This is a genomic window from Arthrobacter sp. P2b (genome assembly GCF_900168295.1).
GTDB lineage: Bacteria > Actinomycetota > Actinomycetes > Actinomycetales > Micrococcaceae > Arthrobacter.
The window spans coordinates 1-57,671 of sequence record NZ_FVZL01000010.1 but is presented as its reverse complement, the minus strand read 5'-3'; the positions used below and the strand labels follow the sequence as shown (position 1 = coordinate 57,671).

The 57,671-nt window shown below is 65.4% G+C and carries 46 protein-coding genes (1 of these 46 running past the window's edge); 32 read left to right on the top strand and 14 right to left on the bottom strand.

The window, feature by feature from the left end:
- The 4 genes from trxB to B5520_RS15250 form a co-directional block, all read right to left on the bottom strand.
- On the bottom strand, nucleotides 1-397 hold the 5' portion of the coding sequence (gene trxB, locus B5520_RS15265) for a thioredoxin-disulfide reductase (protein WP_079597933.1). 560 nt of this gene lie to the left of the window's left edge; 397 of the gene's 957 nt are visible here — the first part of the coding sequence; its start codon is at nucleotides 395-397; its stop codon lies beyond the left edge, outside the window.
- Between the two features lie 273 nt (nucleotides 398-670).
- The gene (locus B5520_RS15260) at nucleotides 671-2,296 is read right to left on the bottom strand and encodes an ABC transporter substrate-binding protein (RefSeq protein ID WP_079597932.1); all 1,626 of its coding nucleotides are present in this window, start codon (nucleotides 2,294-2,296) and stop codon (nucleotides 671-673) included.
- 165 nt (nucleotides 2,297-2,461) lie between these two features.
- Complete coding sequence (murJ, locus tag B5520_RS15255; RefSeq protein WP_079597931.1) at nucleotides 2,462-4,621, bottom strand: murein biosynthesis integral membrane protein MurJ; 2,160 nt, start codon at nucleotides 4,619-4,621, stop codon at nucleotides 2,462-2,464.
- A 61-nt stretch (nucleotides 4,622-4,682) separates the two neighbouring features.
- Nucleotides 4,683-5,183 carry an NUDIX hydrolase gene (locus B5520_RS15250; RefSeq protein ID WP_079597930.1) on the bottom strand — a complete coding sequence of 167 codons (501 nt, stop codon included), beginning with the start codon at nucleotides 5,181-5,183 and terminating at the stop codon, nucleotides 4,683-4,685.
- Between the two features lie 207 nt (nucleotides 5,184-5,390).
- On the opposite strand from B5520_RS15250, the gene B5520_RS15245 reads away from it, so the two are divergent.
- Nucleotides 5,391-6,899, top strand: coding sequence for a CCA tRNA nucleotidyltransferase (locus B5520_RS15245; RefSeq protein WP_079597929.1), 1,509 nt, complete (start codon nucleotides 5,391-5,393; stop codon nucleotides 6,897-6,899).
- Nucleotides 6,896-7,480 (top strand): histidine phosphatase family protein, encoded by a 585-nt coding sequence (locus tag B5520_RS15240; protein WP_079597928.1) that lies wholly within the window; start codon nucleotides 6,896-6,898, stop codon nucleotides 7,478-7,480. Before B5520_RS15245 ends, B5520_RS15240 begins: the two co-directional genes overlap by 4 nt.
- A gap of 804 nt (nucleotides 7,481-8,284) precedes the next feature.
- Here the strand turns inward: B5520_RS15240 and B5520_RS15235 are convergent.
- A complete protein-coding gene (locus B5520_RS15235) occupies nucleotides 8,285-9,802 on the bottom strand; it encodes a glycosyltransferase family 39 protein (protein WP_079597927.1) in 1,518 nt (505 codons plus the stop codon).
- 165 nt (nucleotides 9,803-9,967) lie between these two features.
- Here B5520_RS15235 and B5520_RS15230 point away from each other — a divergent pair, with 165 nt between their 5' ends.
- The 18 genes from B5520_RS15230 to B5520_RS15145 all read left to right on the top strand — a co-directional run bounded on the left by B5520_RS15230 (nucleotide 9,968) and on the right by B5520_RS15145 (nucleotide 34,913).
- Entirely contained in the window at nucleotides 9,968-11,428 is a 1,461-nt protein-coding gene (locus tag B5520_RS15230) for a glycosyltransferase family 87 protein (RefSeq protein WP_079597926.1), read from the top strand.
- Nucleotides 11,421-12,878, top strand: a complete 1,458-nt coding sequence (locus tag B5520_RS15225) for a phytoene desaturase family protein (protein WP_079597925.1) — start codon at nucleotides 11,421-11,423, stop codon at nucleotides 12,876-12,878. Before B5520_RS15230 ends, B5520_RS15225 begins: the two co-directional genes overlap by 8 nt.
- Before the next feature lie 62 nt (nucleotides 12,879-12,940).
- Complete coding sequence (locus B5520_RS15220; protein ID WP_079597924.1) at nucleotides 12,941-14,929, top strand: penicillin-binding transpeptidase domain-containing protein; 1,989 nt, start codon at nucleotides 12,941-12,943, stop codon at nucleotides 14,927-14,929.
- 37 nt (nucleotides 14,930-14,966) lie between these two features.
- A complete protein-coding gene (locus B5520_RS15215) occupies nucleotides 14,967-16,649 on the top strand; it encodes an ABC-F family ATP-binding cassette domain-containing protein (RefSeq protein WP_079597976.1) in 1,683 nt (560 codons plus the stop codon).
- Between the two features lie 158 nt (nucleotides 16,650-16,807).
- A complete protein-coding gene (locus B5520_RS15210) occupies nucleotides 16,808-17,581 on the top strand; it encodes a DeoR/GlpR family DNA-binding transcription regulator (protein WP_079597923.1) in 774 nt (257 codons plus the stop codon).
- On the top strand, nucleotides 17,578-18,789 hold the full coding sequence (locus B5520_RS15205) for an MFS transporter (RefSeq protein ID WP_079597922.1): 1,212 nt from the start codon (nucleotides 17,578-17,580) through the stop codon (nucleotides 18,787-18,789). Before B5520_RS15210 ends, B5520_RS15205 begins: the two co-directional genes overlap by 4 nt.
- Before the next feature lie 113 nt (nucleotides 18,790-18,902).
- Complete coding sequence (locus B5520_RS15200) at nucleotides 18,903-20,399, top strand: bifunctional phosphatase PAP2/diacylglycerol kinase family protein (protein WP_079597921.1); 1,497 nt, start codon at nucleotides 18,903-18,905, stop codon at nucleotides 20,397-20,399.
- Between the two features lie 170 nt (nucleotides 20,400-20,569).
- Complete coding sequence (locus B5520_RS15195) at nucleotides 20,570-21,517, top strand: ABC transporter ATP-binding protein (RefSeq protein WP_079597920.1); 948 nt, start codon at nucleotides 20,570-20,572, stop codon at nucleotides 21,515-21,517.
- Between the two features lie 5 nt (nucleotides 21,518-21,522).
- Nucleotides 21,523-22,419 (top strand): ABC transporter permease, encoded by an 897-nt coding sequence (locus tag B5520_RS15190; protein WP_079597919.1) that lies wholly within the window; start codon nucleotides 21,523-21,525, stop codon nucleotides 22,417-22,419.
- Between the two features lie 26 nt (nucleotides 22,420-22,445).
- Nucleotides 22,446-23,780: a sensor histidine kinase gene (locus tag B5520_RS15185; RefSeq protein ID WP_254865590.1), complete on the top strand. Its 1,335-nt coding sequence runs from the start codon at nucleotides 22,446-22,448 to the stop codon at nucleotides 23,778-23,780.
- Nucleotides 23,777-24,469, top strand: a complete 693-nt coding sequence (locus B5520_RS15180; protein WP_079597917.1) for a response regulator — start codon at nucleotides 23,777-23,779, stop codon at nucleotides 24,467-24,469. The genes B5520_RS15185 and B5520_RS15180 overlap by 4 nt, the downstream gene beginning before the upstream one ends.
- Before the next feature lie 64 nt (nucleotides 24,470-24,533).
- A complete protein-coding gene (locus B5520_RS15175) occupies nucleotides 24,534-25,451 on the top strand; it encodes an intradiol ring-cleavage dioxygenase (RefSeq protein WP_079597916.1) in 918 nt (305 codons plus the stop codon).
- Nucleotides 25,452-25,461: 10 nt separating this feature from the next.
- On the top strand, nucleotides 25,462-26,763 hold the full coding sequence (locus tag B5520_RS15170; RefSeq protein WP_079597915.1) for a M18 family aminopeptidase: 1,302 nt from the start codon (nucleotides 25,462-25,464) through the stop codon (nucleotides 26,761-26,763).
- A gap of 547 nt (nucleotides 26,764-27,310) precedes the next feature.
- Complete coding sequence (locus B5520_RS15165; protein WP_079597914.1) at nucleotides 27,311-27,850, top strand: GtrA family protein; 540 nt, start codon at nucleotides 27,311-27,313, stop codon at nucleotides 27,848-27,850.
- Complete coding sequence (locus tag B5520_RS15160) at nucleotides 27,847-30,912, top strand: galactose oxidase early set domain-containing protein (protein ID WP_079597913.1); 3,066 nt, start codon at nucleotides 27,847-27,849, stop codon at nucleotides 30,910-30,912. Before B5520_RS15165 ends, B5520_RS15160 begins: the two co-directional genes overlap by 4 nt.
- Before the next feature lie 2 nt (nucleotides 30,913-30,914).
- Nucleotides 30,915-31,628, top strand: coding sequence for a hypothetical protein (locus B5520_RS15155; protein ID WP_079597912.1), 714 nt, complete (start codon nucleotides 30,915-30,917; stop codon nucleotides 31,626-31,628).
- A 79-nt stretch (nucleotides 31,629-31,707) separates the two neighbouring features.
- Nucleotides 31,708-33,375 carry a glycosyltransferase family 2 protein gene (locus B5520_RS15150; RefSeq protein ID WP_176156887.1) on the top strand — a complete coding sequence of 556 codons (1,668 nt, stop codon included), beginning with the start codon at nucleotides 31,708-31,710 and terminating at the stop codon, nucleotides 33,373-33,375.
- Nucleotides 33,372-34,913, top strand: a complete 1,542-nt coding sequence (locus tag B5520_RS15145) for an ArnT family glycosyltransferase (protein WP_079597910.1) — start codon at nucleotides 33,372-33,374, stop codon at nucleotides 34,911-34,913. Before B5520_RS15150 ends, B5520_RS15145 begins: the two co-directional genes overlap by 4 nt.
- A 131-nt stretch (nucleotides 34,914-35,044) precedes the next feature.
- Here B5520_RS15145 and B5520_RS15140 read toward each other — a convergent pair whose 3' ends face one another.
- On the bottom strand, nucleotides 35,045-37,738 hold the full coding sequence (locus B5520_RS15140) for a LuxR family transcriptional regulator (protein WP_079597909.1): 2,694 nt from the start codon (nucleotides 37,736-37,738) through the stop codon (nucleotides 35,045-35,047).
- Nucleotides 37,739-38,203: 465 nt separating this feature from the next.
- Here B5520_RS15140 and B5520_RS15130 point away from each other — a divergent pair, with 465 nt between their 5' ends.
- From B5520_RS15130 to rplI, 5 genes are all read left to right on the top strand, one after another.
- Nucleotides 38,204-39,619: an amino acid permease gene (locus B5520_RS15130; RefSeq protein ID WP_079597907.1), complete on the top strand. Its 1,416-nt coding sequence runs from the start codon at nucleotides 38,204-38,206 to the stop codon at nucleotides 39,617-39,619.
- A gap of 289 nt (nucleotides 39,620-39,908) precedes the next feature.
- The gene (gene rpsF, locus B5520_RS15125; RefSeq protein WP_015939036.1) at nucleotides 39,909-40,214 is read left to right on the top strand and encodes a 30S ribosomal protein S6; all 306 of its coding nucleotides are present in this window, start codon (nucleotides 39,909-39,911) and stop codon (nucleotides 40,212-40,214) included.
- 74 nt (nucleotides 40,215-40,288) lie between these two features.
- A complete protein-coding gene (locus tag B5520_RS15120) occupies nucleotides 40,289-40,867 on the top strand; it encodes a single-stranded DNA-binding protein (RefSeq protein WP_079597906.1) in 579 nt (192 codons plus the stop codon).
- 128 nt (nucleotides 40,868-40,995) lie between these two features.
- Nucleotides 40,996-41,235, top strand: a complete 240-nt coding sequence (gene rpsR, locus B5520_RS15115; RefSeq protein ID WP_003800144.1) for a 30S ribosomal protein S18 — start codon at nucleotides 40,996-40,998, stop codon at nucleotides 41,233-41,235.
- Nucleotides 41,236-41,252: 17 nt separating this feature from the next.
- On the top strand, nucleotides 41,253-41,705 hold the full coding sequence (gene rplI / locus B5520_RS15110; RefSeq protein WP_079597905.1) for a 50S ribosomal protein L9: 453 nt from the start codon (nucleotides 41,253-41,255) through the stop codon (nucleotides 41,703-41,705).
- Between the two features lie 63 nt (nucleotides 41,706-41,768).
- Here rplI and B5520_RS15105 read toward each other — a convergent pair whose 3' ends face one another.
- The gene (locus tag B5520_RS15105; protein ID WP_079597975.1) at nucleotides 41,769-42,191 is read right to left on the bottom strand and encodes a DUF1801 domain-containing protein; all 423 of its coding nucleotides are present in this window, start codon (nucleotides 42,189-42,191) and stop codon (nucleotides 41,769-41,771) included.
- Nucleotides 42,192-42,320: 129 nt separating this feature from the next.
- On the opposite strand from B5520_RS15105, the gene B5520_RS15100 reads away from it, so the two are divergent.
- Together B5520_RS15100 and B5520_RS15095 are read left to right on the top strand one after the other, a co-directional pair.
- Entirely contained in the window at nucleotides 42,321-42,947 is a 627-nt protein-coding gene (locus B5520_RS15100; protein ID WP_079597904.1) for an FMN reductase, read from the top strand.
- A 60-nt stretch (nucleotides 42,948-43,007) separates the two neighbouring features.
- On the top strand, nucleotides 43,008-43,334 hold the full coding sequence (locus B5520_RS15095; protein WP_079597903.1) for a TFIIB-type zinc ribbon-containing protein: 327 nt from the start codon (nucleotides 43,008-43,010) through the stop codon (nucleotides 43,332-43,334).
- Between the two features lie 32 nt (nucleotides 43,335-43,366).
- Here B5520_RS15095 and B5520_RS15090 read toward each other — a convergent pair whose 3' ends face one another.
- Both B5520_RS15090 and B5520_RS15085 read right to left on the bottom strand, forming a co-directional pair.
- Complete coding sequence (locus tag B5520_RS15090) at nucleotides 43,367-43,939, bottom strand: hypothetical protein (RefSeq protein WP_079597902.1); 573 nt, start codon at nucleotides 43,937-43,939, stop codon at nucleotides 43,367-43,369.
- 4 nt (nucleotides 43,940-43,943) lie between these two features.
- A complete protein-coding gene (locus B5520_RS15085; protein WP_079597901.1) occupies nucleotides 43,944-44,402 on the bottom strand; it encodes a hypothetical protein in 459 nt (152 codons plus the stop codon).
- Nucleotides 44,403-45,063: 661 nt separating this feature from the next.
- Here B5520_RS15085 and dnaB point away from each other — a divergent pair.
- On the top strand, nucleotides 45,064-46,446 hold the full coding sequence (dnaB, locus tag B5520_RS15080) for a replicative DNA helicase (protein ID WP_079597900.1): 1,383 nt from the start codon (nucleotides 45,064-45,066) through the stop codon (nucleotides 46,444-46,446).
- Between the two features lie 9 nt (nucleotides 46,447-46,455).
- Here dnaB and B5520_RS15075 read toward each other — a convergent pair whose 3' ends face one another.
- The 3 genes from B5520_RS15075 to B5520_RS15065 all read right to left on the bottom strand — a co-directional run bounded on the left by B5520_RS15075 (nucleotide 46,456) and on the right by B5520_RS15065 (nucleotide 52,715).
- Nucleotides 46,456-47,427, bottom strand: coding sequence for an acyl-CoA thioesterase (locus B5520_RS15075; protein WP_079597899.1), 972 nt, complete (start codon nucleotides 47,425-47,427; stop codon nucleotides 46,456-46,458).
- Between the two features lie 112 nt (nucleotides 47,428-47,539).
- Nucleotides 47,540-51,937 carry a rhamnogalacturonan lyase family protein gene (locus tag B5520_RS23185; RefSeq protein ID WP_079597974.1) on the bottom strand — a complete coding sequence of 1,466 codons (4,398 nt, stop codon included), beginning with the start codon at nucleotides 51,935-51,937 and terminating at the stop codon, nucleotides 47,540-47,542.
- Nucleotides 51,938-52,280: 343 nt separating this feature from the next.
- Nucleotides 52,281-52,715 carry a DoxX family protein gene (locus tag B5520_RS15065; RefSeq protein WP_079597898.1) on the bottom strand — a complete coding sequence of 145 codons (435 nt, stop codon included), beginning with the start codon at nucleotides 52,713-52,715 and terminating at the stop codon, nucleotides 52,281-52,283.
- 191 nt (nucleotides 52,716-52,906) lie between these two features.
- Here B5520_RS15065 and B5520_RS15060 point away from each other — a divergent pair, with 191 nt between their 5' ends.
- The 3 genes from B5520_RS15060 (at nucleotide 52,907) to B5520_RS15050 (ending at nucleotide 55,336) form a co-directional block, all read left to right on the top strand.
- Nucleotides 52,907-54,259, top strand: a complete 1,353-nt coding sequence (locus B5520_RS15060; RefSeq protein ID WP_079597897.1) for an MATE family efflux transporter — start codon at nucleotides 52,907-52,909, stop codon at nucleotides 54,257-54,259.
- A gap of 25 nt (nucleotides 54,260-54,284) precedes the next feature.
- On the top strand, nucleotides 54,285-54,875 hold the full coding sequence (locus tag B5520_RS15055) for a DUF308 domain-containing protein (protein ID WP_176156885.1): 591 nt from the start codon (nucleotides 54,285-54,287) through the stop codon (nucleotides 54,873-54,875).
- A 104-nt stretch (nucleotides 54,876-54,979) separates the two neighbouring features.
- Nucleotides 54,980-55,336, top strand: coding sequence for a hypothetical protein (locus tag B5520_RS15050; protein ID WP_079597895.1), 357 nt, complete (start codon nucleotides 54,980-54,982; stop codon nucleotides 55,334-55,336).
- A 25-nt stretch (nucleotides 55,337-55,361) separates the two neighbouring features.
- Here B5520_RS15050 and B5520_RS15045 read toward each other — a convergent pair whose 3' ends face one another.
- Complete coding sequence (locus B5520_RS15045; RefSeq protein WP_079597894.1) at nucleotides 55,362-55,907, bottom strand: CGNR zinc finger domain-containing protein; 546 nt, start codon at nucleotides 55,905-55,907, stop codon at nucleotides 55,362-55,364.
- Between the two features lie 71 nt (nucleotides 55,908-55,978).
- Here B5520_RS15045 and B5520_RS15040 point away from each other — a divergent pair, with 71 nt between their 5' ends.
- Complete coding sequence (locus B5520_RS15040; RefSeq protein ID WP_079597893.1) at nucleotides 55,979-57,040, top strand: EamA family transporter; 1,062 nt, start codon at nucleotides 55,979-55,981, stop codon at nucleotides 57,038-57,040.
- Nucleotides 57,041-57,132: 92 nt separating this feature from the next.
- On the opposite strand, the gene B5520_RS15035 is transcribed toward B5520_RS15040, so the two are convergent.
- Nucleotides 57,133-57,399, bottom strand: coding sequence for a WXG100 family type VII secretion target (locus B5520_RS15035; RefSeq protein ID WP_079597892.1), 267 nt, complete (start codon nucleotides 57,397-57,399; stop codon nucleotides 57,133-57,135).
- Between the last annotated feature and the right edge of the window lie 272 nt (nucleotides 57,400-57,671).

Sequence of the window (57,671 nt, the reverse complement as noted above, 5' to 3'; positions counted from 1 at the left end):
TCTCGTTCGGCAGTCCCAGTTCCCGGTATGCAGAGCCGGTGGAGAGGATGACGGCCTTTGCCCGGAAGGTCTCCCCCGTGGCGATGGTCACCGTCTTGACCGCGCCATCGAGCTCAAGTGCGGTGACATCCTCAAACTGGATTTCGGTGCCAAAGCGGGCAGCCTGCTTCTCGAAGTTCTCCATGAGGTCCGGACCCATGATGCCGTCGGGGAAGCCCGGGTAGTTCTCGACATCAGTGGTGTTCATCAGTTCACCGCCGGCGGTTACGGAGCCAGCGAGCAGCAAGGGCTTGAGATTTGCACGGGCCGTGTAGACGGCAGCCGTGTAACCCGCCGGACCGGAGCCGACAATGATGACATCACGCACTTCGGACGCGGTGTTTTCTTCGATGGTCACTGAACGGTGAACCTCTTCCTTATTTGACGCACCTCCCCGTGGAGGCCGGCCATATGGCACAACTGCTACTGGATGCTGGATATTCCGGCGACTGGACATGGAAGACCGCCGGTAGACGGCATCATGCCATCTCCGCCAGACGCTCTTTCCAGATTACCGTCCCACAGCAGTTCCCCATCACCGGCTGTAAAGAGCGCAACCCGGAAGCGTATTAAATGCCAGCGGCCCTCCCCCAGTTGAAGGGAAGGGCCGCAGGTGGTGAAGAGCGGAAGACTACTGGACTTTGATCTCCGCCAAACGGATGCCGTAGCCGTACCGGGTCTTCGGTGCAGCGAGCCGGGGAAGGGAGTTGACCGAAACGATGACATACTCCGCTTCCACAGGCGCTGCCAACGGCATGTTGAGGTCCGTGGAAGTAAAACTGTTGGTCCCAACAGCCTTGGCACCGTCCAGGGATGGCTGGTCGTTGGTGTAAACGGTGATGTTTCCGCCAGAGCCACCAAGCTGAGAGAGGGTGATGGAAGAAACAGTGGCAGGGCTCTCGAGCTTCACCACCAGCGGAACACCCTGTGTTGCCAGGCCGCCCCAGTTGTCGGTGGCGAATTCCATGTCCGACCAGTAGCTTGCGGCATTGCCGTCGTACGCCTTCACCAGGTCGCCGTCGAACGTGGCGGCAAAGTCGAAGTTGCCCTGCCGGGTCACACTCTCAATGACGGGCGGCGCGGCAGGCGGAGCTGAACTGGGAGCTGCGGAGGGAGCGGCCGAACCTTCCGGTGCGCTTGTGTTGGTGGCTGGAGCCGGATTATTTGCCTGGGGCTGGGAAAAGAGGCTGCCCAGATTGGTTACGGCGAACACGAGACCGGCGATCAGGACAACAGCCAGGAGTCCGCCCACCAGCCAACGCATGGACCGCGGTTCACGTTCAGGCTCGTCCCGGTCGCCGTCGTAGTCACCCGGGTCGGCAAAAGAAACTCCCGCGGCCGCCGGGGCTGCTGCCCGGGCAAAGACGGCTGACTTCTTGTTCACCGGCTGGGGCTCATCCACCGGTTCTTCGTGGTGGTCGTAGCCCTCCTGGTCCGACTGCACGTAATCGTCGTCCGACCACAGGGATACCTTGGGCTTCCCCGCGCCTGCTGCTTCGGCTGAAGTACCGGAAGAAGCACCGGCATCGGCGCCACGGGAAGCGTCTTGAACCGGATGCGCGGCGGTGGCGTCCGGATCAGCTTCGGCGGCAGTCGCGCCACCGCGTGATGCCCCACCGGCACCTGAAGCAGCAGCCGCAGCGGCAGCGCCGCCAACAGCCGCAGCGCCGCCAACAGCGGCGGCCCCACGATCAGCCGAGGACCCACCGACTGCGGAGGCTCCAGACCGGCCAACCCCAGGCGATGCTGCGGGCCGGACGGGAGGCCTGGGCGGCACAACGGGTGCAGTCCGGTAAGGGTCCACCTCGCTGGGGTGTGTTTGGCCGTAATTGATGTAGCCGGCGTCGACGTGATCTTCATCGTCGTAGGGTTCCGGCTCGTGCGACCGGGGCTGGCCGAAGATTTCGCTGCCCAGGGTGTCGGTGAAAAAGGGCTCCACGTAGGGAGGATTCGATGCCACCACGAGGTCCAGCAGATCAGCGGCGGATGTGTGGTTAGTGATGAGGTAGGTGGCTGCCTCAGTGACGCCGAGGTCCAGCACCTGTACGGTGCCGGGCCGTTCACCGGTGGCAACCTCGCGGGCGCTCTGGGCAACCTGCTCTGTGTTTTCGGGTCCGGCGACCAGGATGCTGACGGGCCGGTTCAGGACCTGGTCCACACCATCCAGCACCAGATCGTGGTCGTGCGAGGCCAATACGGTGGCTGTGACCTTGTAGCGGCCGCCCAGTACTGATCCGACATCGATCGGGTTGGACACGTGTTCCTCCTAGATTTTCCGGGATTGCCGGCATAGATGACGCAACCGCCGTTCAGGGACTGCCGCGCGGCCTGCCCCTGGATACAACTCCCCCTGTACCTTTTCGATCCTAGCGGATTGCGTCCGGCGCGCCGTGGACAAAGACCTCCGGAAACGGCAGGGCAGTCACTTTTTACGGGGGCGCCGCCGCTTGAAATAAGGGTTTTCGCCTGCCTTGCCCTGGAACGTGCGCCGGCCGGGCAGCGGGATCTGCTCACGGAGCAAGCCCCCGCGTGCTGTCCCCGGCTGGTCCTCGCCCGGCAGGTAGCCGCCGTCGGACGTTCCCTGGCCGCCGCCGTCGTAAGAATCCGAGCGCCTGCCCACATGCTCCGGCTCGGGGCCGGCGCGGAAGGAAGCAGCATCAAACTCGCCTGAAATCCGGGGAATGAGCCCCGTGTCCACGGAGGTCGTGGCCCGCTCGGGACGGACGGGGCGTTCTGCGGCGACCGCACCTTCCACGGAGGGCGTTCCCTCTGGAGAGGACGACGGCGGGGCCCCGCCTGCCGCCGCGGGCGCAGCGGGGCCGCCGCGGCCCAGGCGGCCGAGCAGGGGGCGGAGGAGGTCGCGCAGTTCGGCCACGCGGAACAGTTTGAGCAGGAAGAAGTAGACCACCAGCATCACGGGACCTACAACGATGACCGTGATCAGCGCGGTCAGCCGGTCATGCCAGGCGAAGCCGTTGGGGTCGTAGCTGCCCATCAGCCACAGCGCACCGGCACCGGCGATGGCGGATCCGAGGGCGGCGTAGCCCATCCGGATGTAGGAGCTGGCGATCCGGGCCCCGTCAAGGTGTCCGAGGAGCCGGCGCAGGAAGTACGCGCTGATGACCACGGACAGGATGTTGCCCACCATGTAGAGGACCGCGATGGCATAGATGATCTGGTTGACCGGCAGGAACTGGATGGCAAAGGCGCCGGCAACGTAAACCACCGCGAGCAGCAGCTGAATGTAGAAGGGGGTGCGTGCGTCCTCGTTCGCGTAAAACACCCGGGACATCATGAAGTTGGCGCTCATGAACGGTGTGCTGAGCGCCAGGATGGTGAGCGTCTGGGCCAGCATCACGCCGTCCTGCCTGTCCCCGCCCGAGAAGAACATGCCCAGCGGGCCGGCGAGGGCGAACAGGGCCAGGGCACCGAAAACGGTGGCAACGGCCATGGTCCGCAGCCCGTGCGAAAGGGCATCCCGCAGCTCGTCCCGGTTGCCGTCCTGCGAGGCCCTGGTCATCCGGTTGAACAGCACCGTGGCCAGGGACAGCGCAATGATGGAGTGCGGCAGTAGGTACAGCTGGCTGGCCACTTCCAGCACGGCGTTGCCCGGCAGCATCTCCGCGGCCGGGTCGCCCGCCTCCTGCAGCCGGAGGCGTTCCGCACCGGGGATGGTGGCGATGCGCATGACATACAGGAACGCGAGCTGCCCGACGGCGGCAGTCAGCAGGGTCCAGACGCTCAGCTTGGCTGCCTGGCCCAGTCCCACGCCGCGCCAGCCAAAGCGCGGCCGGAGTCCCAGCCGGAGCCGGAATACGGGTATCAGGAGGATGGCCGTCTGGGAGATGACGCCGATGGTGGAGAAGCCGGCCACGAACAGTGTTTGCGTCTCACCCCAGTTCTCCAGGGTGTGCGGACTGAGCTCGTTGGTGCCGAAGATCCAGATGAACATTCCGAGGCCGGCGATGGCCACGAGGTTGTTGAGGATGGGCGCCCACATGGCAGGACCAAAGGCGCCGTTGGCGTTGAGGACCTGGGTCAGGAGGGCATAGAGGCCGTAAAAGAAGATCTGCGGCAGGCACCAGAAAGCGAACGTGACAGCCAGGGCCTTTTGCTGCGGGGTGTATCCCTGCGTGGTGAGTTCAATGACCGCCGGGGCTGCCAGGGTGACCAGCGCCGTCAGGCCCAGCAGGAGCAGGACAGCAAGCGTCAGCAGCCTGCTGATGTAGTCCGCTCCCCTGTCCGGAGCCTTGCTGGCCTTGATGATCTGCGGCACCAGGACCGCGTTGAACACGCCGCCGGCCACCAGCAGGAAGATCAGGTTGGGCAGGTTGTTGGCGTTGATGAACGTGTCATTGACCGTGGAGCCTAGCCCCAGCGCCGTGCCCAGCATCCAGGTCTTGCCGAACCCCAGGAACCGCGACACGAGCGTGCCGGCGGCCATGATGGCGCTGGAACGGGTTTCGCTGGCGCCGACGGCTACTGGACCGGTGTCCGGGCCTGCCGGTTCCATGGGTACACCCTCGGGAACCGCATCGCCGGGCCGGCCGGGTTTATCGGAAGGAAAATTGGAAGCTGACATCGAGTTCATCGTCTCACCCGGACGCCGCTATCGCCGCAACGCCGGCACGGGCAGTGCGGCGCTACAGGTGTCCGGGCAGGACTTCGCGGGCAAGGTCGGCGATGCGCCGCTCATTCGGAAAGGACAGTTTCCGGGCCAGCTCCTGGATGGGCACCCATGCCACGTCCACGGCTTCCTGGTCCGGATCGTTTTCGATGGTCAGCTCACCGCCGGTGGCGCGCAGGAGGTAGTGGTGGACCGTTTTGTGGACCCGGTGGCCGCTGACGGTAAACCAGTAGTCGATGCTTCCAAGCGGGGCGAGGATGCTGCCCTCGATGCCGGTTTCCTCGGCGATCTCCCGGACCGCCGCTTCCTCGTTGTTTTCCTTGCCCTCCGGATGGCCCTTGGGCAGGCACCATTCAAGGCGTCCGCCCCTGTTAAGGCGGGAGATGATCGCAACCCTCAACTCGGCGTCGGACGTGTCCACCACCACGCCGCCGGCGGAGACTTCCTCCACCGTCGGCAGCGAAGCCGGCGCCGAATGCTGCGCAGGCGCAACGTGCGCACCGATTGCCGACGGCAATGGTGCGTTCGTCCTCCTGCCTGGAGCGCTCGGTACTGGATGGGCCATGGAGTCCACTCTAACGACTGTTGCCCGCTCGTGATGACCGGAACATGACACCAACATGGACGGCATATGACGCAGTTTCCCGGCAGTGGACCGAATCCACGGGATCTTGACGCTTTTTTGGCCTGCCGGGCGGCAGGTTTCTGCCAAGCTTAAGTAACTATGGCGCACGCACATCACAAGACTGATTCCCACACCGTCGATTTCCAGGTGGACCCGGTGGTCCTGGAGCTCGGCCAGCGCTTTGTGGACGCCGGCCACGAACTGTCCCTGGTGGGCGGGCCGGTGCGGGACCTGTTCCTGGGGCGGACCTCCCCCGACCTGGACTTCACCACGGACGCCACGCCGGACCAGACCGTGGCCCTCATCAAGAAGTGGGCTGACAATTTCTGGGAGATCGGGCGCGCCTTCGGAACCATCGGCATGCGCAAGGACGGATTCCAGATTGAGATCACCACCTACCGGGCGGAGGCGTACGATCCCGAATCCCGCAAACCCGTGGTGGCATTCGGTTCATCCCTGACCGACGACCTGCTGCGGCGGGACTTCACCATCAATGCCATGGCCTTGAAACTGCCCGCCATGGAGCTCGTGGACCCCTTTGGGGGCGTCCGCGACCTGCACGCCTCCGTGCTGGCCACCCCGGGATCGCCCGAGGCGTCCTTCTCCGATGACCCGCTGAGGATGATGCGGGCCGCCAGGTTCGCGGCGCAGCTGGGCGTGTCAGTTTCCGACGACGTCCGGGAAGCCATGACCCGAATGGCCGAACGCATCACCATCATTTCCGCCGAGCGGGTGCGCGACGAACTGGTCAAGCTCATCTCCGGGGCACAGCCCCGGGTCGGCGTGGACCTGCTGGTGGACACGGGCCTCGCCGAGTTCGTGCTGCCCGAAGTTTCCGCCCTCCGCCTTGAGTCCGACGAGCACCACCGCCACAAGGATGTCTACCAGCACTCACTGCAGGTGCTGGAACAGGCAGCGGAGCTGGAAACGGACGGTGACGGCCCGGTGCCCGGGCCCGACTTTGTGCTGCGGTTCGCGGCATTGATGCACGACGTCGGCAAGCCGGCGACGCGGCGCTTCGAACCTGGCGGGGCGGTCAGCTTCCGCCACCACGACATGGTGGGGGCAAAGCTCACCACCAAACGCATGAAGGCCCTGCGTTTCGACAACGACACCACCAAAGCCGTGGCCCGGCTGGTGGAGCTGCATATGCGCTTCTACGGCTACGGCGACGCCGGCTGGAGCGATTCGGCGGTCCGCCGCTACGTCACGGACGCCGGGCCCCTGCTCGAACGCCTGCACCGGCTCACCCGCTCAGACGTCACCACCCGGAACCAGAGGAAGGCCGAGCGCCTGGCCTTTGCCTACGACGACCTTGAAGACCGCATCGCCGCATTGCGGGAGCAGGAGTCCCTGGATGCTGTGCGGCCGGACCTGGACGGCGCCCGGATCATGGCACTGCTCAGCCTCAAGCCCGGACCCGTGGTGGGCAGGGCGTACAAGTTCCTGCTCAATGAGCGGATGGAACACGGTCCCCTGCCCGTCGAGGACGCGGAGGCCCGGCTGCTCCGCTGGTGGGCCGAACAGCCCGAATCAGCTCCTGCCGCAGCGGAGGCCGGAAAGTCTCCCGCCGCCGTCGAACCTTCCCCGTCTGAGGAGACCAAGTGACCGATCCTGCCCTTGCCCCCCGCCCCCAGCTCTGGATCCTCCGGCACGGCGAGACCGAGTGGTCCAAGAGCGGCCAGTACACCGGGCTCACGGACCTCCCGCTCACGGTCGAAGGCGAACAGCAGGCTGTGGAAGCCCGTAAAGTGCTCGACGCCGTCGACTTCGACCTGGTGCTCACCTCGCCGCTGCGGCGTGCCCGGCGGACCGCGGAACTGGCGGGATTTCCGGACGCGCAGCACGAACCGCTGGCAGTGGAGTGGAACTACGGCGACTACGAAGGCATCAGCTCGGACCTGATCCGCAAGGACAACCCTGACTACCTCATCTGGACGCACGGTGTTCCCAACGGCGAGACGCTGGACGAGGTTGCGGCCAGGGCGGATAAGATCATTGGCCGGGTCCTGGAATCGGGAATGGACAATGTGCTGATCGTTGCGCACGGCCATTTCTCGCGGATCCTCACGGCACGGTGGCTGGAACTGGCGCCCACGGAGGGCAGGCACTTCATCCTGGGGACCGCAAAAGTCTGCACACTGGGGTGGGATAAGAGGACGCCCGCAATTGTCCGCTGGGGCCTTTAATTTCCTTTTTGTAAATTAGGGTTGCTGAATTCCCCAAAAGCAGTAGTCACCAGAAGAATCCTGGTGTACTTTTATTCCTGACCCCAGAGCCAACTGCCGCGGTCAGCGCCCCGGTTGCACGCTTTGTCTGCAGCGAACAGAGGAAAAGGAGGTTGGGAGAAATGATGACTTTGACTGGCGGACGGAAGACCACCATCACCGCGCACCCGGCCCCCGCGCACAATGCGCACCTGTTCGGGGGCCAACCAGGCTGCTGACGCCTGCCCTTGTCCTCCGTCCCCTGGTGGGGCGGCAAGGTATTCACGGTATATCCGGCGGAATTTCGCGTCCCTAGGCCTGCCTCCCCTTTCTGGGTGGCGTGCAGCTTGCGGCGGTTCCGGGCATTTCCTGTGAGCGCGGACTCCCGCATCCCATAATTCGGAACCAGTTTTCCGATGGGTCTCGGTCGCCTGCCGGAAATTCCGTTTTCGCCAAAATACCCTCGAATGGTTCGGCGAATTTGTAGCGCCATTATGTGGGCGCTAATTCCTTTTCAACGCGGCCTTATTTTGTTATGCCCATTTATAAGGCTGGCTGTCACCCCGTAGGGAGGTGAGAACCAATGATCCGAAAACTCCGGAAGTTCCTGTTCACTGCGCCACGGCGGACCAGGAGCAGGATGCTGTTCAACCAAGACCTCTTGGAGCGGCAGCGGAATGACGTATTTGTCCTGATGCACCAACAGATGAGCGGGCTGCGCTGACATGTACGGCCGGCACTGATATTCCTGCCGCATGTGCGGCGGGACCTTTGCGGCCGGGACTTTCAGGAGCAGGTGAAGGAGATCAGGACCAGCCGCTGGAAGGGCTGGTTGCCGGTCTCCCGGCACTGCGCAGCGGTGAAAGCGGAGAGGTCGCTGGGGGCGGCATTTCCGAGCCCGACAAACAGCACTTCGCCGCGGCCGGACAGTTCAGCGGCGGTGACGGGGGCATCCAGGCCCCACAACGTCCCGGACTCTGCCGGCGTTTCCTCAAGGGACAGGTCCTGGACGCCGTCGAAACGTTCCGGATAGGCAAGCACCATGTCACGGAGGTACGGCTCGCCGAACACCATGGCGGCGGGTTGCGGCGCCTGCTGATCCAGCAGCGCCGCAATCCGGCGTTCGGTATCGGCCGGCTCATTCACCAGGCTCTTGAGTGTGAGCTGCGGGACCAGGCTGCAGCAGATAACTCCAGCTACCACCATGGGACGGAGCCATGTGTGCTTGGCGGGAAGCCTGGAAATCCCCAGTCCTACCAGCAGGGCAAACGCAGGGGCGGTGAACGTCAGGTACCGGGCGACGTAGACGGGCTGGGCCACGACGCTGACCAGCAGGAGCCCGGCAACGGGAACTGCTACGCCTGCCAAGCACAGGACCAGAAGGGGACGCAGGGCAGTGCTGCGCCGGGCGGACCAAAGGCCCCACGCCAGCAAGCCAATCTCCACCACGCCGAGGAGCACCACAAACGCCAGAACCCATTGCGGAGGCATGTTCCCGGTGGGACGGTCGTCGCCGTAAAAGTACTGTTTGACGGCCGCGGTCATCAGGTTCTGCAGCAGGGAACGGTTCTGGATCCAGTCCACCTGTGCCTTTTGCCCCAGGGCGTAGATCAGGAACGGCAGCACACAAGCCCCGGCCGCGGAGCAGGCCACCAAAGTGGCCAGCATCCGGCGCCGGAGTATGACCGCTGCGGCTGCGTGCGCCGCGACGGCCAAGCCGAAGAACATGAACATCCATACGCCCACCACTGCGCACAGAGCGTAGAGGACCCAGTCGAGGATCCGGTTGGACTCCCATGCCCGGAGCAGCAAGAGGGTGAGGGCCACGGCCAGCAGGGCGGTGAAAGCAGACTGCCGGGCCTCGGTTCCGGCCCACACCATGCGGGGAAGGACGGCCAGCACCAGGCCGGCGGCAAAACCCAGGGATTCGGACCCCAGTTTCCGCCCGATGAGGGCCGTCCCGGCGCAGGCAAGCCCCACCGCAAACGCCGACGGCATCCTCATGGAAATTTCCGAGAAACCAAAGACGGACGTCCAGAAATGCATGATCAGGTAGTAGAGGCCGTGAACCGCGTCCACCGACTGCAGCAGCAGAAGCAGCTCTCCCGGAGACCGGCCGGCCGCGGAAATGGTGGCGATCTCGTCATCCCAGAACGAGGGAATCCACGATCCTATGAACGCCGCGCAGAAGCCCAGCAGGCCCAGGGACGCCGGCATCCACCACTGCGCAGCAGCCGGGCCCGGCACTGCGGCCAGCCGGGAGCGTCGTCCGGCAGCATGGCCGCTGACCCTTTGGCTCTCCACCTATAACCCCCTGAAGACTGCTGGTTCCCTGCGGCAAGCAGCCGTACATTCGTTCACGATTGGAAGGACAATTGCCGGGAAAATACTGCCCGGCACACCTTGCGACGATACAGGCCCTTCCGACGTTAAACCTCATCCTGCAGCCACACGGGTAAGCTCAACTCCATGGAGGAGACCCAGCCCCCGGGGCGCCGAGGACGGTCCCGACTGGTGGTTCCCAGCCGCAGCGACATGCTGCTGCGGAACTTCACGGAAGTCATTGGCGGTCCGCTGGGCCGCAGATCGGACCCCGGCGTTATTTCACCCGGGATATTCACCGCGGAACGGGTCCTGATCCTCCTCACCCTTGCCGCCGCGCTCGTCGGCGTCCTGCTTAAAGGCTATTGCCGCGCCAATGGCTGGGAGTCCCCCACCCAGTTCTACGCCACCTGCTATTCGGATTTTCCCGAGCTTTTCTCACACCGCGGTCTGGCTGAGGGAGGCTTCCCCGTCCTCACCAATCAGTTCGAATATCCCGTCCTCATAGGACTGATCGCCGGGCTGACGGCGTGGCTGGTCCCGGGAACCGGCGTGACGGACGGACGGGTCCTGGCGTATTTCGACATCAACGCGGCACTGTTGGCAGGGGCGGCCATGATCGCCGTCCTGGCAACAGCGAGGATGTCAGCCCGCCGGCCCTGGGACGCAGCGATGGTGGCCCTGGCCCCGGGGATCATTCTCGCGGGCACCGTGAACTGGGACCTGTGGACGGTTTGCCTGCTCGCTGTGGCCATGTACTTTTTCGCGCAGCAGCGGCTGGTGCCGGCCGGGATCCTGATCGGACTCGCCACGGCCACCAACCTGTACCCGTTGCTGCTCCTGGCAGCCATCCTGCTGCTCGCCCTTCGCACCGGCCATCTCCGCGCCCTGCTGGTCACGGGCGGGGCGGCGGCCGGCAGCTGGATTGCAGTGAACCTGCCGTTCGCGGCCACAAACTTTGACGGCTGGGCCCACTATTTCCGGTACACGGCTGACCGCGATGCGGGCTACAGTTCGCCCTGGTTCGCCTACAACCTGGTGGCCGGCAGGCTGCGCTGGCCAGAGCTGAGTCCGGCCGCTGTGGACCTGCTCTCGCCCGCACTCCTGGTGGTGGCATGTGCCGCCATTGCCGTTATTGTCCTCAGCGCTCCCCGGCGGCCCCGCCTTGCCCAGGTGGCCTTTCTTCTGGTGGGCGCCCTCATCCTCACCAACAAGGCGTATTCCCCGCAGTTTGTGGTGTGGCTGATCCCGCTCCTGGCGCTGGCGCGGCCCCGGTGGCGCGATTTCCTGGTCTGGCAGGGAATTGAGGGCCTGCATTGGGCCGCCGTGTGGATGTACCTTGGACAGGTGACCAGCGCAGGCTCCTCCCAGCACAACCTGGATATGCCCTACTACGTCCTCGCCGTGGCTGCCCACATGTTTGCGGTGGCCTATCTCATGGCCCGCGTTACGTGGGACATTTATGACCCGAATTATGATCCCATCCGGCGCCACCACACCGATGATCCCCATGGCGGGCCCTTTGCCGGCGCGCCGGACCGGATTCGGTTGAGCCTGCGCCGGCCGGCAGATTCACTCCTGCCCTGGAAGGAACCTTCGAATGCCTGATGTTGTGGTGGTGGGAGCCGGCCCCAACGGGCTGGCGGCAGCGGCAGTCATGGCCCGCGCCGGACTTTCCGTGGAGGTCTTCGAGGCAGCCGCTTCCATCGGCGGCGGGACACGCACCACCGAACTGATGCAGCCCGGCCACTTCCACGACGTGTGCTCGGCTGTCCATCCGATGGCCCTCGCCTCGCCCTTCTTTCGGGCATTCGAACTGGCCCGCCGGGTGGAAATGGTCACCCCGGAGATCTCCTACGGTTCGCCGCTGGACGGCGGACGCGCAGCCCTGGCCTACCGGTCCCTCGACCGGACGGCAGCGGAACTCGGGCGGGACGGCGCCGCCTATCGCAGGCTTATGGCGCCCTTGGTCCGGAACGTGGACGGGATCATGGACTTCACGCAGAACCAGCTCTTCCGGATTCCGCGCAGCCCTGCAGCTGCCGGTATTTTTGGGCTGCGGACCATGGAACAGGGAACGGGGGCCTGGAACGCCAGGTTCCGCGAGGAGTACGCTCCCGCCCTGCTCACCGGCGTTGCCGCCCACGCCATCTCCCGCCAGCCCTCCCTCGCCGGCGCCGGTGCCGGACTCATGCTGGGCGCCCTCGGGCATGCGCAGGGATGGCCCATCCCGTTGGGAGGCTCCATTTCAATCGCTGCCGCACTTGCCGAGGATGTTAAGGCGCACGGGGGCGCCATCCATGCGAACGCTCCGATAGACAGGCTTGCAGACCTTCCCACTGCCAAGGCCACGCTGCTCAACGTTTCGCCGCGCGGACTGGTCGCCATGGCCGGCCAGTCGCTGCCTGACGGCTACCGGCGGGCCTTGGAGTCATTCCGCTACGGAAACGGCTCGTGCAAGGTGGACTTCATCCTGTCCGGGCCCGTGCCCTGGCAGGCGCCCGAACTGGCCGACGCCGGCACGGTCCATGTAGGCGGTACCAGGAGGGACCTGGCCCATTCAGAGAATGAGGTCAATGCGGGCCGCCATCCGGAACGGCCGTACGTCCTGGTGGCACAGCCCTCGCGGTTCGACGCCGGCCGGGCTCCGGAAGGACACCACACAGTGTGGACCTACTGCCACGTTCCGGCAGGTTCAACCAAGGACATGACCGAGGCCATCACCGCGCAGCTGGAGCGCTACGCGCCGGGCTTCCGCGACCTCATAGTGCAGACGAATGCGGTCACCGCCGCTGGATTGGCCGAATACAACCGGAACTACATTGGCGGTGATTTCAGCGTGGGGACCATGGACCTGCGGGGCCTGGTCCAAAGGCCGGTGGTTTCCCGTGCCCCGTGGCGCACCCCCTTGCGCGGCGTCTACCTTTGTTCGTCCTCCACTCCGCCGGGTCCGGGGGTCACAGGAATGCCCGGACTGCACGCCGCGACACATGCCCTTAAGGACATATTCGGGATGGGAGTGCCGGCGCTGGGAATGTCGGCCGCGCGAGGAAAGTGAGCCGAAAGGCACCCGTCGCAATGTGGGCAAAAGGAGTGGCAAAACCGGGGCATAATGGCGCGATGGGGAAAAAAACAAAACTTTCGGCAGCCGTAGCTGCGCTCATTCTCGGAACATTGCTGGTGGCGTGCGACGACGGCCGCAGTGGTGCCGAGGCGGCAGCCTCACAGCTGGCCACCGCCGTTTCGGGTCTGGATATCGCGTCGGTGGAGTTCGACGGCAAGGATGCCGGAGCTGCCAACGACCAGCTCAAGACAGTTTTTGCTGCCCTTGATCCGCAAAAGCCCACCGTCGAAGTCGGCGAACTCACCCTGGACGGCGACAACGCGTCGTCGCCCCTGAACTACACCTGGTCCTTCGGTGACGCGCAGTGGAAGTACACGGTGTCGGCCAAATTCAAGAAGTCCGGCGACAAGTGGCTCACGGTCTGGGAGCCAGCCCTCCTGGTTCCGGGCCTCGCGGATTCCGAAATCCTGACCAAGGGCGCACAGTCGCCGCAGCGCGCCGACATCCTCGGTGCCGGCGACGTCCCACTGGTCACGTACCGCCCCGTGGTGAACGTAGGTATCGACAAGCCGCAGCTGGGTGCCGCCGACCCTGCCGATTCAGCCGGAAAACTGGCCGCTTTGGTGGGTGTCGATCCCGCCGGATATGTGGAGCAGGTCAAGGCATCCGGTGCCTCGGCCTTCGTGCCGGCAATCACCCTGCGTGAAGAGGGCCGGACCATCACGAATGAGCAGATTGCTGCCATCCCGGGCGCGCGGGCCATTCCAGCCTCCATGCCGCTGGCGCCCAGCCGGACTTTTGCCCGCGCTGTGCTCGGCTCCGTTGGCGAGGCGACCGCTGAGCAGATCGAAGCCTCGGAAGGAGCGCTGACGCCGGGCGATGTGACGGGCATCGGCGGCCTGCAGCAACAGTACGACGAGCAGCTGAGGGGTACGGACGCCGTCGTCATCCGCGCCCAGCGTGCGGATCTGACCCGCGAACAGATCCAGTCGTCAGCCACCGACCCCAGGCGCGTGCTTTTTGAGGTGGCGCCGACGCCGGGGACGCCCCTGAAGACCACCCTGGACCCGGGGCTGCAGACGCTCGCCGAAAGCACCCTGGAAAAAGTGGGTCCCGCCTCCGCCATCGTGGCCCTGCGCCCCTCCACCGGAGCGGTCCTTGCGGCCGCCTCCGGGCCGGGCAGCAACGGCTACAACACGGCGATGCTGGGGCAGTACGCCCCGGGCTCGATCTTTAAGATGGTGGACTCGCTGGCGATGTTCCGCAACGGCCTCACTCCCGAATCCAAGGTTGAATGCACGCCTACCCTCACGGTGGACGGGCGGACGTTCAAGAATGCGGAGGGGTATCCCGAGGGTTCCCTCGGTTCCGTCACCCTCCGCGATGCCTTCGCGCATTCCTGCAACACCGCCTTCATTGCCGCGCGTGACAAGGTGTCTCAGGGGCAGCTCGAAGCGGCAGCCATGGCCATGGGCCTGGCCGTGGAGGCCCCCGCACTTGGGGCGGAGGCATTCCTCGGTTCCGTCCCCGCCGAAGCAGCCGGAACCGAGCATGCCGCCTCCATGATCGGCCAGGGCAAGGTACTTCTGTCACCGTTGGCGGCGGCGATGATGGCAGGTTCCGTGGCCAAGGGGGCGCCTGTCTCGCCGCAGCTGGTCCTGAACCCCGACGGCGGTGCTGCCGCCGCCGGGACCACCAGCGGTTCCACAGCTCCGGCCGCCCAGCCGTCTGCGACGGCGACAGCTGAAGCACCCTCGACGGCGTCCGGCCAGCCGATCACGGCGGCCGAGGCCGCTTCCCTCGCGGACATGATGCGCGCCGTCGTCACCTCCGGACACGCAGGGTTCCTCTCGTCCGTTCCGGGTGAGCCCGTGGGCGCCAAGACCGGCACCGCCGAGTTCGGCAAAGAGAATCCGCCCAAGACCCACGCCTGGATTGTTGCCGTGCACGGAGACCTTGCCGTGGCCGTCTTCGTGGAGGATGGCGGACTGGGAGCAACAACATCCGGGCCGCTGCTGAAGGAGTTCCTCACCGCCGCCGGCTGACCGTCAACCCGACGGGCCGCGTGGGAAGATGGACTGCGTGGCCCATATTGACGTTTCCGGTATCGATTACTTTCTCTCCGACGGCACGCAGCTGCTGAACGGGGTGACCTTCAAGGTTCCGGATGGCACCAAGACGGCGCTGATCGGACCCAACGGGACGGGAAAAACCACTCTTTTCCGGATCATCGCCGGCGACCTCACCCCGGACGAGGGCGTCATCGGACGGTCCGGAAACATGGGCATCATGCGCCAGTTCGTGGGCCAGGTCCGGGACGAATCCACCGTGCGTGACCTGCTCGTGTCCGCAGCACCGCCTGCCTTGGCTGCCGCCGCCCGCGAGGTTGACGAGGCCGAACTGGCCATGATCGAGCACGACGACGAACCCACCCAGATGCGCTACGCGCAGGCCATCGTGGACTGGGGCGACGCCGGAGGCTACGACGTGGAGACCGTCTGGGACGAGGTCTGCATGGCCGCGCTGGGACTCCCCTTTGACCGCGCGCAGCACCGCCCGGCGTCGAGCCTCTCCGGCGGTGAGCAAAAGCGCCTGGTCCTGGAGGCACTCTTCGCCGGACCGGACGACCTCCTGCTCCTGGACGAACCGGACAACTACTTGGACGTGCCCGGTAAGCGCTGGCTCGAGGACAAGCTCAACGAGTCCAGGAAAACCGTCTTCTTCATCAGCCACGACCGTGAACTGCTGAACAACGCCGCCGGGCGCATCGTGACCCTGGAGCCCGGAATCAACGGCGCTGCGGCCTGGATCCACGGCGGCGGATTCGGCTCGTATGTGGAGGCGCGGGCGGACCGGAACGCCCGTTTCGAGGAACTCCGCAAACGCTGGGACGAGGAGCACGTCAAGCTCAAGGAACTCGTCAATATGTACAAGAACAAAGCTGCCTTCCGCTCGGACATGGCCAACCGCTACCACGCGGCCCAGACCCGCCTCGCGAAGTTCCTCGAGGCGGGCCCGCCCGAGGCGCTGCCCATTGAGCAGAACGTGCACATGCGGCTCAAGGGCGGCAGGACTGCCAAACGCGCCATCGTGGCCGAACGGCTGGAACTGACCGGGCTCATGAAGCCGTTTTCCACAGAAGTCTGGTTCGGCGACCGCGTGGGCGTCCTCGGCTCCAACGGCTCGGGCAAGAGCCACTTCCTCCGCCTGCTGGCCACCGGGGGCACCGACCCCGAGCGCGAGCACCTGCCGGTGTCCGACGTCGAGATCGCCGAAGTTCCCCACGAGGGCACGGTAAAACTCGGGGCCCGCATCCGGCCGGGATTCTTTGCCCAGACCCACGTGCGCCCGGATCTCCTGGGCAAGACACTCCTCGAGATCCTGCACCGCGGCGACGAGCACCGTTCCGGTCTTGGCCGTGAGGCCGCCGCCGGGGCGTTGGACGGTTACGGGCTGGCAGGACAGTCGGAGCAGAAGTACGAGTCCCTCTCGGGCGGCCAGCAGGCACGGTTCCAGATCCTGCTGCTGCAGCTTAGCGGAGCCACCCTGCTGCTGCTGGACGAGCCCACGGACAACCTGGACCTGCACTCCGCGGAGGCGCTGGAGCGGGCCATTGACCACTTCGAGGGGACGGTCCTGGCGGTCACGCACGACCGCTGGTTCGCCCGCACGTTCGACCGCTTCCTGGTGTTCGGCTCCGACGGAAAAGTGTACGAATCAGACGAGCCGGTCTGGGACGAGCAACGGGTGGTGCGCGCCCGCTAACCCCGGACGCTCTCTCACTTTTCGCGGGTTTTTCCGCGACGCTCTCTCACCTTTCGCGGGCTTTCCCGCCACGCTCCATCACCTTTCGCGGTTTTTGTACGAACACCGGCCTTGCGCACGCTGGTGATTAAATAATCATTCATTGCTAGCATTTGATCATGAAGACGGACGAGCGGCATCGCACCATTGCAGAGATGCTGCGCAAACGATCCGAGGTCAGCGTGGATGAGCTGATCCTCGCCTGTGATGCGTCCGGGGCGACGATCCGGCGCGACCTTGAAGTCCTGGCCGCCAACGGTGTCCTGCGGCGCATCCACGGCGGAGCCAGAAGCCTCATAGTCCACGGCGGGAACCCGGGTTACGGCCAGCGCGAGCTGGAGGACCAGGACGTCAAGAAGCGGATTGCAACGGCCGTTGCCAAGCTTTTGCGGGACGGTGAACACGTATGGCTGGACAGCGGCAGTACGGCCACGGAGGTGGCACGCGCCGTGGCTGGCAGGGACCTGACGCTGATGCCCATGTCTCTAAGATCGCTCAATGCTGCAGCCGGTGAGGAAGGCGGTGCCGGTGTCCGCCCATCGCTCCTCTTGCCCGGCGGAAACCTGGTCCCCGGGGAACTGTGCTTCCGGGGCCCGCTGGCAGAGTCAAACATCCGGTCCCTGCGTTTTGACACCGCCGTTGTTACGCCCTGCGCGGTGGATTTCAAGGACGGCCTGCTTGCGCACGACCTGGAGGATGCGGCGGTAAAACGCGCAGGCCTCGAAGCCGGCGCACGTGTGGTGCTGGCAGCCGCTGCGGCCAAGTGGCGCGCGCAAGCAAGGGTACTTGTGGCAAGCCTGGAGCGGGTAGATGTGATGGTGACGGACAAAGATTTCAGCGCCGAAGAGCGCGCACAACTCGATAAATACTCAGTGGAAGTAGTGAATGTATGAGCCTGAATACCGGCACGGCACATGAAGCGGGATTAAAAGCAGCAGCGGTGGCCACATTCGTGGTCTTTGGCATCAACGGCCTGGTCTTTGCGAGCTGGGCTGCACGAATTCCGGCAGTCACCGAAACGTTGCAGATCACCTCGGGCCAGATGGGGACGCTCCTGCTGTGCACCGCCGTCGGCTCACTGCTCGCGCTGCCCACGGCCGGCCTGGTGGTGGGCCGGCTGGGAACGGCCAATACTGTCCGTTTAGGCGGGCTGCTGGCCGCCGCAGCGGGTACCGGCATCGCCCTGTCACTGGCCGTCGCATCGATTCCCGGCACGGCCGTCTCCCTGTTCTTCTTCGGCATCGCCATCGGCCTGTGGGATGTGTCCCAGAACATCGAGGGGGCCGACGTTGAACACAAAATGCGCCGCACCATCATGCCGCAGTTCCACGCAGCATTCAGCGGCGGCGCCTTCGTGGGCGCGCTTATCGGCGCGGGACTTTCTAACCTGGGCGTGGACCTTCCCGTGCATCTGCTGGTCATCGTCGGCATCGTCGTTGTGGTCACCATGATCGCTCCCCGCTACTTCCTGCCACACATCCCAACGGCCACCCCCGCCGGCGAAGCGAAGCCCGCCAAGGGACCCTCCGCATGGCGGGACAGCCGCACCCTGCTCATCGGTGTTGTGGTCCTGGGGGCGACCCTGACAGAAGGCGCCGGAAACGACTGGATTGCCAAAGCATCGGTCGACGGACTCGGAACCTCAGAGTCAACCGGTGCACTGATGTTTGCCCTCTTCGTCCTGGCCATGACAGCCATGCGGTTCTTCGGCGGCCAGGTCATCGACAAGTACGGCCGCGTCGCCGTACTGCGGGCCAGCATGGCGGCGGCCGCCGCCGGTCTTTGCCTCTTCGTCCTCGCCGGGAACGTTTGGCTGGCCGCAGCTGGTGCCGCGCTGTGGGGCGTCGGAGCAGCGCTGGCATTCCCAATGGGAATGTCCGCCGCTGCCGACGACCCGAAGCACGCCGCGGCACGGGTATCCGTTGTATCCACACTCGGTTATATCTCGTTCCTCGCCGGCCCTCCCCTGCTGGGGTACCTCGGGGACCTCACCGGTATCCACCTGGCGTTGCTTGCGATCCTGGCCCCGATTCTCCTGGCACTCTTGCTGGCCGGTGCAGCCAAGCCGCTCAAAACGAAGCAGTCAGCTGAAGCCGCGTAAGCCGGACCTGCGAGAGCGTTCCGGGTTTCGCCGCAACAGGTGATGGAGCGTTGGGGTTTTAAGCCCTAAAGGTGATGGGGCGTCCGTGCCGGCGGTGGCGGTAGGGTGAGGGCATGCACAGAACATGGCGTAACAGCCATCGATGGATCGGGCGGCTGGATAGATACCTTGTAAAGCATGTTTCCGATCTGCCGGGCGGCAACCACGACGACTTTTTCCGCAGGCTCTCGGCTTCGGGCAACCATGGGAAGCTCTGGATTGCGGCGGCCGCCGTGATGGCCGCTTTCCCGGGAAAGACCCGCCGGGCAGCCCTGCATGGTTTGCTGGCCCAGGCTGTGGCATCGGCTGTGACCAACGGCGTCTTCAAAACGCTGCTCCCCCGCACCCGGCCGCTGCCGGAGCACCTTCCGGTGTTCAGGTTTGTCCATCCCCAACCCACCAGCTCCTCCATGCCGTCGGGACACTCGGCGTCAGCCGTGGCGTTTGCCGTGGGAGTGGGCCTGGTCCGGCCCGCCCTGGGCGCCGCCCTGGCGCCGGCGGCCCTGGGAGTGGCCTACTCCCGGGTCCACACCGGGGCGCACTGGCCCTCGGACGTCTTCTTTGGCTCAGCGCTGGGGGCAGGAGCAGCGTTGGTAACCCGCAGGTGGTGGCCGGTCCGTCCACCCTTCCCGCAGCCCGCGCGGACCTGGACCCCTGCGCCCGAACTGCCGGGAGGCGAGGGCCTCAGCATCGTAGTGAACACCCTGGGTGGCTCGTTCAGGGAAGAGACGGCCGCCGCACTCAAAGAAGTATTCCCGAAGGCGCATATCAACACCGTTCAGCCCGACGATGAGCTGCTGGCGCAAATCGCTGCAACTGCGGACTGGCCGGGCACCCGCGCCCTCGGTGTGTGGGGCGGCGACGGCACCGTGGGCGCAGCAGCCGCGGCCGCCGTCGAACGTTCCATCCCCCTCCTGGTCCTCCCGGGCGGGACGCTCAACCATTTTGCCCGCGACGCAGGAACAGGAAGCCTCAAGGAAGCCGTTGCGGCCGCCTCCAGGGGCGAGGCCGCGTTGGCGGACATCGGCATTGTCGCCGTGGAGCGCGGGCTCGCGGGACAGCCTGAAGTTGCGGAGCTGATCATGTTGAACACGTCCAGCATCGGCCTCTACCCGGACCTGGTGCGGCGGCGCGAGCAGTTGCAGCCAGCGCTCGGGAAACCACTCGCCGGCGTTGTGGCGATGATCAGGACCTTCGCCGCGGGGACGCCCGTCACTCTCACGGTGGACGGTGTCCTGCACAAGGTGTGGATCGCCTACCTGGGGCGGGGCCGCTACTATCCCCGGGACCACGCGCCGCTGCTCCGCCCGGTCCTGGACGACGGGGTCCTGGACGTCAGGCTGATCACGGCCGATGAATCATTTGCGCGGCTGCGGCTCCTGTGGTCGGTGCTGACCGGAACGGTGGCAGGTTCGCGGATCACCCACCTGAGGGAGGCAACTGAGGTCCGCATCGACGCCGGCGGGGCACCCATGGCGTTGGCGGTGGACGGCGAGGCCTTGGCCGGTGTGCGCAGCGTGAAGTACAGCGTGGTTCCCCGTGCCCTGGCCTACTACACGCCCCACTCCTAGGAGAGCGGGCCGCCTGTTGGGCTGACGGTCATCCACGGGGACTACCCTGAGTTGCCCCTGAATCATCCCTGAGACAGGCGAAATGGGGCATCGGCATCGGTAGCGTAAGGGGTACACCGCGTACCTGAACCCATCCGCAGCCCTGCGCTGCCGTCCGAAGGAACATATCCATGATTGAGGCAAAAGACCTGGCCAAGGTCTATGGCGCGAAAACCGCCGTGGCCGGAGTCAGTTTCACTGTCAGGGCAGGGCAAGTCACCGGCTTCCTGGGCCCCAACGGCGCCGGTAAATCCACCACCATGCGCATGATCATGGGACTGGACCGGCCGACGTCGGGATCCGTCACGGTGAATGGGCTGCCCTACGCGCACCACAAGGCGCCGCTCCACGAGGTGGGTGCCCTGCTGGACGCCAAGGCCGTGCACACGGGCCGCAGCGCATACAACCACCTCCTGGCCATGGCTGCCACGCACGGCATCCCCAAGGCGAGGGTCCATGAGGTCATTGAGATGACCGGCCTGGATGCCGTGGCAAAGAAGAAAGCCGGCGGCTTTTCGCTGGGCATGGGGCAGCGGCTGGGCATCGCCGCCGCCCTCCTTGGCGACCCGCAGACGCTCATCCTGGACGAGCCGGTCAACGGCCTGGATCCCGAAGGCGTCCTCTGGGTGCGGAACCTGGTCCGCTACCTGGCGAACCAGGGCAAAACCGTCTTCCTCTCCTCGCACCTTATGAGCGAAATGGCCCAGACCGCCGACCACCTGATCGTCATCGGCCGCGGCCGCATCATCGCCGACGCCCCTGTCCAGGAAATCATCGCCGGCACCCGCCAGTCCAGGACGCTGGTCCGCACGGACTCCGCCCCGCAGCTTTCTTCACTGCTGGCAGGAGACGGCGTCACCGTGGACCAAAGCGAACCGGAAACCCTGACGGTGACCGGCATCGGGCCGCGCGAAATCGCGGAGGTGGCGCTCCGCAACGGTGTCCTGGTGTACGAACTCACGCCGCAGGTTTCGAGCCTGGAAGACGCCTACTTCGACCTCACCAAGGACGAAGTTGAATACCACTCGCACCTGACCGGAGGACCTGCCCTGGCCTCCCCGGCGACGGCAGGAAAGTAAGGACCATGAGCACCCACACATCAACCGCTGCCGCCCCCGCCCGTTCCTCAGCAGGGTCCCACGGCGTCACTTTCAGCGGCGTACTCCGCTCCGAATGGATCAAACTCTGGTCCCTGATGTCCACCCGCATCCTGCTGTTGCTCACACTGGTGGCCATCGTGGGCGTGGGAGCCCTGGCCGTCCTGATCCGCTACACATTCCTGGACGAGATGATCCGCAATGCCAGGGACCAGGGCCAGACCTTGACCCCTGAAATGATGGAACAGACGTTCCCGCCGGGATCCGGATTCGACCTCTACAACCTGCCCAACGCCGGCCTGCAGATCGGCATCCTGGTCCTCGGATCCCTGGCGGTGCTGTTCATGTCCTCCGAATACGCCACCGGCATGATCCGTTCCACCATGAATGCCGTTCCGCGCCGCACACCGGCCTTCGTTGCCAAGGCCATCATTCTTGCCGTGATCTCGTACGTCATCACCACCATCGCGGGCGTGGCCACGTTCCTGATCGCCATGCCGGTGTTCCAGAGCATCGGCTTCGACCTGGACTGGTCCACCGACGGTGTGCTGTACAGCATCTTCACCGGCGGCCTCTATGTGGCGGGCGTTGCCCTGATCGGACTCTCGCTGGGAACCCTGCTGCGGAACTCGGCCGGCGGCATCACCGTGCTGGTAGGCATCTTCTTCGTCCTGTCCATTGCCGCGAGTTTCCTCACGCTCATCCCCGGCGACTTCTGGAAGTACGTCCCGCAGTACATTCCCAGCGACGCCGGCGGACGGTTCCTGTCCATTGGCCACACGGACGGCGTGATCGATCCATGGCAGGGCGGCCTGATCTTCCTGGGTTACGTGCTGCTGTTCCTCATTCCGGCCATGATCGTGCTGAAGAAACGCGACGTCTGACCCGTATGAACCAGGGGGGACCAGCAATGGACGCGGCAGCCGGACAGGCTGACGCGTCCTTTGCCGAGCTCACGGCCCGCCGCCGGGGACTTGTCCGGCGGTATCTCTACCAGCACCCGCGCGTCATGGATGCGGTGGTGGCGCTGGGCTATGCACTGCTGGTGACGCCGACAGTGGTTGATGCCGTCATCTCCGGCAACTGGCCCGCGGCAGCCCTGCTGGCGGCGGTGGCGGCGGCGATGTTCTTTCGCCGGGCCCACCCGGTAGGCCTGGTGGCCTTCGTGGCGGTGGTGGAGGTGGCCGTTACGCTGCTGCATCCCTGGGGCTCCAACGTCTCCGCCGGGCTGTGGTTCTCGCTTTATGCCGTGGCCGTGGTCCACACCCGCCGGTTCGCGCTGATCACCATGGCGGTGGCCACCGCGCCGCTGGCTCTCCTCTACCTGCTGGCCGCCGTGGGTACCCACACCCACCCCATGGAAAGCTCCTTCGTCCACGACGTGGGGGCCAACCCGGGCGACTTCAACCTCCTGACCAGCATTGCCACCGGTGCCAGCATCGCGCTGTCCAACGTCATCGCCACCGGCATCGGCATCGGCGTGAAGCAACGGCGGGAACACGAGCAGGAGGTGGCGGCCTGGGCGGCACGGACAGCCCGCCTGGCTTCGGTCAACGAACGGAACCGGATCGCCCGGGAAATGCACGACGTCGTTGCCCACTCGCTGACGGTGATGATCAGCCTGTCGGACGGGGCCGCCGTCGTGGTCCGGAAAGACCCGGGACGCGCCGGTGACGTGCTGGGCGAGCTGTCCCGAACGGGCCGCACCGCCCTTGCCGACATGCGGCGCGTACTGGGCGTCCTTCGGGATGATGCCGGCGCAACCGCCCCCAGGCTGCCGATCGCCGCCGGGAACAGCCTGGCCAAGCTGCTGGAAGGGTTCCGCACGGCCGGGCTGCCGCTGCACTACTCCCACAGCGGCCCGGCGTTGCCCGATGATGCCGCCTTCCAGCTCACCGTCTACCGGATCGTCCAGGAGTCGCTCACCAACGTGCTCCGCTACGCCAGGTCGCTGGGCCGGGTGGACGTCAGCATCGTCCGGTCCGGTTCCACGGTCACCATTGAAGTGCTCGACGACGGCGCGGGGGTTCCGGGGCAGCAGCCCAGTGAGGGAGGCGTCCAGGGCGGCTCCTACGGAACGGGCCAGGGGCTGGCAGGGATGGCGGAGCGTGCGCGCATTTACGCCGGCACGGTGGAGGCCGGTCCAACCGGCCGCGGCTGGCGGGTCCACGCCGTGCTGTGCTGGCCGGGCGATGACCAGCCGGAACTCAGTCCCTATCCGCACGAACTGCAAGGCAAGGTATGACCGAAAACGCCCCGATCACCGTCCTGCTGGTGGATGACCAGCCCCTGCTGCGGATGGGTTTCCGCCTGATCCTGGAAGGCGAGGAGGACCTGCGGATTGTGGGTGAGGCGTCCGACGGCGCCGAGGCCATCCGGCTGGTGGGCGAGCTGAACCCGGATGTGGTGCTGATGGACGTCCGGATGCCTGTCCTGGACGGCATCGAGGCAACCCGGGCCATCACCGCCACCGGCTCCTGCGCCCGGATCATCATCCTGACCACCTTCGATGTGGACGAGTATGCCTTCGCCGGTCTGCAGGCAGGTGCGTCCGCGTTCCTCCTGAAGGATGCGGCGCCGTCGGACCTGATCAATGCCGTCCGCGTGGTGGCCAGCGGCGACGCCGTGGTGGCGCCCCGGATCACCCAGCGCCTGCTCGAAACGTACGTCCGCGGCTCGGCCCGGCCGGCACCTGCCGCGCCCGCACCGGACCCCCTGCTGGCAGACCTCACGCCGCGGGAGACGGAGATGCTGGAGGCGATGGCTGAAGGTCTTTCCAATGCTGAAATTGCCCACCGCTACTTCCTGTCCGAGGCCACCGTCAAGACGCATGTCCGCCGGATCCTCACAAAGCTGCACCTCCGCGACCGCGTCCAGGCAGTGGTCTATGCGTATGAGACCGGCCTGGTGGTCCCCAGCAACCCGGACTACTGATACAGATCTATGCACGGCTGATACGGACCTATGCAAGGCACGCGTGGTGGCCTTTGATGGAGTCATGACCACTTTCCGCACGCCCGAAGATCCCGGCGCGGACGCCAGACAGCCGCATCCGAACCATGACCGGGGACTCGACTTCGACCTGTCAACGATGATGAGCCGCCGTTTCCTTGGAAGGTTCCTTGGCGCGGGCGGCGCCGTGGCAGCCCTGGCTGCCTGCACGCCCGGGCAAGGCACACCAGCCGGCCCGTCGCCGTCGTCCGTTTCCCCCTCCCCGGCCGCCCCGGCACCTGGCGGGATAGTGCCCGCTCCGGCCAGCCCCACGGTAACCCGGGCGATTACAGAGTGCGGTGTAGACATCCCCAAGGAAACGGCAGGGCCCTTCCCGGCCGATGGCTCCAACGGACCGGATGCACTGACAGCCTCCGGAGTGGTCCGCCGCGACATCACGTCAAGTTTCGGTGCCTTTTCCGGCAAGGCGGAAGGCGTCCCGCTGACCTTCACCCTGACACTCCTGGACAACGCGAACGGATGCCGGCCGCTGGCCGGGGCGGCCGTTTATGCCTGGCACTGCGACCGGGACGGGAAGTACTCCATGTACGACTCCGGCCTGGCCAATGAAAACTACCTCCGCGGTGTCCAGGAAGCGGACGCCAACGGTCAGGTGACCTTCACATCGATCTTCCCCGGCGCCTATCCGGGCCGCTGGCCGCACATCCACTTTGAGGTGTTCGAGTCCATGAGCAATGCCACCACGGCGGGGCAGGTGCTGGCCGTTTCCCAGATTGCCCTCACGCAGGCGGCCTGTGACGACGTTTACGCCACTTCCGGGTATGAGGGGAGCGTGGCCGCGATGCGTCGCACCACCCTGCAGTCGGACAGCGTCTTTCGGGACGACGGCGGCATTTACCAGCTCGCCACGATGACCGGATCGGCGGCGCAGGGGTACACGGCGGGGCTTAACGTAACCATCTAGACTCGGGAGCATGCCTTTCGATTCCTCCGCCGCAGACCACATCCGGGACCTTGGCGCCTATGTCAGCGCATCGCCGTCGAGCTTTCACGCGGTCCGCGAGGCGGGCCGGCGGCTGGAGGACGCGGGGTTTACAAACCTTGATGAGCTGGAGCCGTGGGAGGGCGGGCCGGGCTCGTTCTTCATCATCCGCGACGGCGCCCTGATCGCGTGGGTGGTTCCGGGGGGCGCAGGACCCACCACCGGATTCAACATCCTGGGGGCCCACACCGATTCGCCGTCCTTCAAGCTCAAACCCAAGCCGACCACCGGCGCCCACGGCTGGCTCCAGGCCGGTGTGGAGGTGTACGGCGGTCCGCTCCTGAACTCCTGGCTTGACCGGGAACTGCAGCTTGCGGGCCGGCTGGTGATGCTGGACGGCACCGAGCACCTGACGGAAACCGGCCCCCTGCTCCGGTTTCCGCAGCTGGCCATCCACCTGGACCGGGCCGTCAACGAGGGGCTCACCCTTGATAAGCAGCGGCACATGAACCCGGTGTGGGGGCTGGGCAACCCGGCTGATTTTGACCTGCTGGACGTTTTGGCTTCTTCTGTGCCTGATGCTTCCGTGGATCCTGCACGCATTGGCGGGTACGACGTCGTTGTTGCGGACACGCAGGCCCCTGCGGTTTTCGGGGGCTCAGGTGAGTTCTTCGCATCCGGGCGGCTGGACAACCTTTCGTCCACCCATGCGGGGCTTGCTGCGTTGATTTCGCATGCCTCCGGTGGGGCTGCTTCCGGGCCCATCGCCGTCCTTGCCGCCTTTGACCATGAGGAGATCGGCTCCAACTCCCGCTCCGGCGCCTGCGGGCCCATTCTGGAGGATGTTCTGGTGCGCATCTCCGACGGCCTGGGGGCTTCGGTGAGCCAGCGGCGGCAGGCGATGTCGGCGTCGTTCTGCGTCTCGGCAGACGCCGGGCATGCGGTACACCCGAATTATGCGGAACGGCACGACCCCGCCAACCACCCGGTGCTCAATGGCGGGCCGCTGCTGAAGATCAATGCGAACCAGCGGTATGCGACGGACGCGCCTGGCGCCGCGTTCTGGGCCCGGCTCTGCTCCGAGGCCGGCGTGCCGTTCCAGGAATTCGTCTCCAACAACGCAATTCCCTGCGGTTCCACCATCGGTCCGTTGACGGCCACGCGGCTGGGAATTCGTACGGTGGATGTTGGGGTTCCGCTGTTGTCCATGCACTCCGCCCGGGAGCTGTGCGGCGTGGAGGATCCGCGGCGGCTGGCGGCCGTGACGGAGCTGTTTTTCCGGACGGCAGCCTAGGGCTCGGCCTGCGGCTCCCCCAAAGTGGGCGTGACACGCCAGAGTGTGTCACATGAATGCCGGACGCGGCCTTGGACGGACAGCCCGGCCGCCCGATCTGAAATTTGCGGGTCAGGCCCGATCCCTCTCTGCTGAGCACGAGCCGATTCACAAGTTCCCCGGCCCCCGGTGAGCAGCTTGGCGTCCTTTTATTGCAGACACCACCCGGTTGAGTGCGGATAGCCACATAAAGCACCATCCAATCAAATGCGGCTGCGTGCCAGTTGACCGCGCCCCTCGTTCTGCCGCGCCCGCATCTGCGGGCTGTCGTACCCGCGATGTTGGCAGAAGATTCTGCAGCCGGCAGGACGAGGCCATGCCAGCTATCTACGGCCCATCAGCCGTGTTCTTGTAATGCCCGATACCGCAGTTTCCGCAGGTTCCACATCGAACCAGCCATATGCCCGCACCGGTGTCCACTCGCGAGGCCAAATAGCGTCCCACCCTGCCTAGCTTGAAGGCAGTACGACGCCTCGGCAGCATTTTCGAGCTCAGGACAACGGTGAATATGACTACTCCTTCCCTTCAGGACACGCACTTTGCCCCCGCCGCGTCGCCGGTGGGGTCCGGCCGACGCTCGGGAAAAATGACCGTCAGTCCAATGGTCGCCCGGATGTCCAGGTTCGCAGCTGTGGGGGCATTCGGCACAGTGCTCAACCTCGTGATCATGTCAATCATGCTCGGCTTGGGAACGCACTACCTTGCAGCGGCGTTCGTGGCCACGGAGCTGACAATCCTGAGCAACTTCCTCATGCAGGAGCGGCTGGTGTTCCACGATATGCGTGAGCGCCGGCCCTTCTGGCAGCGCTTCGCAGCCAGCTTCGGCTTCAACAACATCGAGACAGTCGTCCGCATGCCAGTGCTTGTGCTCCTGGTGCACCTGCTGCTCATCCCCGGCCTTGTCGCCCAGGCCGTGACCCTGGCGGCCGCGTTCCTGGTCCGCTTCGCCTTCACGTCCCGCGTCGTCTACCGGGTGCGCCCCTCGGCCAGCGTTCCTGCGCTGGTCCCTGCCACCGCCATCACCCCGGTCGGAGTGGAATCGGCATGAACCGTCGCGCCCGCCCCCGCTTCGCAACCCTCACGGCTGCGGCCAGCCTGGCTGCGACAGGGCTTATTGTCCTGTCCCCTCCCGCTCAGGCAGCCTTGCCTACGGGCATTCTGGTGGCCCCGGCCAACAACAGCACCCACGTTGCCGGTGCCACCATGCAGCTGAGCGCCACCGTTGAGGACACCTCAGGTCCCACCGGCCCCACAGCCGGTGTCCGCCAAGTCGAGTGGTGGCTGTATGCCGACAAGAACCATGGCGCCCCAACAGATTTCTCCGACCAATACCCCAATAACGTCGAGGACAAGATCAACCTCGGTGTGGCTGCGGCGCCCGCCTCGGGCACTGCAGCGAATGGCACCTTCGAGGCCAGCTTCACCGTGCCCTCGGGCGGGACCATCGCTGTGGCCTGGGACGGCGACCACACCACCCCGATCCCAGGCGGGCAGACCCGTCAGTACACGCTGCCTTCGGGCACCTACCGTGTCCAAGCCCACCTCCAGGACGACGAGTGGCTGGCCAACCCAGGAACACCCGGCCTGACGCAGGTCCACACGATTACCCTCGACACCGGTACCGCGCCCCCTCCTCCTCCGCCGCCGGGGGATGCCACCAATCTGGTGTCCAATGCTAACTACGCCACGGGCACGGGCATCCCGACCTGCTGGATGGAGGGGTCCTGGGGTACGCACAGCCGCTCCGGCGTGCTGTCGGCCACGGATGTCCCGGCCGGGTTCCCGGCTGGCACGCGCAGCTTTGCCTACACGGTGAGTGGCTACCAGAGCGGTGACGCAAAGATCATGGCATCGGACGCGGCAGGTTGCGCCCCGACTGTCAGCCCTGGCACGAGCTACACCCTTGGCGTGCAGTACAAGTCGACGGTGGCAACCAATGCCATCCCGCTCTTCACTGCCACTTCCACTGGTGGCTGGCAGTACTGGACAACTCTGCGCACCCTGCCCGCAGCTGGTGGTTGGACGCAGGTCACAGCACCAGTGCCTGCCATCCCGGCAGACACCACGCGGCTGTCATTCGGAATGGCAGCGATCGGCAACGGCACCGTCATGTCAACGGGCTGGACGCTCACAGCTGGTTCACCTCCTCCGCCGCCTCCGGAGACCACCAACCTCGTGGTTAACGGCAACTATGCGACGGGCGCGGGCATTCCTACCTGTTGGATGGAGGGGTCCTGGGGTACGCAGAGTCGCACCGGTGCGCTGTCGGCCACGGACGTCCCGGCCGGGTTCCCGGCTGATACGCGCAGCTTCGCCTACACCGTAAGCGGCTACCAGAGCGGGGATGCCAAGATCATGGCGTCGGACGCAGCGGGATGCGCCCCAACCGTCAGCCCGGGCACGAGTTACACCCTCGGGGTGCAGTACAAGTCCACGGTCGCCACCAACTCAGTCCCGCTGTTCACCGCAACATCCACAGGCGGTTGGCAGTACTGGACAACGCTGCGCACCCTGCCCGCCGCCGCTGGCTGGACGCAGGTCACCGCGCCGGTGCCCGCCATCCCGGCAGACACCACGCGGCTGTCGTTCGGAATGGCAGCGATCGGCAACGGCACCGTCATGTCGACGGGCTGGACGCTCACAGCTGATGGGGGCACCACCACGCCCCCGCCCACCACAGACCCGCGCGCCACCACGGGTGAGTGGGAGATCGCCTCGATCACACTGCCTAACCGGGGGATCCACCAGACGCTGCTGCGTGACGGGCGGGTCCTGGTGATCGCCGGATCGGGCAACGATGAGGGCAACTTCCGGGCAGGTCAATTCACGACGCACGTCTGGAACCCCACGACCGGCGCGATGACCCAGGTCCCCACCCCGGAGGACATGTTCTGCGCCGGGCACGTCACACTGCCCGACGGCCGCATCCTGGTCCAGGGCGGGACCAAGGAGTGGTGGACGCCGACCACCAGCTTTAAAGGTTTGCGCTCGTCCTACATCTTCGACCCCGCGACGAACCAGTTCACACGGACCAATGACGCCAACGAGGGCCGCTGGTACCCGACCCTGACCAAGCTGGAGAACGGAAACGTCTGGATGGGGGGCGGCCTCACCGACGCCGCGGGCGCACATGGTGCACACACCACGGAGATGTTCAACTCCGCCACCAACTCCTGGCTGCCCACCGCGCAGGTGCCCCAGACCTGGAGCTACTGGGGCGAGTACCCGCACATGTTCCTGCTGGGCGATGGACGAATGTTCTACACCGGGGCGCATACCTTCGGTGACCAGCGACCGGGCAGCGGGTCGTCGCTTTACGACTGGCGCACAGCCCAGGTCGCCGACGTACCGGGCCTGCGGGACAAGGACCTGCGCGACCACGCCGGTTCCGTGCTGCTGCCGCCGGCGCAGAACCAGCGCTTCATGATCGCGGGCGGTGGCTACATCGACCGGGGTGCGGCTCCCACCAACACGGTGGACCTCATCAACATGAACGAGACCAACCCGACCTGGCGCCCCGGCCCGGACTTGCCCGGCCGCGGCCGTCAATACCTCAATCTCACCAACATGTTCGACCGGACGGTCCTGGCCTCCAACGGGGCCGCCGGCAACCGCACGGGCAACATCAGCGCGGCCTCGATCTTCAACCCGGCGACCAACGCCTGGACTACCGTCCCGGCTGACCCGGTGGGGCGTAACTACCACTCGATGAACCTGCTCCTGCCCGACGGCCGGGTCATGATCCTCGGTTCCAACCCGATCGACGGTTCCGTGGAGATGCGCGTCTCGATCTACAACCCGCCATACCTGTTCCGGGGCACCCGGCCCACGGTGTGGTCAGCCCCGGCGGACGCAACCTACGGGCAGTCAATCAGCCTCGAGGTCACCGGGAACGTCACCAGCGCCTCACTGACAAGCCCGATGTCATCAACCCACCAGATGGACACCAACTCCCGCCTGGTGGACCTGCCGATCACCGGCAACGGCACCACCAGGACCGCCCTCGTCCCAAGCAACGCAGCTCTGCTGCCACCCGGGCCGTACATGCTCACGGTCCTGGACGACAAGGGGGCCGTCTCAGAGGCCCGCTGGATCACGATAGGACGATAAGGATGAAAAAGCGCAGGACGCTGGCCGCCGGAATGGTGGCCCTGGCCTCCACCCTCGGGCTCATCGGAATGGTCGGCACAAGCGTAGCCGCCCCCGGGGATTCCCCGGCCGCCACACACTCGCAGCACTCAACCCATGCTCAGGCAGGCGGCCAGGGCGGTGCTTCGTCCACAACGAACCCCGCGTCAAACGGCACCACGCCCGCCGCCGCTTCGGCACTGCCCGACGTGGCCTCTGTCGGCGCCCGGCCGGGCAACGGCAAGCAGCAAAGCCTCAGTGACGCCCTTGCCGAGCCGCATGGTGTTGCCTCTGCCGACAACGGGCCGGGCAACGGCAAGCAGCAAAGCCTCAGCGACGCCCTGGCCCAACCGCACGGTCCGGCAGCAGCGGGCGTGACCCCCGAGAGCGCGGGGGTCAACGACGGCACCACCAAGCAGGCTTCCGGCCTCGCGATGCGCTCCCTGGTACGCGGGGAACAGGACGCCGGAGTCAACGACGCCGCCCGCACCGGCGGTTGTGCACCCGGCTACGGCGACGGGCGCTCCTGCCTACCGGTCGCCCCACCCAGCGCCGCCCAGCACGCCGGTTACAACATCAAGGTGGCTTGGACCTGCACGGAACTGCTGACGCTCTTCCCGCAGGGCATCCCCCTCCAGGTCCGGGGCACCGACCCCCTGGGCCTGGACACGGACGGCAACGGCATCGCCTGCGCCTGAGGACCATCTCCGAGCCATGCCGGATCACTGGACCAGAGTGACCCAGCCTGGTGCCCACGCCTTCCCCGTCTGGAGTGACATGACATCGCTCGCCATCCGCACCGTACCGCCACAGCCCACGGTTGTGGCACCGCCGAACGACCAGGAAAAGTACGCCTACATCAAAGGATCCCAGCACCGCTGGTTCTTCTGGGCGCACGCCTTGGCGTTCCTGGGCATCGCCATCAGCTTCTACGGCTTCTCGCGCATGGAACACTGGACGCTGGTCTTCCTCATCCCGCTGGTGTTCTACGCCGCGGAGACGCTGCTGGGCCTGCGCACATCGACCTACAGGCGCAACGTGACCCTGCCGGACCACCTGTTCATGGTCGAGACGTGGGCTCCCGTGAAGTACCCCTCGGTCGATGTGTTTTTGCCCACCGCCGGTGAGCCGCTGGACATTCTCAAGAACACCTACTCTTACGTGTCCAAGCTCGACTACCAGGGAACCGTCAAGGTCTACGTCCTGGATGACATGGGCCGTGAGGAGGTCCGGGCTGCCGCCACAGCACACGGCTTCGAGTACGTCGCGCGTCCGGGCAGCGAGTTCAAGAAGGCGGGCAACCTGCGCTACGCCTTCGACCGCACGGACGGCGACGTCATCGCGATCTTCGACGCCGATTTCGTGCCACGCCCGGACTTCCTTTCCGAGCTCGTGCCCTACATGGACGACACCTCTATCGGCATCGTGCAGAGCCCACAGTTATTCTCTACCCCCAAATCCATGCACTGGCTGGAACGGGCAGCTGGCGCAACCCAGGAGATCTTCTACCGCCTCATCCAGGTCAGCCGGGACTCGGTCAACGCGGCAATCTGTTGCGGCACATCAGCCCTGTACCGCCGGGCCGCGCTGGAGAAGATCGGCGGGTTCCCCCCGATTGCGCACTCTGAGGACGTGTTCACCGGCATCGCGATGGGCAAGGCCGGCTACCGGCTCCAATACGTCCCGGTAAACCTTTCCCAGGGGATCTGTCCGGACACCATCGACTCGTTCATAAGCCAGCAGTACCGGTGGTGCGAGGGCTCGATGGAGCTCGTCAGGAGCGAAGAGTTTCACACCAGCTCGGGTCTGGACGTGCGCCAGCGGCTCTCATATTGGTCTGGCTTTTTGTACTACGCCACCACGGCGATGAACGCGTTCTTCGCCCCGCTGCCCATCCTCATCATGATCCTGGTCTTTCCCCAGTACATGGCAGCCGCGAACTTCCTTCCCCTCTTGCCGCTGCTGGCACTGTGGGTCGTGGTTTACCCCCTGCTGCTTTCGTCGCGCTGGAGGCTCGATGTGCTGCGGGCGCAGCTCATCTACTCCTTCGCCCACGCTGTGGCAATCTTTGACGTCTTCTTCGGGCGGCCCTCGGAATGGGTTCCCAGCCACGGCAGTACCAAGCCGGCCCTGTTGGCGGTGACGGTCAAACGCCTCATCGTCGGGTACGTCGGTGTCACATTCGGCGCGGTCCTGGCAGGGCTCGCCTGGCGGCTGTCCCAGCCGGAGTACGCGATGGCCGACTGGTGGGCCGCCGTGGTTTTCGTGGGGGTAAATGCGTACGTCTTCGTGCCGGTGTTCCTGCTGGCGCTGGGTATCGACCTGCCGCGGGTCAAGCTGCCTTCCCGCAAGCTGCGCAAGCAGGCTGACGTCAACGGACAGCTGCGCAACCCGGTTGATATCTTCCGGGGCATCAGCGGGAACAAGAAGGGTGCTCGCGCATGACCGCCATCGCTCCCAGCCGCCCCGAGGCGAGGGTCCCCGTGTGGGGGCTGGCGATCGCCTCTTTCCTGCCCGCGAAAGTACGACCCGCCGCCCGCTCCTGGATGCGGCACCTGCCACTGGGCCTGATCCTGCTCATTCAGGCAATTGCGAGCCTGCGGCTGAGCAATACCATCCACCGCGACGAAGGCCTGTACATCTGGACCGGCTACCGGATCGTCGAGAACTGGCTTCAGGGTACGCCGCTGTTCGACGAGCCTGCCCACTACTTCTCTGGGGCCCCGGTGCTCTACCCGGTCATCGCCTCGGTCCTGGACCGGGTTGGCGGCCTCGAGCTGGTGCGCATCTTCAGTCTGTTGTGGATGCTCGTTGCGACAGCCGCGCTCTACGCCGCAGCAAAGCGACTCTTCCACGCTCAGGCGGCATTCTGGACGGCCGCCGCCTTTGCCGTGGCGAGTCCGACCTCGTTTCTCGGGCATTTCGCAACCTTCGATGCCATGGCCCTGTCCCTGCTCGCTATGGCTATGGCTGCCGGAGTCCGGGGGGTCCAAACGCGCCGGTTCGCCTGGGCGCCAGCGGTGGGCCTGCTGCTCACGGTCGCCGTCGTTTCCAAGTACGCGGCCCTTATGTTCGTTCCGGTGGTGCTGGCGGTCATATTGCTGTCCTCGCGCCAGCGCTGGCGCAGTGTCAGGTTCACTGCCACGGCTGGTATGGTCGCCGCCGCGACCCTCGCCGCCCTGGCGTTCACCGTCGGCAGCCCTGCCATGGAGGGACTGATCACCACAACGACTGACCGGAATGTAATCAACAACACGCCCTGGCAGGATATAGCGATGCTGACCACGAGGAGCATCTGGCCATACTTGGTGGTCGGCCCGGTTGCGGCTGGGTATGTTGCGGTGAAGCTGCGCCGGCCGCTCCTGGCCGCGACGTTGGTCGGGGCCATGCTCGCTCCGGCCATCTATCAGGCATACATCGGTGAGAGTGTTTCGCTGGAAAAGCACTTGGGTTTCGGGCTGCTGTTCGTCTCCCTGGCAATCGGAGCCCTCTTGTCCGCTCGTATCGTCCACCCGGCCCGCAGACTGGTGTCGGTGGCCATCGTTGGAATCCTGGCCATCGCCGGTCTGGCCGAGAGCCACCGACTGTACGGCGGGTGGTCCAGCACAGAGAAGCTCTCAGACATCATGGCTTACTCCTGGGACGCGACGCCCTACATGCGGACTCTGGGTGACGTCGTGGAGCCCATGCGTTACCGGTTCATGCACGATACGGAGGTCTGGCAGTTCACCACGACGGACTGGATCTACTATGACGGTCAGCATGGCATGGAGGCAGCCGAAAACGGGCTGCGTGACCGCTACTGGCAGTACGTCTACTTCAACGGAGCCACACCGGCGAGCCGTGAACTCATGCCGCGGATGGAGTCATTTGGCTATGAGCTCACAAATACGATCGCCCTCCACAACGATTACGGCACCGACACCTACTACATCTGGGAAAACTACGAGCCTCCCCGGGGGGCAGCAGCAACCGAGCGATGACGGCGAGCCAACACGCCGCCAGCCAGAGTTGTGCGCGGCCGGCGACGCTGCATTCTGGCTGATTTGATGCGATGCTCACAAGGCAAAATGCCCTGATCCCGCCACCCAGCCGAACCCGTCAATCCTGTGTCCTAGAGAACCGGCAAGACGTACTGTTGCCGGGACGGGGTCTCCTTGCTGGCCGCCAAGGCGGTCAACTGTGCCCGCGATTCCACTCCCAGCTTTCGGTAGATGGCAGTAAGGCGCACTTCCACGGTCCGGACGGAGACGAACAGCTTGGCGGCAATTTCCTTATTCCGCATGCCGCGGGCCACCATTTGTGCAAGGGCACGTTCATGGTCTGCGAGCATCAGCAACGCCGGGTTGCCGGCACTGCGGGACGGCTCCACCCGTTCGTCCAGAAGGAGGGCGTCAACAAGGTGGGTCCAGGCATGCGCTCCGGCCTCGTCAAACAACACCTTCGCGCACAACAGCCGGTCCCTGGCCTCCCGCAGCTGGCCCAAGGCGCCCAGCCGCTCGGCGTAGCACAGCAAAGTCCGGGCACGCTCCAGGAGCGAATCGTGGCCGGTTCTGCTCTCCAGGGCCTGGTTGAACAGCTGAAGCGACTGCTCCCCGTCGGCCAGCATCGCGCGACTGCGGGCAACAGTGGTGAACAGCCAGGGTGACCGCAGCCCAACGGAACGGGCTTCCAGGCGCTGCAGGGCCTGCGTTGCCTCACGGTGCCGGCCCAGCCGGATGAGGACCTCCACGAGGTCCGGCTCACACCGCAGCAGCGTTGGATTGCCAAAACCCATGCCGATCTCCGCCGCGCGGGACAACTGGGCAAAGGACTCCGCCAGGTCTCCCCGGAGGAGGGCAAAGTGGCCCTGGCAGGCAGCGAGCTGGGCGCTGATGGCCGGGTGGCTTTCCGCGCCCGAGTAGCGCTGCGCCTCAAGGGCGTACCCTTGCGCCAGCGCCTCGTCGCCCAGGGCATGGGCGCGCCAGAGCCGGAAGACATGCCGCATGCCTCGGTGGTACTTCATTTCAGGTTCATGGCGTTCGAGGTCATCAATGAGTTCGACAGCCACACGCACGTTACCCGCACGGATCTCGTTGTCCACCGCCAGGAACAGTGCGGTTTGCCGCCAGATGGTGTTGCTTGCCCCCGCAGTGCTCCGCACCAAGGCGAATGCTTCCCGCGCATGATCGTAGCGCTCCGCGTAGCTGAGGGAACGCCCCTGAACCAGGAGGCTGGGCATGCGGGCGTTTCCCGCCGGCTCGTGCTTCCTGCTGACGTTGCCGGTGTCTCCGCCCATGGCAGCTGTCAGCAGTTTGGCGCGGTCAGCAATGGCCAGGCTCTCAGCCGATGCTGAGCCGTGGAAGTCCGCCCCTAAGCGGAGAAGTTCTGCGGCGTCCTTCGGCTCCCAGCGTTCGGCGTAGTAGAGGGCGGCGCCGGCCAGCAGGCTGGCCGCATAAGCCGGGTCATGCTGGCCACATTCCTTCACCAGGCGCTGCACCATGCTCGAATGGACCGTCCCGCCCTGGACGAACTCGATCTCGAATGACAGGCCGGTCAGCCGGAGGATCAAGGCGGGGTTGTGCGTAACCCGCTGCGCCCAGTCCAGGTAACGCCGGGCGTAGACGAACTCGCCCCGGTGGAACAGAAGCTCCGCCAGGGTGGTGAGGCGGGCCGCGGTTTCGGCTTCCCACGGATTGATGGTGAGGGCCCGTTCGATGTACTCCACCGCGAACGGCACTTCCCCTCCCCGGATCAGGCCCACCGCGCTGCGGAGCAGCCCAAAGGGGGTCTGCCGTTCGAGGGTGGTGAAGCTCAGGTGCCAGCGGCGCGCGTAGGGGTCGGTGGCTTCGGAGGCCTGCGCCAGGGCCCGGTGGCCGGCTGTGCGGACGGCCGGCGTCATGCCGGCGAAGACATAACCGCGGAGCAGTTGGTCCCGGATCGCCAGGTGTGGCCCGGACCTGCTGACCATACCGGTGGCCAGCAGTTCGTCCAACCCGGCCCAGGCATCCGGGCTGACTTTCTCCAGGGTGGCGATGTCAGTGCGGCAGGACAGCGAGAGCAGGTCCAGGACGTGGCGCGCGCCCGGCGACAGCGTGCCCACGGCGGACGCGTATTCGGCTTCAAAGCTGCCCTTGCAGGGCAAGGGTACGGGCAGGGCATATTTGCCCTCCGCCTGCCGTTCCAGCAGCCGGTGGTAAAGCTCGACGGCGGCGAGCGGGTTTCCCAGGGTGGCTGCGGCAACCGCGTGGGCCGCCGCCGTCGTGGTGTGCCGCCCGGGCATTGCCTCCAGCATCCGCACACTGTCGCAGTAGCTCAGGGCAGCAAGCTGCAGGGTCGGCAGCCCGCTGAAAGGGCTGTCCTGGATGTCTTCGCGGACACTGAGAAACAGCGCGATGTCCGTTCCGGAAAGCCGCCGGGCCAGGAAACCAATGACGGCCTGGCTGCCGGGATCCAGCTGGTCTGCGTCATCGATCACAATGACGGTCCGGGACGATGAGCGCTGGCACAGGGCGTTGAGGAGCATGCTCGACACCACTGGCACGTTCATGGTTCCGGCGGCGTCGCGCAGGAGCTCATCGCTGATCCGGTTCAGGACGGGCTCGTCCATGCCGTTGAGGAGGGCCGTGAGCCCCGAGAGCGGCCAGTCCGACTCCGCAGCACTGGCGCCCAGGAAGACCGTACGGTAATCGCTCAAGGTGGGAATCTCGGACAGCAGGGCAGATTTTCCCGCCCCGCGTCCACCCGCCACCGTGAGGGCGGACTCCTTGGGGCCCCGGATGACCGAAAGGATCCGGTCCAGTTCTTTGCTTCGGCCAATTAAGGACATGCGGTCTCCCCATCAGAAGGAGACCGTTATCCAGCGCTACCAGTTCCAATACGAAGCCGCGCCGTCCGGTCACTTCCGTAACCGGGGGTTCGGCAAGCTGTCGGCTCATCACCTACAGCACGGTACCCAGCCGTTAGAAGTGAATATAGCGCCGCGCAAGGACGGGCTGGCAGTTGAATAACCGCTGGATTAGATCAAGATTGGCGCATTCGTTTCCTCGACGTTTCACAGTTGCCTCACGGTAATCTCTTGGTTCACAGAACGGCGTGTGCCTGTGGGAAGATCTGATTTGGCCTCCTGCCGTCTGTGCCGATGCACATGAGCCTCCCGCCTCCTCCGCGTCTAGGGTGGGAGAAACATGTGACCCGCAGCACTGGACGCCGCCCTTGCCCGGCGGTCGCCCCGGCCCGTTGCCCCCGGCGCAGGTTCCCATCCATTCGCAATGACCCAAAGGACGGCGCCCCCATGCCCGCTGACCAACAGTTAGCAAAGTCGCTCAAGCCGCGGCACCTTTCCATGATCGCGATAGCCGGAGTCATCGGAGCCGGCCTCTTCGTGGGCTCCGGCGCGGCCATCCAGCAGGCCGGTCCCGGAATCCTGGTGGCCTACATGGCCGCCGGCATCGTGGTGATCCTGGTGATGCGCATGCTGGGCGAAATGGCCGCAGCGAACCCCGAAACCGGCTCGTTTTCCACCTACGCGGACAAGGCGCTGGGCCGTTGGGCGGGATTCAGCATCGGCTGGCTCTACGCGTGGTTCTGGATCATCGTGCTGGGCATCGAGGCTACGGCCGGCGCAGCGATCATGCACCGGTGGGTGCCCGGCATTGACCAGTGGATCTGGGCCCTGATCCTGATGGTCCTGCTCACGCTGACCAACCTCGGCTCGGTGAAGTCCTACGGCGAGTTCGAGTTCTGGTTTGCCTCCATCAAAGTTGCGGCCATCGTGCTGTTCCTGCTGTTCGGTGCCGCGGCCATCCTTGGCCTGGTGCCCGGCGTCCCGGCGCCCGGCCTGACCAACCTGCTCGATAACGGCGGGTTCATGCCGAACGGTCCCGGCGCGGTCCTGGCCGGCATCCTGGTTGTGGTCTTCTCCTTCTTCGGCGCGGAAATCGCCACCATCGCAGCCGGCGAATCCGAGAACCCGGTGGACGCCGTCAAGAAGGCCGTGAAGTCCACGGTCTGGCGCATCCTGGTCTTCTACATCGGTTCCATTGCCATCGTTGTCACCCTGCTGCCGTGGAACGATGCGAGTGTCGCCAAGAGCCCCTACGTTGCCGTCATCGAACTCTTCGGCATCCCCGGTGCCGGCACCATCATGGACGTCGTGGTCCTCACCTCCGTCCTGTCCTGCCTGAACTCGGGCCTTTACACGGCCAGCCGGATGCTCTTCTCGCTGTCCAAGCGCGGAGATGCGCCGGCCTCCTGGACCAAAATCTCCCGGCGGGGCGTGCCGGCTTCCGCAGTCCTGTCCTCCACGGTGGTCGGTTTCGTGACAGTCGGCCTGAACTACATTGCACCGGACACTGTCTTCCTGTTCCTGGTGAACACCTCAGGTGCCATCGCCCTGTTCGTCTGGCTGGTCATCGCCTCATCCCAGCTGGTCCTCCGCAAGCGCATGGGCAGTGCCGCCAAGGACCTCGCACTGAAAATGTGGCTGTTCCCCTACCTGACGTGGCTGGCGATCGGCAGCATCGTGGCTCTGCTCATCGGTATGGTCATCCTGGAGTCCACCCGGGAATCGCTGCTGCTGTCCGTCGCCCTGGCCGCGGTTGTGGTGGCCATCGGGGTATGGCGCTACCGCAGGTCCGGTCCGGCCGCTGCCGCCGGGGATGCCGGCGAACCGCAGGACGTGCCCGTGAAGGCGGGCCCGGCGTCGTAATTCCCGCCCACCTTGCCTGACCCTGACTGAAAACCGCCCGCCCGGAGCCGCCCTCGGCCCCGGGCGGGCGGTTTTCCACATACGGGCTGCCCCTGCTGCCGTTCGGCAAGCGTCCGCCCTAGGCTCGTGTCAAGCGCGAATCGCCTATCCGGTCCAAATGCACTAGGATATTGAAGTCTGTGCTGCGTCCTGCCTCCGTTCCGGCGGCGGGGCATCGCACGGCATCGCAAATGAACCTCCTGTTACGGAAATGCCGTAACCGCTTAGCCCAAAGGAGGTGGGTTCACATATGCGTCCTTACGAATTGATGGTAATCATCGACCCCGAGGTCGAAGAGCGTACCGTTGAGCCGTCGCTTCAGAAGTTCCTGAACGTCATCACCAACGATGGTGGAACCATCGAAAAGGTTGACATCTGGGGCCGTCGCCGGCTGGCTTACGACATCAAGAAGAAGTCCGAAGGTATCTACGCCGTGGTGAACTTCACCGCCAAGCCGGAAACCGCCAAGGAACTTGACCGCCAGCTGTCTCTTAACGAGACCATCATGCGCACCAAGATCACCCGCCCCGAAGAGCAGAAGGTTGTTGCTGAGTAATTTCAGCAGCGATTTTCATTCTTTACCCCGCAGGAAACGCACTCTTCACCCAGGATCGAACAAGGAGGCAGTAGATGGCAGGCGAGACCACCATTACGGTCATCGGTAATCTCACCAATGACCCGGAATTGCGGTTCACACCGTCCGGTTCGGCAGTAGCGAACTTCACCATCGCTTCCACCCCGCGTACCTTTGACCGCCAGTCCAACGAGTGGAAGGACGGGGAAACCCTGTTCCTCCGCGCCGCGGTCTGGCGTGAAGCAGCCGAGAACGTCGCCGAGTCCCTCACCAAGGGCATGCGTGTGATTGTTACCGGCCGCCTGAAGAGCCGTTCCTACGAAACAAAAGAAGGCGAAAAGCGCACCGTTATCGAGCTTGAGGTCGACGAAATCGGCCCCAGCCTGCGCTACGCCAATGCCAAGGTCAACCGCACCCAGCGCTCCGGCGGCCAGGGTGGACAGGGCGGCTTCGGCGGCGGCAACAGCGGCGGTGGCTTCGGAGGCGGCAACTCTGGTGGAAACCAGGGCGGCAACTCCGGTGGCGGCTGGGGCGGCGGCAACCAGCAGGCTGCACAGGACGATCCCTGGGCGACGCCCGGTGTCTCCAACGCAGGCGGCTGGGGCAACGGCCCCGACTCCGAACCTCCCTTCTAAACAAACCAATAAAGGCCCGACGCCGGGACCGCACCAAGTGCCTCACGGCACCTGAGCGGCTGCCGCCGTCGGACCACCACCATCCCGTGGATCAACATCCACGGGCTCCCTAGATTAGGAGCTCCACGATGGCTAAGGCTGAACTCCGTAAGCCCAAACCAAAGTCCAACCCCTTGAAGGCCGCTGACATCACTGTCATCGACTACAAGGACGTAGCATTGCTGCGCAAGTTCATCTCCGACCGCGGAAAGATCCGCGCCCGTCGCGTCACCGGCGTTACGGTCCAGGAACAGCGCAAGATCGCACAGGCAATCAAGAACGCCCGCGAAGTTGCTCTGCTGCCTTACTCCGGCGCTGGCCGCGGCTAAGGAAGGGATTAACTAACATGGCAAAGCTCATTCTGACCCACGAAGTAACCGGTCTCGGTGCTGCTGGCGACGTTGTCGAGGTCAAGGACGGTTACGCACGTAACTACCTGCTGCCCCGCAACTTCGCCCTGACCTGGTCGAAGGGTGGCGAAAAGCAGGTTGAGTCCATCAAGGCTGCCCGCGCCGCCCGCGAGCACGCTTCCCTGGAAGACGCTCAGAAGCAGGCCGCTGCACTCTCCGCCAAGCCGGTCAAGCTGGTCGTCAAGGCCGGCGAGACCGGACGCCTGTTCGGCACGGTCAAGCAGGCCGACGTTGCCGACGCTGTTGAGGCCGCAGGCCTTGGCCGCATCGACAAGCGCAAGGTTGAACTGCCGGCACACATCAAGTCGGTAGGTTCCTACCAGGCCAACGTCCGTCTGCACGACGACGTTGCTGCTGTGATCGACCTTGAGGTCGTAGCTGGCAAGTAGTCGCTGACTGCAGGAAAGACCCCCGTCGCCGTAGCCCGGCGGCGGGGGTTTTCTCTTGCTGTTTCACGGGGTATGAAGTTCAGCCATCACATGCTGGTACCCGCTCCGGATCAGCCCGGCGAGGACGTCACGGTCAACGTCGTCCAGCCTGTTGATGTAGAGGCACGCCGCCCCCGTCTTATGCTTGCCGAGCACCGGGAGCAGCCTGTCCGCGTCCGGGCCGTAGGTGAGGCCGTAGAGGGCGAGGTTCGCCTTGCGCGGTGAGAATCCTACGGCGGCGGAATCGCCCTCCCGTCCGCTGCCGTACCGGTAGTGGTACCTGCCGAAGCCGACGATGCTGGGACCCCACATGACGGGGTCCTGCCCGGTAACGGACTTCATTAACTCCAGCAGTTCAAACCCGTCAGCGCGCCGGACCGGGTGTTCCACGGACGCCAGGAACTCCTCCACGGGCACTTCCGTGGGCCCGGTCTTGTTCTCATTCATCCAGGTAGTCTGGCAGACGCGCGGCAGCACAGGGAACAATCCCCGCGGGAATACTTCCGGGGCAGCAACAGTTCACGGTATAGATGCAAATGCATGTAAGGTGAAGTGAACGAGCAACAGGAGAATGCCATGGAAACCCGCCGCATCACAGTTCTTTCCGCAGGACTTGGCGTACCGTCGTCGAGCCGCCTGCTGGCTGACCAGCTGGCCGCGTCGGCTGAGCGGCAACTGGCCGCGGCAGGATACGACGTGACAGTGGACGTCGTGGAGCTCCGGGACCTGGCCGTGGACATCGCCAACAACTTCGTGCCCGGCTACGCGGCTCCCCGCCTCGCCGACGTGATAGCCGGCGTGGAGGCGTCCGACGGAATCATCGCCGTGACCCCGGTATTCAGCGCATCCTTCAGCGGATTGTTCAAGTCATTCATCGACGTCCTGGACCCCAAATCCCTGGACGGCAAGGCGGTCCTGCTGGGTGCGACCGGCGGTACGGACCGCCACCAGATGGTCCTGGACTACGCCATGCGCCCGCTGTTCAGCTACCTCCGCACGCGAATGGCGGCAACCGGTGTCTTTGCCGGCCCCCAGGACTGGGGCAGTGTGGACGGCGGCGGATCGTCCCTGGGGGAGCGAATCAACCGTGCGGCCGGCGAGTTCATCCGGCTATTGGAAGGACCTCAGCCAGGCCGTAAGGCGGCTCCGATGGAGTCCCTGCCCTTCGAGCAGCTATTGGCCGGCATTTCCGGAAATCGCTGACGCCTGGCGGTGGCGAACTTTCGGGAGGCGCCGGTCGTTGTGCGGGACATGAAATGCCCAGTGGATTCCGTAGACCTTCTGATGACCGAGCGCAGCGGGGTGGAGATCGATTACTGCCCGCAGTGCCGCGGCGTCTGGCTGGACCGTGGCGAGCTCGACAAAATCCTTGACCGGGCCGCGGACATGCCTGCTGCATCTCCGGCAATGCCGGCGCGTCCGGCACCCGGGCCCACGCCGCCACCGCTCTACCCCAACTTCGAGCCCCGGCGGGAGCAGCCCCGCTACGACGACCGCAAGTACGGGAAACAGGGGCACGACCGTGACTATGACCGCCGGCACCAGCAAAAGAAGAAGGAAGGCTGGCTGGGCGAGCTGTTCGACTTCTAGGCGCGGCGTCCCGGCCCTTCCGGGCGCCGGCCTTAGTCGTCCAGCAGTTCGATGAACTCCCGGGCCTGCTTCATGGAAATGTCCGAGTGCCGGGTGAGTGCCGTGGCCGCGGCCTCCGTGTCGCCGTTGCGTGCCAGGGTGCGGATCCTGCCGTAGATCTCGTCATTGAGCATGTTGCTGCTCACCTCGCGGGTCACGTCGCCTTTGCTGGCGATGGCCCGGTACCGATACGGGAACCTTTGGGGCTCATCGTCCTCGTCATCGTCCTGCTCCGGGCCGGCCACCTCGGGGCTCCGGTAAGGCTGCGGGTGGGCTGCCAGTGCGCCCACCGCATCGCGGGAAGCCCGCAGGCCATCGCCGGTGGCTTCGTAGTACAGCTTGATGGCGGCCATGGCCTGCCCCTGCGCTATCAGCGCATAGAGCCGCCGGTGTTCGTCCTCTGACAGCTTCGCGGCGGCAGTGCGCGCCAACTCTGCGGACGTCGCCGCCGGCTGTGCCGGTTCGGCCGTGCGTGTTGCCTTCCGCCTGCCCATGGCGCGGACTGCCAGTGCAACTCCGGCGATAACAGCCAGGAGGATGAGGACAGGGACCACAAGCGATTCCATTGTTCTAGAGCCGTTCTATGTATTTTTTGGCGGTGGCCAGATCTGATTGCGTTGCTTGGCGGAGCAGTTTGATGGCCTGCACCTTTTGACCGCTCCGGACCATGGCCTGCAGTTGCATGGCCAGCTGATGGTTCAGCTGGGCACCCCCGGCAGGCATTACTCCGTTATGGCCCGAACCCGCGGTGGCCGCCTGGTTCAGCATGTCCATCCGGGCATGGTCCTGCTGCTGGGTGTGCTGCTGCGTGTTCTGGCTGGGTCGGGTCTTGGCCTCCAGCCTTGCACGCGCTGCAGTGGCGGCCTCGACCTGGGCTGCATAGTGCCGGGCTGAGCGCTCCGCGAGGTCGCGCTGGTATTTTTCCGCGTCCGACATGCCGGCGTCGCGGGGGCTCAGCGCCGTGAACAGCCCCCAAATGAGCGCCACCAACACAATCGCAGGCAACAGCACCAGCAGTAGTTCGCCCATACATAGAGCTTATGCCAGATCCACTTTATCCACAGCAATATTCACCGGTGCGCATACAGGAGGAAGGGCTGCAGGGCAAACGCTTGACCGGGAATATGAGGATGGCCACTTCCTCGGCATGAACTTGGTCACGGGTATGGATCGGGCTGGATACAGGGCCCCCGGCGCGTCGTGGCCTGTGGATGAAATTCCACAGAAGAAATATTTACTCCACATCCCCCGATAAGCATTTCCGCAGGTCAGCGCGCTGCAGGGAGGCAAACTTTTTTATTATCCACAGCCTTTCGCACAGGCTGTGCACAAGCTATGCCGGTTACTGCACAGGTTATCCACAGCCCTTCGGGGCTTCCGGCTTTGCTGCCGGGTCCCGGGGGGCTAGCGTAGCGGGGTACCTGTTCTTAGGGCAGTCAGCGGCTCCGGGATCCCCGGGAAAACTGCAGTCCCGGGCCCTGTGTGGGCCCACGGAACAGGCCTCTGTGGAAAACCTGTGGACAGCGGGGATAACTCCATAATTTCCGGTTCCAGGGACTGGCGGCAGCATTGTCAGACCCTGCCGATACACCTGTACGGGTGGCGGAGCACGGACTTTTCCGGATGAGGCCTCAACAGGACAGCAATAACCGGGCAACCCAGGCCCCGGTACAAATGGAGGACGGCAGCTTTGTCAATCGCGCATCTGGACCAGGTCGAGACCACCCGCGGATCAGACACCAGCCGGAAGCCTCCCCAGGACATCGCCGCCGAGCAATCGGTGCTGGGCGGCATGATGCTCTCCAAGGATGCCATCGCCGATGTTGTGGAAATCCTCCGCGGCCAGGACTTTTACCGGCCTGCCCACGAGACCATCTACGAAGCGATCATTGACCTGTACGGCCGCGGCGAACCAGCCGATGCCGTAACGGTCTCCGATGAGCTCACCAAGCGCGCAGAAATCAACAGGATCGGCGGCCCTGCCTACCTGCACGAGCTGATCCAGACCGTTCCCACCGCTGCCAATGCCGGGTACTACGCCGAGATCGTGGCCGAACGGGCCGTCCTCCGGCGCCTCGTGAACGCCGGCACCAAGATCGTCCAGCTGGGCTACGGCTCGGACGGCGAGGTGGAGGACCTGGTCAACCAGGCCCAGGCCGAGGTCTACGCTGTGGCGGAACGCCGGACGGCTGAGGACTACGTGGTCCTTAAGGACGTCATGGAGTCCACCGTGGACGAGATCGAAGCGTCCGGCCACCGTGGTGAAGGCATGACCGGTGTGCCCACCGGCTTTTTTGAACTCGACGAGCTCACGCACGGGCTCCACCCGGGCCAGATGATCGTTATTGCCGCCCGTCCGGCCGTGGGTAAATCCACCTTCGCCCTGGACTTTGCCCGCTCCGCCGCGATCAAGAACAACCTGTCCACGGTCATGTTCTCGCTCGAAATGGGCCGGAACGAGATCGCCATGCGGCTCCTCTCGGCCGAGGCCACCATCGGTCTGCAGGACCTCCGCAAGGGCACCATCAAGGACGAGCAGTGGTCCAAGATCGCCACCACCATGGGGCGCATGAATGATGCCCCGCTGTTCATCGACGACAGTCCCAACATGTCCCTGATGGAAATCCGCGCCAAGTGCCGCCGCCTGAAGCAGCAGCACGATCTCAAGCTCGTCATCCTCGACTACCTGCAGCTGATGAGTTCCGGCAAGAAGGTGGAGTCGCGGCAGCAGGAAGTCTCCGAGTTTTCCCGTGCTTTGAAGCTGCTGGCCAAAGAGCTCCAGGTCCCCGTCATCGCGCTGTCCCAGCTGAACCGTGGGTCAGAGCAGCGCTCGGACAAGCGGCCCATGGTGTCGGACCTCCGTGAATCGGGCTCCATCGAGCAGGACGCCGACATGGTGATCCTGCTCCACCGCGAGGATGTCTACGACAAGGAATCCCCGCGCGCCGGCGAAGCGGACATCCTGGTGGCCAAGCACCGTAACGGCCCCACCAAGGACATCGTGGTGGCTTTCCAGGGCCACTACTCCCGGTTCGCCAACATGGCGGCTGACGCCGGCGGTGGCGGCTTCTAGGGAACCGGGTCAGCCCTGGGTCAGCAAGTGGTTGGGGAGCCGGTTGCCCGGCGCCGTACCCCTGATCTCGAGAAGTTCCCGCGCGTGGGCGTGCAGCCTCTTATCCTCGTCGCTGACAGGCACCCAGGCGGGAATCGGCATTGAGTTGCCTTCGTCGTCGCGCGCCACCATCACGGTGAGGCAGTACGTCGTGAGGTTGAGCCCGCCGCCCTTGGGGTCGCCGGAGCGGACGTGTACCGCAATGTGCATACCCTTGGTTCCGGTGTACACGAGGCGGGCCTCCACCTCCACCACGTGCCCGATAAGTAGGGGCCGGTAGAAACGGACTCCGCCCGAGAACACCGCCACGGTGTCCCGGCCGCAGTAGCGGGTGGCACAAACGTAGGCGGCTTCATCGATCCACTTCATGACGATTCCGCCGTGGACCTTGCCTCCCCAGTTCACGTCCGTCGGGGCGGCCATGAACCGGAGTGTCACCCGCTCGGCCGTGCCGGCATCCGTATATTCCTGCCGGTTCATCGCTTCGACGATCTGCTCGCGGACCTTGATCCGGGCCAGCGCGTGGTCCCGTTGCTCAATCTCTTTGGGCGTGACGGGCTCGAACTGCTGCACGGGGATCGGTTTGCCATCCTCTCCGACAGCCACGAAGATGACCATGCACTGGCTGCGCATGGTGGCCGCGCCGCCCTTGGGATCTCCCGAGGACACAACAGTCCGGATGTGCATGGAGGACCGCCCGGTGTACACGATGGTCGCCTCCACCTCCACCATGTCGCCGCTGTTCACAGGATCCGCAAAGTGGATGTTCCCCACGTAGGCCGTGACGCAATAGGACTTCGCCCAGCCCACGGCCGCCGCATAAGCCGCCTTGTCCACCCACTCCAGGACCGTGCCGGCGTCCACCGACCCGCTGTGGCCCACGTCCATCGGCGCGGCCAGGAAGCGGAGGGTTACGGAATTCGGGGTGCCGGTGGACGTCATGCTGTGATCATACTGACGCCCCCGGTTACCCGCCGGTCGCCCCGGCAAAGAGACAAACAGAACTGCCCCGCCCGCCGAATCGGCGGACGGGGCAGATCAGTGTTTATTGGGACTAGCCGGCGCGGGTGTAGACAATATCCGGCTGGGCAGGAAGCTCCATGCCTTCCCCGATGAAGAAGCCCGGGTGCGGCGGCTGGTTGTAGGAGATGTTCTCCCTTGCCACGGAGAGGCGGTACACCGGATCGTGCATCAGCGTCCGCAGGCGGAGGTCAGTACCGGAAGAGGTGGTGTAAATCCGCAGTTCGGTGCTGTCTGCTGACGGCCAGGCGATCTCTTCCCGCCAGTCACCCAGCAAGTCGGCCTGGATGGCCGGGTTGCCCTTGGTGCTGTTGTTGGTCTTGGCACCGGTTGCTGTCAGCAGCCGGTCGCTGGAGGCGGTCTCCCAGTTCCACTTGGTGATGCTGGGCGTACCTGTGTTGGTGGTGGCATCCCAGTCGTGGTCGACGATTTCGCGCAGCAGGTCGCCGTCCCACCAGGCCAGGAAGTTGGCTGCAGGGATCTTGTTGGCGATCAGTTGGCCCTTGGCCGACCGGAGCTCACCAACGGGGGAGTTCCACGCCGCATCGCCGCCGATGGCCCAGCCTTCGGCACCCGGGTGGCGGGGGTCGATGTCTCCGGCAGCAGCGCGCCCCGTGTCCTTGGTGGCCGGGATGCTCCAGAGCACTTCACCTGTCCGTGAATCCCGGAACGTAGCACCCTTGTTGCCGCTTGAGCCCATATCCTCGTGGGCGGCGAAGGTCTCCAGTCCCGGCCGGGACGGATCGAGATCGCTGGTGTGGATCGCGTCGCCGTGGCCCAGGCCCGTGCTGTAGAGCGCTTTGCCGTTGTCGTCGATGGTCATGGATCCGAAGACGAACTCGTCCTTGCCGTCGGCGTCCACGTCCGCGACGGACAGGTTGTGGTTGCCCTGGCCCCGGTACTGCGGCCCGCTGATGTCCGAGTCGAACGTCCAGCGCTTGACCAGCTTGCCGCCGGAGAGGTCGTACGTGACCAGGACGGCGCGGGTGTAGTAGCCGCGGCTGAACATCATGGAGGGACGCTCGCCGTCGAGGTAGGCCACGGCTCCCAGGAACCGGTCCACACGGTTGCCGTAGGTGTCACCCCAGGCCCCCACGTCTCCCCGCGGCGGCTCATACGCCACGGTGTCCATGACGGTGCCGGTGGCGCCGTGGAAGACCGTGATGAACTCGGGCCCGGTCAGCACGTAGCCGCTGCTGTTCCGGTAATCGGCCCCGGCGTTCCCGATGACGGTACCGGCACCGTCCCGCGTTCCGTCCGCCGTCTTCATGGCAACCTCGGCCTTGCCGTCGCCGTCGAAGTCGTAGGCCAGCAGCTGGGTGTAGTGGGCGCCCGCACGGATGTTCGGGCCCATGTTGATCCGCCAGAGTTTGGTGCCGTCCATCCGGTAGGCGTCCACGTAGACAAGGCCGGTGTAGCCCGCCTGGGAGTTGTCTTTGGCGTTGGACGGGGACCACATCTGGAGGATTTCGTAGGTGCCGTCGCCGTCAAGGTCGGCGACGCTCGCGTCACCGGCCGAGTAGCTGTAGGGCTGCCCGTCCTTGGTGTAGTCGTCCGCCGGCTTGTCCAGCTTCACGGACAGGTAGTCCCGCGCCAGCGGCGTGAACTCGCCCGTGAGCTGTTCCCCGCCGTTACCCACGCTCTTGATGACGTAGCGGGAGGCAGCTGTGCCCGAGGGGTCCAGAAACGTGGTGCTGTTGCGGATGGGCTCGTCGGTGAGCTGCACGCCGTCGCGGATCACGTGGAAGCCCACCTGCTCCGGGTCCAGGCCCAGCATGCGCCAGCCAACGCGCACTCCGCCGTCCGTCAGAAGTGCCACCGGTGCCCGGTCAAGCTGCTCCATCTGCCGGTTGACCACCGTGACCTTTTCCGTTCCCACAACGTGCGAAGGCGCGGATTCACCGCCCTTGTTCACCGTGGTGACGCGGTAGTAGTACTTGATGGTGGTCAGGACCGTGTAGTCGGTGTAGTTCACCTCGGTGGCCCGGCCCACGTATTCGAACGGGCCGTCGGGTGAGGTGGAACGGTAGACCTGGTAGGCGGCGGCGTTGGCCACCTTCTGCCATTTCAAGGTCACGCTGGTCTTCTCCACTGCCTTGATGTCCACCTTGGTCGTGGGCGCGGGCACGGGCGTGCCGGGGTCAACCAGGGCAGTCTCCAGCATGTTGGAAGGTACTGACTCAAGGCCGGTGCTGTCCACGGCGGTGACGAAGTACTTGTAGGTCAGGCCGGCGAAGGCTGTGGTGTCCTGGAATGCAGGGGCGGCCACGTTTTCCGCGATAACCTGGGGTTCGGACTCGAAGGACGCCTGGCGGAAGACCTTGTAGCTGGCGGCATCGGTCACGGCATCCCAGGCCAGGTCGACGGCAGGGGGTTCGGCCGCCGCGTTGACCGCTGTGGTGTGCAGGTTCGTCGGGCCCACCAGCAGCGGCGTGACCTCCAGGCCGTTAAGCCGCTGGCCCGAGCCGCTGATGGCCAGGTTCAGCTGCCCGTCCGAGACCAGGACCTGGTTGATGATCTTGGTGGCGGAGGAAGCGCGGCTGGAGGAGACCTGGCCGAAGGGAATGCCTTCGGCGGCCACATCGGTCCGCGTGGAGCCGATCCAGTCGCTGTGGTACGTCTTCAGGGCATAGGTGCCGTTGGGCACGTCCAGCTGGAACTCGAAGCTCGAGCCGCTCAGGACGAAGTCCCGCAGCAGGTTGGTGGTGACGGCGCCGCGGTCCCGGTCGCTGAGGACCGAGATGTCCTTGAAGCCGAAGGCGCGTTCCGGGGTGTAGCCCATGGTCCGGTTCACCTCGGTATAGCCGGGTTCGACGGGCGCGCCCACGGGGCCAAAGTCAAACTTATACTTCGCCTGTTTCGTGGTCACGGACAGTGCATCGCTGGGTTCGGAAAGACCCTTGCCGTTCATGGCCGCGACGCGGACGCTGTAGGCGGTGCCTTCGGCCAGTCCCGCCAGGTTGGCGGTGGGCACAGTTGCGGTGGTGGTGAGCTTGTAGGCGCTGTCCGGCTCGGATGCCAGCTTGCGGTACACCTTGTAGATGTCCGCACCCTCAACGGGTTGCCATTTCAGCAGTGCCCCCGCGTTGGAAACGCTGCCGGCCACGAGTCCCTGCGGCGTGGCGGGAACGGACGACGGCGGCGCGATTTCCTTGACGCGGGAGGCCAGCGGAACGCTGAGCTGCTTTACTCCACCGGCCACCAGGCGGGCGATCTGGATGGCGCCGTATTCCTGGAAGTGCGTGTTGTCCACTGTTCCGGTGGGGCGGTTGGGGTAGACGCCGGCGTCGACGTGGAGGAACACGGACTTGGTGTCCTCCGGACCGATGGCGTCGTAGTAGGCGCGGCTCGAGGCGGAGAGGTCCACCAGGGCCACATTCTCCTCGGTGGCCAGTTCCTGCATCTTGGCTACGTACTCGGGGAAGCTCACCCGGAACTTGCCGGTGGCCTCGTCAAAGTCGCGGCGGCCCACGGGGGTGACCAGGATGGGGGTGGCACCGCGCTGCCGTGCGCCGTGAACGTAGGTCCGCAGGTACTCCTTGTAGTCCTCGGGGGAGGCGTAGCGGTCGTCCACGCCGATGGTGGCATCGTTGTGCCCGAACTGGACCATCAGGTAATCGCCGGGGTTGATGACCCGGAGGATCTCATCGAGCCGTCCCTGGCTGATGAAGTTCTTGGAGCTCCGGCCGCCGATGGCGTGGTTGCGGAAGGTCACCGCACCGTCGAAGTACCGGTCAATCATCTGGCCCCAGCCGGCCTGCGGTACGAAGCCGGGGTCGTAGGTCTGCACGGTTGAATCACCGGCGAGGTAGACGCCGGGATCGGTGGTGGCCGTGCGGGGAGCCCGGGCGGAGATGACCAGTGAATTGATCTTGGCCGCTGTGCCGCTGAAATCGAGGTTCAGCTGGCCGTCCACCAGCGAAATGGGGAATTCCATTTCCAGGTACTGGCCTGCCGGCTTGTCCGTGAGCTGGACTTTGGCCATCTTCTCGGCGGTGATGGCGATGTTGGTTGCTTCCGCAGCGTCGCCTGCTGTCAGCTTGACGGTGTAGTCGCCATTGGGCAGGTCAACCAGGAAGGTGCTGCCCTGGGCCTGGACGAAGTCTGAGCGGAGGGGGTCACCTGTGCCGCGGTCTGCTCCCGAGGTGACGGCGGTGTCGGTGAAGCCAAACTTCCCGGCTGCGGAGTATTGGCTGGCGGCGTCCACGTGCGTGTAGCCCTCAGTCGTCGAACCGGGGCCAAAATCAAACTTGAACCCGCTGCCCACGGGCGGCAGTGCGGTGGTGTCCGCGTGGACCGGCGGGAGGCCGGTCAAAGCGATCGCGGCAGAGGCAACAGCCGCGGTGGCAGCCTTGGTGCCCGAGGTAAGGATCCTGCGGCGCTGCGGCGGCCCTGCCTCGGGGCCTGGTTTTGCTTGCGGGGGTTTCTTCACGGACATCTCCTTCGATGAGCGGTGGTGAAGCGGCCCCGGCCTTACTTTGGAACGATTCAAAAGAAAAGCGCAGCAGTGCAGATGCGCGCGACGCAGGAGAAGGTTCCCGGAAGTGACCAGTTGAAGAAAGGCTGAGACCTGGGGTGCGGTGGTGCAGCTCTCACTGCAACAGTCACAGGTTTACCAGTAGCAACATCAGGCTGGCAAGCGTTTTCCCAATCTTTCCTGCGCCTTAATGGTCCGGGCTGTTCCTCAATGTTCGATATTTCGCCGCCTAAACGCCGACGGCGGCCAGGCACCCTAGGTGCCCAGCCGCCGTCGAGCGGTGTTTTCGTGGCCGTGGTTAGGCCAGGACTGCCAGCTTGGAGTTGCTGCGGCCAAACAGGGCGCGGTCCACGGAGACGCGGCCCGCGCCGGTGAGTGCCAGCGCGAATGCGGCAGCGGCCAGGAGCAGGACCAGTTCGTAGCCGCCGTTGGCGGCGAAGACGCCGGCCGAGGCGTGCACCAGGAACAGGGCGCCGAGCATATCCAGGGCCAGGAGGGCGGCAACCACCCGGGTGAGGATGCCCAGGATCAGGGCGATTCCGCCGGCCAGTTCCAGGACGGCGACGGCCGGGGCTGCAATCTCGGCGGCCGGCACGCCCATCTTGGCGAACGAGGCCTGGGTGCCTGCGATGGTCCACTCGCTGAACTTCTGCCAGCCGTGGGCTGCAAAGAGGAAGCCCAGGACGATGCGGAGGGCCGTGATGGCGGTAGTGGTAAGTCGGGACTGGTTCATGGAAGATCCACCGTTTCGGATTTTGGTCGGAGCTGGACAGGTGTGCAAGCAGGGACGGATCACAGCGGCTTGAGGTATCCAGTCTTCCGCACCAAAGGTTGAAGAGTCAACTATCTAGGTGGAAGTGTGGGCTTTGTCATGTCCGGCCGCACGACCCGCAGGTGAATGTCACGGAAGGTTAAGCTGGCACGGTGCCGCAACAATCGCCCTCCCTTCCCGTGGAGTCCCGCAAGGGCCATGCCCGGGAAATACTCCGTCTCGCCGTCCCTGCTTTCGGGGCACTCGTGGCCGAGCCGCTGTTCCTGCTGGCGGATTCCGCCATCGTGGGGCATCTCGGCGTGGCACAACTGGCCGGCGTCGGACTGGCATCCGCGGTGCTGCACACCGCCGTCGGACTGATGGTCTTCCTCGCGTATTCCACCACCCCGGCCGTCGCCCGCGCCATTGGCGATGGGCAACTGGGTAAGGCCCTGGCGGCCGGGCGCGACGGCGTGTGGCTGGCACTGCTGCTCGGCGTGGGCCTTGCGGTTGCCGGCTTCGTGGCCGCCGAACCGTTGATCGGCCTGATGGGCGCGGAAGGCGAGGTGCAGGCCTTCGCCGTGGACTACCTGCGCTGGTCCATGCCCGGCCTGGTGGCCATGCTGCTCATCTTCGCCGGCACGGGCGTTCTCCGCGGACTGCAGGATACGCGGACCCCGCTGGTGGTGGCCACCGCCGGCTTCGGCCTGAACATCGTCCTGAACCTGTGGCTGGTCTACGGACTGGGCTGGTCTGTCACGGGCTCGGCGGTGGGAACCAGCGTGGCGCAGTGGGCCATGGCGGCGGTCTACCTCGTAATGGTGCGCCGCAACGCGGTCCGCCACGGCGTCAGCCTCCTGCCCAGCTGGCGGGGCATCCGCAGCATGACCCGCGTGGGGTCCTGGCTGATGCTGCGCACGCTCAGCCTGCGCGCAGCCATCCTCGTGACCGTGCTGGTGGTTACCGCGCAGGGCGCAGTCAACCTCGCTGCCCACCAGCTCGCAATGACCATCTTTTCGTTCCTGGCCTTCGCACTGGATGCCCTGGCCATCGCCGCGCAGGCACTGATCGGCAAGGAACTGGGCGCCTCCAACGCGGGCAAGGCGCGCCTGCTCACCGGCACCATGATCCGCTGGGGAACCGGCTTTGGAGTGGCGACGGGCCTGCTGCTCGCCGCGGTGGCCCCCTGGGCAGGAGCCCTGTTCACGTCCGACCAGCAGGTCCAGTCCGTGCTGGCCGTCGCTTTGTGGATCCTTGCGGCCGGGCAGCCAATCGCCGGCTACGTCTTTGTGCTGGACGGCGTGCTGATCGGCGCCGGCGATGCCAAGTACCTGGCCCTTGCGGGGCTGGTCAACCTTGCCGTGTATGCGCCGCTGCTCGCCGCTGTTGCGATCTCCGGTGCGGGGGGCGCAGCCGGCCTGGGCTGGCTGTGGGCCGCTTTCGCGGTGGGCTATATGGCGGCCCGCGCCGTCACCCTCGGGGTGCGCGCGAGGTCGGACCGGTGGATGGTCCTGGGTTCGGCCTAGCGGTCCGCCCCACTAAACTGGACCGGTGACGCAACCAATAACACCCGCAGGCGCAGCAGCGGGAACTGCACCCCGGCCCGACCTGTGGAAGCCGGTGCTGCTCCGCTCGGCGGCGGCCCTCGTGTTTGGTGCAGTGACCATTTTCTGGCCATCGCCCTCCGTCGAGGTCATGGGCTGGGCCGGGGGACTGTACCTGCTGGCCACCGGCGTTGTTTCCCTTTGGGGCGCTCCCGCCACCGGGTTCGCCCGGGAATCCACGCCGGGCAAGCTGCTCTCCGCTGCGGGTTCAGTGCTCACGGGTGCAGGGTTCGCCCTGGTGCTGATGCACAGCGACCTGCTTTTTGGTGTCATAGCAGCCCTCGGCCTGGGCGTGGCCGGAGCCCTGGAGCTGTGGTGCGGCCTGCGGTTCCGCGGCCGGCACGTCCTGGCACGGGACTGGATCGCGTCCGGCATCATTGGCCTGGGTACCGCCGCCGTCCTGCCCTTCTTCATCAACCTGGGTGCGCATGCCCTGCTCGGAGTGGCCGGCGGCGGGGCAATCATTTCGGGCGTCCTGTGGGTACTCTCCGGCCTGACGCTCAAGCACGATGCCCGGGGCGGGGCCGGGAAGCCGTAAACTAGGAGGGCGCGGTTCTACTCGTTGTAGAAAAATAGGGCCGGGCGAACCACCGCACTACGTAAACCAGGACGGCAGCGTGCCGCCTGCAGGGAGGATTCACCGTGGCAGACCAGCATCCAGGAAAACCGCGCAAGCTGCGGACCTCGGTGAAGGGGCCGCTGATGTTCTCCGCGTTCTGGGCCGTCGTCACCTTCGTGGCAGTCCTGATCTTTGCCTCCGGCGGCAGCGCCAAGACCCCCCGCTTCGACCTTGCCTTCACCGGCGCCGGCATTGCGTTCATCGTCACCCTGGTGATAGCGGCCATGCTGTCCATGAGCTACAAGGAAAATGCCGAGCACCTGGGCAAGGGCTCGGGCGTCAACCTCAGCTCGAAAAAGCCATCCCACGGCTTCGGCGCCCCTGGCGCACAGAATCCGCCCGCTTCCGAGGCCGGACCCGAGGGGCCCTCGGACCGCTGACCCGCCACCCTGAATTGCGCTGCCGCTAGCCTGCTGCTGCCTGCCGCGCGCGGTAGGCAGCAACGTGCATCCGGTTGGCGCAATTACCGGTGTCGCAGTAACGCTTTGACCGGTTCCGGCTGAGGTCCAGCACGGCGGCGTCGCAGTCTTCGGCCTCGCAAGTGCGCAGCCGGTCCATCTCCTTGCCGCGGATGACGTCCGCCAGCGCCATGGCCGCTTCCGTGCTCATCCGGTCTGCCAGCGGCGCCTCCGGCGTAGTGGCGTGCAGGTGCCAATCCCAGCGATCGTGCTTGACCAGCTGGGGCAATGCGTTCGCCTCGCGCAGCAGCCGGTTCACAGTTTCCACCGCTGCATCTTCACTGGCGGTCCACACTGCCGCCAACTGGCGCCGAAGCTCCCGGACGCTCGCGAGCTCCGCCTCGTCCCGGGTCCTGGAACCCGAAAAGCCTTCGGCGGCCAAAAAACTGTCCAGGTCCGCCTGTGCCGCAAGCTCTTCCCTGCCGTTCGCCGCGGAGTTGATGAGATTTACCACGGTGCGCAGTGCCACCTCAGTGTCAGGGGCAAAAACCATCTTGACTCCTTACAGTGCGGAAGCGTAATGTCATGACCATTACCCCACTTTACTCCTGACAGGAGGCGACGGTGCCTGCCGCCAACAACCACGCCCAGAACCGCCAAACGCCCACTGCCCGGCGGGGGTTCCTGGCATCCGGGCTGGGGGTGGCGCTGTTCTCCTCCGCCGTCTTCGGGCTTTCCGGCTCGTTCGCCAAGGCGCTGCTGGAAACCGGATGGACGCCGGGAGCCGCCGTGACGGCCCGGCTAACGGGCGCCGCGTTGATCCTCGCCATTCCGGCCATTCCCGCACTGCGGGGGCGCTGGCACCAACTGCGGGACAACTGGGTGACCATCCTCCTGTTCGGACTGATCGGCGTGGCCGCATGCCAGTTGTTCTATTTCAATGCCGTGGCCCGTTTGTCCGTGGGCGTTGCCCTCCTCCTCGAGTACCTGGCACCCGTCATCATCGTATTGTGGCTCTGGGCCGCCAGCCGGAAGCGTCCCCGGGCCCTCACCTTCGGGGGAACCCTGCTCTCCTTGGCCGGCCTGGTACTGGTCCTGGACCTTACCGGTGCGGTCAAGGTGGATCCGGTGGGCGTGCTCTGGGGCATTGCAGCAGCGGTCTGCCTGGCCATCTACTTCTTCATCACCGCGAAGGAAAACGACACCCTGCCGCCCATCGTGCTGGCCTCGGGGGGCCTGATGGTGGGTGCGGCCGTGATGTGGCTTGCCGCAGCCACCGGCCTGCTCCCCATGGCCTTCAGCGCCGCAGACACGAAACTCGGTCCTTGGACCACCCCGTGGTGGGCCCCGCTGGCCGGCCTGGTGGTGCTGGCGACGGTTTTGGCCTACGTCTCGGGCATCATGGCCGCGCGGGCGCTGGGTTCCAAGGTGGCGTCCTTCGTGTCGCTGACCGAAGTCCTCTTTGCCGTGATCTGGGCCTGGCTGCTGCTGGGGGAACTGCCGGGGGCTGTCCAGCTCCTGGGCGGCGTCCTCATTGTGGGCGGTGTCATCCTGGTCCGGCTTGACGAACTGCGGGCGCCGGTGCCGCCCCTGCGCGGTGCAGTCACAACCACGGCGAACAAGGAAGCCAGGACACAGGCGACGTCACCGCTGGAGCACGCCAACGACGTCGAACCCGTCCCCTAAGTGCCGCGCCGCGAGGGCCGGCCGGAGGGTTGCACCAGCAGGGCCGGACACCACACGGTGTCCGGCCCTGCCAAGTGTTTCCAACGCGAAGGCTAGCCCTGGGAGGCCTGGAACTGCTGGTCGGCGTTCTGCTTTGCCCGGTTGCTGGCTTCCTTGAGTGCTTCAGCAACCTGGTTCAGCCTGGTGGTGTGCTCGCCCCTCCACTGCTCCTTGAACTTGTCAGCATCCGGTCCCAGCCACTGTGTGTTGTCCAGAAGAGCGGTGAGATTGCTGCGCTGCGATTCGATGACGTCCGCGCCCTGCTGTAGCCTGCTGCCGAGCGTACGAAGCTGCTCAACGTCTGCACCCCAAATAGCCATCAGTTTCTCCTTGTGTGGTGAGTGGATCCGAACCAGGTCGGCATCCCCAGCGGCCCCCGGCTTGTCCGGAAGATCCATTGCCTAAAACCTACCCCGGCCGTCAAAACAGTGTCGATGGGCACCCCTGCCCATGCCGTGCTCCCCATAGTCGGGTGCCCGCATCCTGTGCAGGAGGGGCCTGTTGCCTCATTGCAATACCTCCGGGAAGACTAATACGTTGCCTCAAATGAAAACCTCCGCTTCTGCGTGATCGTTGCCTCGTTGCAGAGGCT

What these genes read in the sequence shown, in the direction of transcription:
- B5520_RS15105 (WP_079597975.1), bottom strand. Translation starts at nt 42,191, where the DNA reads ATGAATGAGAACAAGACCGGGCCCACGGAAGTGCCCGTGGAGGAGTTC.
- B5520_RS15035 (WP_079597892.1), bottom strand. Translation starts at nt 57,399, where the DNA reads ATGGCTATTTGGGGTGCAGACGTTGAGCAGCTTCGTACGCTCGGCAGC.
- B5520_RS15200 (WP_079597921.1), top strand. Translation starts at nt 18,903, where the DNA reads ATGCACAGAACATGGCGTAACAGCCATCGATGGATCGGGCGGCTGGAT.
- B5520_RS15210 (WP_079597923.1), top strand. Translation starts at nt 16,808, where the DNA reads ATGAAGACGGACGAGCGGCATCGCACCATTGCAGAGATGCTGCGCAAA.
- B5520_RS15140 (WP_079597909.1), bottom strand. Translation starts at nt 37,738, where the DNA reads ATGTCCTTAATTGGCCGAAGCAAAGAACTGGACCGGATCCTTTCGGTC.
- B5520_RS15120 (WP_079597906.1), top strand. Translation starts at nt 40,289, where the DNA reads ATGGCAGGCGAGACCACCATTACGGTCATCGGTAATCTCACCAATGAC.
- B5520_RS15220 (WP_079597924.1), top strand. Translation starts at nt 12,941, where the DNA reads ATGGGGAAAAAAACAAAACTTTCGGCAGCCGTAGCTGCGCTCATTCTC.
- B5520_RS15160 (WP_079597913.1), top strand. Translation starts at nt 27,847, where the DNA reads ATGAACCGTCGCGCCCGCCCCCGCTTCGCAACCCTCACGGCTGCGGCC.
- B5520_RS15145 (WP_079597910.1), top strand. Translation starts at nt 33,372, where the DNA reads ATGACCGCCATCGCTCCCAGCCGCCCCGAGGCGAGGGTCCCCGTGTGG.
- B5520_RS15205 (WP_079597922.1), top strand. Translation starts at nt 17,578, where the DNA reads ATGAGCCTGAATACCGGCACGGCACATGAAGCGGGATTAAAAGCAGCA.
- rplI (WP_079597905.1), top strand. Translation starts at nt 41,253, where the DNA reads ATGGCAAAGCTCATTCTGACCCACGAAGTAACCGGTCTCGGTGCTGCT.
- B5520_RS15045 (WP_079597894.1), bottom strand. Translation starts at nt 55,907, where the DNA reads ATGGTTTTTGCCCCTGACACTGAGGTGGCACTGCGCACCGTGGTAAAT.
- murJ (WP_079597931.1), bottom strand. Translation starts at nt 4,621, where the DNA reads ATGTCAGCTTCCAATTTTCCTTCCGATAAACCCGGCCGGCCCGGCGAT.
- B5520_RS15230 (WP_079597926.1), top strand. Translation starts at nt 9,968, where the DNA reads ATGGAGGAGACCCAGCCCCCGGGGCGCCGAGGACGGTCCCGACTGGTG.
- B5520_RS15245 (WP_079597929.1), top strand. Translation starts at nt 5,391, where the DNA reads ATGGCGCACGCACATCACAAGACTGATTCCCACACCGTCGATTTCCAG.
- B5520_RS15075 (WP_079597899.1), bottom strand. Translation starts at nt 47,427, where the DNA reads ATGACGTCCACCGGCACCCCGAATTCCGTAACCCTCCGCTTCCTGGCC.
- B5520_RS15065 (WP_079597898.1), bottom strand. Translation starts at nt 52,715, where the DNA reads ATGAACCAGTCCCGACTTACCACTACCGCCATCACGGCCCTCCGCATC.
- B5520_RS15085 (WP_079597901.1), bottom strand. Translation starts at nt 44,402, where the DNA reads ATGGGCGAACTACTGCTGGTGCTGTTGCCTGCGATTGTGTTGGTGGCG.
- rpsR (WP_003800144.1), top strand. Translation starts at nt 40,996, where the DNA reads ATGGCTAAGGCTGAACTCCGTAAGCCCAAACCAAAGTCCAACCCCTTG.
- B5520_RS15150 (WP_176156887.1), top strand. Translation starts at nt 31,708, where the DNA reads ATGACATCGCTCGCCATCCGCACCGTACCGCCACAGCCCACGGTTGTG.
- B5520_RS15155 (WP_079597912.1), top strand. Translation starts at nt 30,915, where the DNA reads ATGAAAAAGCGCAGGACGCTGGCCGCCGGAATGGTGGCCCTGGCCTCC.
- B5520_RS15175 (WP_079597916.1), top strand. Translation starts at nt 24,534, where the DNA reads ATGACCACTTTCCGCACGCCCGAAGATCCCGGCGCGGACGCCAGACAG.
- B5520_RS15225 (WP_079597925.1), top strand. Translation starts at nt 11,421, where the DNA reads ATGCCTGATGTTGTGGTGGTGGGAGCCGGCCCCAACGGGCTGGCGGCA.
- B5520_RS15195 (WP_079597920.1), top strand. Translation starts at nt 20,570, where the DNA reads ATGATTGAGGCAAAAGACCTGGCCAAGGTCTATGGCGCGAAAACCGCC.
- B5520_RS15180 (WP_079597917.1), top strand. Translation starts at nt 23,777, where the DNA reads ATGACCGAAAACGCCCCGATCACCGTCCTGCTGGTGGATGACCAGCCC.
- B5520_RS15130 (WP_079597907.1), top strand. Translation starts at nt 38,204, where the DNA reads ATGCCCGCTGACCAACAGTTAGCAAAGTCGCTCAAGCCGCGGCACCTT.
- B5520_RS15090 (WP_079597902.1), bottom strand. Translation starts at nt 43,939, where the DNA reads ATGGAATCGCTTGTGGTCCCTGTCCTCATCCTCCTGGCTGTTATCGCC.
- B5520_RS15170 (WP_079597915.1), top strand. Translation starts at nt 25,462, where the DNA reads ATGCCTTTCGATTCCTCCGCCGCAGACCACATCCGGGACCTTGGCGCC.
- B5520_RS15100 (WP_079597904.1), top strand. Translation starts at nt 42,321, where the DNA reads ATGGAAACCCGCCGCATCACAGTTCTTTCCGCAGGACTTGGCGTACCG.
- rpsF (WP_015939036.1), top strand. Translation starts at nt 39,909, where the DNA reads ATGCGTCCTTACGAATTGATGGTAATCATCGACCCCGAGGTCGAAGAG.
- B5520_RS15185 (WP_254865590.1), top strand. Translation starts at nt 22,446, where the DNA reads ATGGACGCGGCAGCCGGACAGGCTGACGCGTCCTTTGCCGAGCTCACG.
- B5520_RS15190 (WP_079597919.1), top strand. Translation starts at nt 21,523, where the DNA reads ATGAGCACCCACACATCAACCGCTGCCGCCCCCGCCCGTTCCTCAGCA.
- B5520_RS15165 (WP_079597914.1), top strand. Translation starts at nt 27,311, where the DNA reads ATGACTACTCCTTCCCTTCAGGACACGCACTTTGCCCCCGCCGCGTCG.